The sequence below is a fragment of the Olsenella sp. KH1P3 genome (assembly GCF_900167315.1).
GTDB classification, from domain to species: domain Bacteria; phylum Actinomycetota; class Coriobacteriia; order Coriobacteriales; family Atopobiaceae; genus Olsenella_J; species Olsenella_J umbonata_A.
In genome coordinates, this window is the sequence record NZ_FUWQ01000001.1 from 285,457 (window position 1) to 343,127 (window position 57,671).

44 protein-coding genes (2 of these 44 only partly in view) are annotated in these 57,671 nt (G+C 64.9%); 34 read left to right on the top strand and 10 right to left on the bottom strand.

What is annotated here, in order from left to right; genetic code table 11:
• The 3 genes in view from B5D13_RS01255 to B5D13_RS01265 are tightly spaced (at most 9 nt apart) and all read left to right on the top strand, a layout consistent with a single transcriptional unit that may run on beyond the window.
• Positions 1-1,022: the 3' portion of a sugar nucleotide-binding protein gene (locus B5D13_RS01255; protein ID WP_078686477.1), read on the top strand. 430 nt of this gene lie to the left of the window's left edge; only the last 1,022 of its 1,452 coding nucleotides appear in the window; its start codon lies off the left edge, out of view; the stop codon is at positions 1,020-1,022.
• A 9-nt stretch (positions 1,023-1,031) separates the two neighbouring features.
• Positions 1,032-2,045 (top strand): dTDP-glucose 4,6-dehydratase, encoded by a 1,014-nt coding sequence (gene rfbB, locus B5D13_RS01260; RefSeq protein WP_078686478.1) that lies wholly within the window; start codon positions 1,032-1,034, stop codon positions 2,043-2,045.
• 6 nt (positions 2,046-2,051) lie between these two features.
• Positions 2,052-4,454 (top strand): glycosyltransferase family 2 protein, encoded by a 2,403-nt coding sequence (locus B5D13_RS01265; RefSeq protein ID WP_078686479.1) that lies wholly within the window; start codon positions 2,052-2,054, stop codon positions 4,452-4,454.
• A gap of 150 nt (positions 4,455-4,604) precedes the next feature.
• On the opposite strand, the gene B5D13_RS01270 is transcribed toward B5D13_RS01265, so the two are convergent.
• A complete protein-coding gene (locus tag B5D13_RS01270) occupies positions 4,605-6,536 on the bottom strand; it encodes a DUF4422 domain-containing protein (RefSeq protein WP_078686480.1) in 1,932 nt (643 codons plus the stop codon).
• A 213-nt stretch (positions 6,537-6,749) separates the two neighbouring features.
• Between B5D13_RS01270 and tyrS the strand changes: the two genes are divergently transcribed.
• Positions 6,750-7,967: a tyrosine--tRNA ligase gene (gene tyrS / locus B5D13_RS01275; RefSeq protein WP_078686481.1), complete on the top strand. Its 1,218-nt coding sequence runs from the start codon at positions 6,750-6,752 to the stop codon at positions 7,965-7,967.
• A 157-nt stretch (positions 7,968-8,124) separates the two neighbouring features.
• Here tyrS and B5D13_RS01280 read toward each other — a convergent pair whose 3' ends face one another.
• Both B5D13_RS01280 and B5D13_RS01285 read right to left on the bottom strand, forming a co-directional pair.
• Positions 8,125-8,466, bottom strand: a complete 342-nt coding sequence (locus tag B5D13_RS01280) for a DUF2304 domain-containing protein (protein ID WP_078686482.1) — start codon at positions 8,464-8,466, stop codon at positions 8,125-8,127.
• Between the two features lie 10 nt (positions 8,467-8,476).
• The gene (locus B5D13_RS01285) at positions 8,477-9,157 is read right to left on the bottom strand and encodes a glycosyltransferase family 2 protein (RefSeq protein ID WP_078686483.1); all 681 of its coding nucleotides are present in this window, start codon (positions 9,155-9,157) and stop codon (positions 8,477-8,479) included.
• Positions 9,158-9,275: 118 nt separating this feature from the next.
• On the opposite strand from B5D13_RS01285, the gene B5D13_RS01290 reads away from it, so the two are divergent.
• From B5D13_RS01290 to B5D13_RS01410, 24 genes are all read left to right on the top strand, one after another.
• Positions 9,276-11,813 carry a U32 family peptidase gene (locus B5D13_RS01290; RefSeq protein WP_078686484.1) on the top strand — a complete coding sequence of 846 codons (2,538 nt, stop codon included), beginning with the start codon at positions 9,276-9,278 and terminating at the stop codon, positions 11,811-11,813.
• A 146-nt stretch (positions 11,814-11,959) separates the two neighbouring features.
• The gene (locus B5D13_RS01295; RefSeq protein ID WP_078686485.1) at positions 11,960-12,235 is read left to right on the top strand and encodes a NifU family protein; all 276 of its coding nucleotides are present in this window, start codon (positions 11,960-11,962) and stop codon (positions 12,233-12,235) included.
• Between the two features lie 180 nt (positions 12,236-12,415).
• On the top strand, positions 12,416-13,690 hold the full coding sequence (locus tag B5D13_RS01300; RefSeq protein WP_078686486.1) for a lipopolysaccharide biosynthesis protein: 1,275 nt from the start codon (positions 12,416-12,418) through the stop codon (positions 13,688-13,690).
• A 27-nt stretch (positions 13,691-13,717) separates the two neighbouring features.
• Positions 13,718-14,713, top strand: a complete 996-nt coding sequence (locus B5D13_RS01305) for a glycosyltransferase family 8 protein (RefSeq protein WP_159443959.1) — start codon at positions 13,718-13,720, stop codon at positions 14,711-14,713.
• Between the two features lie 30 nt (positions 14,714-14,743).
• A complete protein-coding gene (locus B5D13_RS01310; protein ID WP_078686488.1) occupies positions 14,744-15,538 on the top strand; it encodes a glycosyltransferase family 2 protein in 795 nt (264 codons plus the stop codon).
• A gap of 153 nt (positions 15,539-15,691) precedes the next feature.
• Positions 15,692-16,555 carry a prolipoprotein diacylglyceryl transferase gene (gene lgt / locus B5D13_RS01315; RefSeq protein ID WP_078686489.1) on the top strand — a complete coding sequence of 288 codons (864 nt, stop codon included), beginning with the start codon at positions 15,692-15,694 and terminating at the stop codon, positions 16,553-16,555.
• A gap of 22 nt (positions 16,556-16,577) precedes the next feature.
• Positions 16,578-17,483 (top strand): SGNH/GDSL hydrolase family protein, encoded by a 906-nt coding sequence (locus B5D13_RS01320; protein ID WP_234970618.1) that lies wholly within the window; start codon positions 16,578-16,580, stop codon positions 17,481-17,483.
• Between the two features lie 237 nt (positions 17,484-17,720).
• The gene (locus B5D13_RS01325; RefSeq protein WP_143786723.1) at positions 17,721-19,460 is read left to right on the top strand and encodes an NlpC/P60 family protein; all 1,740 of its coding nucleotides are present in this window, start codon (positions 17,721-17,723) and stop codon (positions 19,458-19,460) included.
• Between the two features lie 53 nt (positions 19,461-19,513).
• Positions 19,514-21,367, top strand: coding sequence for a cellulase family glycosylhydrolase (locus B5D13_RS01330; RefSeq protein WP_090991413.1), 1,854 nt, complete (start codon positions 19,514-19,516; stop codon positions 21,365-21,367).
• A gap of 140 nt (positions 21,368-21,507) precedes the next feature.
• A complete protein-coding gene (locus tag B5D13_RS01335) occupies positions 21,508-22,305 on the top strand; it encodes a YebC/PmpR family DNA-binding transcriptional regulator (protein ID WP_078686492.1) in 798 nt (265 codons plus the stop codon).
• An 85-nt stretch (positions 22,306-22,390) separates the two neighbouring features.
• On the top strand, positions 22,391-23,434 hold the full coding sequence (locus B5D13_RS01340) for a J domain-containing protein (RefSeq protein WP_234970619.1): 1,044 nt from the start codon (positions 22,391-22,393) through the stop codon (positions 23,432-23,434).
• Positions 23,435-23,480: 46 nt separating this feature from the next.
• On the top strand, positions 23,481-24,647 hold the full coding sequence (locus B5D13_RS01345; RefSeq protein WP_159443960.1) for an acyltransferase: 1,167 nt from the start codon (positions 23,481-23,483) through the stop codon (positions 24,645-24,647).
• Positions 24,648-24,701: 54 nt separating this feature from the next.
• On the top strand, positions 24,702-26,738 hold the full coding sequence (locus tag B5D13_RS01350) for a DUF2142 domain-containing protein (protein ID WP_143327722.1): 2,037 nt from the start codon (positions 24,702-24,704) through the stop codon (positions 26,736-26,738).
• Between the two features lie 153 nt (positions 26,739-26,891).
• Complete coding sequence (locus tag B5D13_RS01355; protein WP_078686495.1) at positions 26,892-28,799, top strand: N-acetylmuramoyl-L-alanine amidase; 1,908 nt, start codon at positions 26,892-26,894, stop codon at positions 28,797-28,799.
• Between the two features lie 163 nt (positions 28,800-28,962).
• Entirely contained in the window at positions 28,963-34,341 is a 5,379-nt protein-coding gene (locus B5D13_RS01360) for a S8 family serine peptidase (RefSeq protein ID WP_078686496.1), read from the top strand.
• 42 nt (positions 34,342-34,383) lie between these two features.
• Positions 34,384-35,400, top strand: a complete 1,017-nt coding sequence (locus B5D13_RS08725; RefSeq protein ID WP_200802590.1) for a glucosaminidase domain-containing protein — start codon at positions 34,384-34,386, stop codon at positions 35,398-35,400.
• Between the two features lie 367 nt (positions 35,401-35,767).
• On the top strand, positions 35,768-36,736 hold the full coding sequence (locus B5D13_RS01375) for a glucosaminidase domain-containing protein (protein ID WP_078686497.1): 969 nt from the start codon (positions 35,768-35,770) through the stop codon (positions 36,734-36,736).
• 160 nt (positions 36,737-36,896) lie between these two features.
• Positions 36,897-37,610 (top strand): alkaline shock response membrane anchor protein AmaP, encoded by a 714-nt coding sequence (gene amaP / locus B5D13_RS01380; RefSeq protein WP_078686498.1) that lies wholly within the window; start codon positions 36,897-36,899, stop codon positions 37,608-37,610.
• Positions 37,611-37,612: 2 nt separating this feature from the next.
• Positions 37,613-38,029 carry a DUF2273 domain-containing protein gene (locus tag B5D13_RS01385; RefSeq protein WP_078686499.1) on the top strand — a complete coding sequence of 139 codons (417 nt, stop codon included), beginning with the start codon at positions 37,613-37,615 and terminating at the stop codon, positions 38,027-38,029.
• A gap of 70 nt (positions 38,030-38,099) precedes the next feature.
• Positions 38,100-38,705 carry an Asp23/Gls24 family envelope stress response protein gene (locus B5D13_RS01390; RefSeq protein ID WP_078686500.1) on the top strand — a complete coding sequence of 202 codons (606 nt, stop codon included), beginning with the start codon at positions 38,100-38,102 and terminating at the stop codon, positions 38,703-38,705.
• Positions 38,706-38,707: 2 nt separating this feature from the next.
• Positions 38,708-40,054, top strand: coding sequence for a Mur ligase family protein (locus tag B5D13_RS01395; protein WP_078686501.1), 1,347 nt, complete (start codon positions 38,708-38,710; stop codon positions 40,052-40,054).
• A complete protein-coding gene (locus B5D13_RS01400) occupies positions 40,047-40,802 on the top strand; it encodes a type 1 glutamine amidotransferase (protein WP_078686502.1) in 756 nt (251 codons plus the stop codon). The genes B5D13_RS01395 and B5D13_RS01400 overlap by 8 nt, the downstream gene beginning before the upstream one ends.
• Before the next feature lie 2 nt (positions 40,803-40,804).
• On the top strand, positions 40,805-41,734 hold the full coding sequence (locus B5D13_RS01405) for a ribokinase (protein ID WP_078686503.1): 930 nt from the start codon (positions 40,805-40,807) through the stop codon (positions 41,732-41,734).
• A gap of 5 nt (positions 41,735-41,739) precedes the next feature.
• Positions 41,740-42,753, top strand: coding sequence for an acyltransferase (locus B5D13_RS01410; RefSeq protein ID WP_078686504.1), 1,014 nt, complete (start codon positions 41,740-41,742; stop codon positions 42,751-42,753).
• Between the two features lie 19 nt (positions 42,754-42,772).
• On the opposite strand, the gene B5D13_RS01415 is transcribed toward B5D13_RS01410, so the two are convergent.
• The 6 genes from B5D13_RS01415 to B5D13_RS01440 all read right to left on the bottom strand — a co-directional run bounded on the left by B5D13_RS01415 (position 42,773) and on the right by B5D13_RS01440 (position 49,357).
• Positions 42,773-44,449, bottom strand: a complete 1,677-nt coding sequence (locus B5D13_RS01415; protein ID WP_078686505.1) for a putative ABC transporter permease — start codon at positions 44,447-44,449, stop codon at positions 42,773-42,775.
• Positions 44,450-44,704: 255 nt separating this feature from the next.
• Complete coding sequence (locus tag B5D13_RS01420; RefSeq protein WP_078686506.1) at positions 44,705-44,896, bottom strand: hypothetical protein; 192 nt, start codon at positions 44,894-44,896, stop codon at positions 44,705-44,707.
• A gap of 51 nt (positions 44,897-44,947) precedes the next feature.
• On the bottom strand, positions 44,948-46,294 hold the full coding sequence (dltD, locus tag B5D13_RS01425) for a D-alanyl-lipoteichoic acid biosynthesis protein DltD (protein WP_078686507.1): 1,347 nt from the start codon (positions 46,292-46,294) through the stop codon (positions 44,948-44,950).
• Positions 46,295-46,334: 40 nt separating this feature from the next.
• A complete protein-coding gene (gene dltC / locus B5D13_RS01430; protein WP_078686508.1) occupies positions 46,335-46,595 on the bottom strand; it encodes a D-alanine--poly(phosphoribitol) ligase subunit DltC in 261 nt (86 codons plus the stop codon).
• A gap of 2 nt (positions 46,596-46,597) precedes the next feature.
• Positions 46,598-47,758 (bottom strand): D-alanyl-lipoteichoic acid biosynthesis protein DltB, encoded by a 1,161-nt coding sequence (dltB, locus tag B5D13_RS01435; protein WP_078686509.1) that lies wholly within the window; start codon positions 47,756-47,758, stop codon positions 46,598-46,600.
• Positions 47,759-47,761: 3 nt separating this feature from the next.
• Positions 47,762-49,357, bottom strand: a complete 1,596-nt coding sequence (locus B5D13_RS01440) for an AMP-binding protein (protein WP_078686510.1) — start codon at positions 49,355-49,357, stop codon at positions 47,762-47,764.
• Positions 49,358-49,568: 211 nt separating this feature from the next.
• Between B5D13_RS01440 and B5D13_RS08685 the strand changes: the two genes are divergently transcribed.
• From B5D13_RS08685 to B5D13_RS01455, 3 genes are all read left to right on the top strand, one after another.
• Complete coding sequence (locus B5D13_RS08685) at positions 49,569-50,270, top strand: response regulator transcription factor (protein WP_159443961.1); 702 nt, start codon at positions 49,569-49,571, stop codon at positions 50,268-50,270.
• Positions 50,260-51,546, top strand: a complete 1,287-nt coding sequence (locus B5D13_RS01450; RefSeq protein WP_078686512.1) for a sensor histidine kinase — start codon at positions 50,260-50,262, stop codon at positions 51,544-51,546. Before B5D13_RS08685 ends, B5D13_RS01450 begins: the two co-directional genes overlap by 11 nt.
• Before the next feature lie 113 nt (positions 51,547-51,659).
• Positions 51,660-52,307, top strand: a complete 648-nt coding sequence (locus tag B5D13_RS01455; protein WP_159443962.1) for a DUF4867 family protein — start codon at positions 51,660-51,662, stop codon at positions 52,305-52,307.
• A gap of 64 nt (positions 52,308-52,371) precedes the next feature.
• Here the strand turns inward: B5D13_RS01455 and B5D13_RS01460 are convergent, their stop codons facing one another.
• A complete protein-coding gene (locus tag B5D13_RS01460; RefSeq protein WP_078686514.1) occupies positions 52,372-53,268 on the bottom strand; it encodes a hypothetical protein in 897 nt (298 codons plus the stop codon).
• Between the two features lie 193 nt (positions 53,269-53,461).
• Here B5D13_RS01460 and B5D13_RS01465 point away from each other — a divergent pair, with 193 nt between their 5' ends.
• The 3 genes in view from B5D13_RS01465 to B5D13_RS01475 are tightly spaced (at most 1 nt apart) and all read left to right on the top strand, a layout consistent with a single transcriptional unit that may run on beyond the window.
• Complete coding sequence (locus B5D13_RS01465; protein WP_078686515.1) at positions 53,462-56,323, top strand: CotH kinase family protein; 2,862 nt, start codon at positions 53,462-53,464, stop codon at positions 56,321-56,323.
• Positions 56,295-57,074 (top strand): response regulator transcription factor, encoded by a 780-nt coding sequence (locus B5D13_RS01470; protein WP_369821279.1) that lies wholly within the window; start codon positions 56,295-56,297, stop codon positions 57,072-57,074. Before B5D13_RS01465 ends, B5D13_RS01470 begins: the two co-directional genes overlap by 29 nt.
• 1 nt (position 57,075) lies before the next feature.
• Positions 57,076-57,671: the 5' portion of a sensor histidine kinase gene (locus B5D13_RS01475; RefSeq protein WP_078686517.1), read on the top strand. Its footprint extends 469 nt past the window's final position; 596 of the gene's 1,065 nt are visible here — the first part of the coding sequence; it begins with the start codon at positions 57,076-57,078; its stop codon lies off the right edge, out of view.

Consider the following 57,671-nt stretch of genomic DNA (forward strand, 5'->3'; position numbering starts at 1 on the left):
AGAAGACCTACACCTTCGTGAACCTGGCCGACCCCCAACTCGCCATCGAGTGGCCCATCCCGCTGGACCAGGCGACGCTCTCCGAGGCCGACCTCGGGCACCCCATGCTCTCCGACGTCGTGCCCATGAGGCCCAAGCGCACCCTGGTCACCGGTTGCAACGGCCAGCTCGGCCGCGCCGTCAGGGCGCTGGCGGAGAAGCGCGGGGTTGTCTCGTACTTCGACTTCTGCGACATCGACACCTTCGACATGTCCCGCTCCGAGCAGTATTGCCAGTATGACTGGGATCTCTACGGCACCGTGATCAACTGCGGCGGCTACACCGCGGTCGACCGTGCCGAGACCCCCGAGGGCCGCTCCATCTGCTGGGCAGCCAACGCGACGGGCCCCGCACTTCTTGCCCGCACCTGCGCCGAGCACGGCATCACCCTTGTGCACATCTCGAGCGACTACGTCTTCGACGGCACGCGGGAGCTCCACGACGAGTCCGAGCCCCTGGCCCCGCTCTCCGTCTACGGCGCCGCCAAGGCTGCCGGCGACGTGGCCGTGGCGGGCTGCCCCGCGCACTACATCTGCAGGACCAGCTGGGTCGTGGGCGACGGCCACAACTTCGCCCGCACCATGGCCGGCCTCTCCGATCGCGTTGCGGACGAGGGCGACGGCCTCTCGCAGGTGACGGTCGTCGACGACCAGCTGGGCAGGCTCACCTTCACCTCCGAGCTTGCGCGCGGCATCTTCCACCTGCTGGACTCCCGCGCGGCCTTCGGCACCTACGATATGACCTGCTCCGGCGAGACCGTCAGCTGGGCACAGATTGCCCGCGAGGTGTTCGAGGCGCGCAACGGCAACGGCGACGCGGTCAAGCCCGTGAGCACCGAGGACTACTTTGCCTCGGCAGAGGGCCCCATTGCTCCCAGGCCGCACTTCTCGACGCTTGACCTCGCGAAGATCGAGACCACGGGCTTCGAGCCGCGCGACTGGCGCGACTGCCTTTCCGAGTACATGAGCACCAAGATCGACTAGGAGGCCGGCATGGCTGAGGAGTACAAGAACATCATCGTCACGGGTGGCTGCGGCTTCATCGGCAGCAACTTCGTGCACTACGTCGTCAAGAACCATCCCGAGACCCACGTCACGGTGCTCGACAAGCTGACCTATGCGGGCAACCCCGCCAACATCGAGGGCCTTCCCAAGGACCGCGTCGAGCTGGTCGTGGGCGACATCTGCGACTCCGAGCTGCTCGATCGCATCGTGCCCGGCCACGACGCGATCGTCCACTACGCCGCCGAGAGCCACAACGACAACTCCATCGCGAACCCCGACCCGTTCGTGCAGACCAACATCGTCGGCACCTACCGCCTGCTCGAGGCCGTGAGGAAGTACGACGTGCGCTACCACCACGTCTCGACCGACGAGGTCTACGGCGACCTCGCGCTGGACGAGCCGCGCCGCTTCCGCCCCGACGACCCGTACAAGCCCAGTAGCCCCTACAGCTCCTCCAAGGCGAGCTCCGACCTGCTGGTCCGCGCGTGGACGCGCACCTACGGCCTGCGCACCACGATCTCGAACTGTTCCAACAACTACGGCCCCTACCAGCACGTCGAGAAGTTCATCCCTCGACAGATCACCAACATCATCGACGGCGTCCGCCCCAAGCTCTACGGCGACGGCAAGAACGTGCGCGACTGGATCCACACCGAGGACCACTCCTCGGGCGTGTGGGACATCCTCACCAAGGGCCGCATGGGCGAGACCTACCTGATCGGTGCCGACGGCGAGCGCAGCAACATCGACGTGCTGCGCGCCATCCTCGAGCGCATGGGTAGGGACGCCGACGATTTCGACTGGGTGCGTGACCGCCCTGGCCACGACCGCCGCTACGCCATCGACAACACCAAGCTTGTCGAGGAGCTCGGTTGGAAGCCCCGGCACACGAACTTCAGCGAGGGCCTGGACCAGACCATCGCGTGGTACCGCGAGCACGAGGACTGGTGGCGTCCCGCCAAGGAGGCCACCGAGGCCAAGTACGCCAAGCAGGGACAGTAGCGCCGCATGGCGAGGCGGACGGACAACTTCAGGCTTGAGGGCGTGTGCCGTGGCGAGGGCTACGGCTACGCCCTTGTAAGGACCGCCGAGTCGCTTCCGAGGATCGTCGGCGTGGCTCGCACGCCCGAGGGCGTTGAGGTTCCGGTCAAGACGATGCCCCAGAGCTGCCCGCCGTCGCTTTCCCAGGGGAGCCTCAAGGCCTGGGTGCTCGCGTTCCCGCTGCTCGCCGTCGACCTCAGGGTGGAGGTGCGCCTGGGCTCGCTCGAGGGCGCTCCACTGGCGTCCTTCGTGTTCTCGCGCGTGACGAGCAAGTTCCAGTCACGCTTCCTGAGCACGTGCACGCCCGAGAGAACGCGCCTGATGCGCGGGAGCGAGGAGCGCTGCTCCAGCACGCCTTCGCCCATAACCATCCTGGGCGCGTGGCCGCTCCCGGACGGCAGCGTTGCCTGGCGCACGAGCGTGACCTTCGCCTTCCCCTGCGAGGGCGAGCAGCCCGAGCTGAGGGTCTTCGACTCCTCCATGAGGCCCGTCGACTTCAGGCTCTGCCTGCTCGAGGACCAGGTGGTCCCCTCGGGCGTCGACGACGGATCGCGCCGCATCGTGACGTTTTCGGCCGTCCTGCCCAAGGGGCTCGACACGTTCGTCATGGCGACGTCTTTGGGCGAGTTCGGCGAGAACCGCGACTTTACGTCCATCTGCCCCGCCCGCATCGGCAGGCACCTGCGCACCTTCGGCCAGGCGCCCGTGGGCGCCGCGAACGCCGACGAGTGGGAGCGCTGGCTCGTGCGCGAGCGCAAGGCGAACCTTTCGTGCCAGCCGCGCCCGAAGCATCCGGATGACCCGAGCTTCGCCCTCGTCGTGTCATATGCCAGGGGAGAAGAGCATGAGCTCTACGAGACCTTGGACTCCGTCCTCAGGCAGACCCACCAGGGCTGGCAGGCCGTCCTGGTCGGTCCCGTCGCGCCCGAGCCCGAAGTCGCCGCTCGCGTGGAAGAGGACGGCCGCATCAGGTCGCTTGTCGTTGCGGACGCGCCGCGCGGCGAGCTCGAGGTCGCCGCGCTCGAGCAGGTTGATGCGGACTACGTCGGCTTCGTGCGCTCCGGGGACCTCCTTGAGGCCGATGCGCTCGAGTGCTTCGACCAGGGCATCCGCCGGCACCGTCAGGCAGAGTTCCTCTACTGCGACGAGGACCGCCTGTCCGGGGGCAGGCTCTTCTCGCCCCGCCTCAAGACCTGCCCCAACCTCGAGAAGCTTCGCTCCCACAACTACATCGGGAGCCTCCAGATGGTCTCGGGAAAGCTCCTGCGTCGCATGGGCCCCGTGCCCGGCGAGTGCGCGGGCGCGAGCGGCTACTGGCGCGCCCTGCGTGCCTTCGAGCTCGAGGCCGCCGTCGTGCAGGTGCCGCGCGTGCTCTACCATGCGCGCGAGGACCGCTCCCTGGAGGACATGGTCGCGGCCCGCGTCGCGCTCGAGGGACATCTCGGGCGCTGCGGCGTGAGCGCCACGGTGCAAGACGGCCCCGTGCCCCAGAGCCTGCGTGTACGCTACGAGCTGCCGAGCCCGCTTCCCAAGGTGAGCGTCGTCATTCCCAGCAAGGATCACGTTGACCTTCTGAGGCCCTGCCTCGAGAGCATCCTCAAGAAGAGCAGCTATCCCGACTTCGAGGTCGTCGTGGTCGAGAACAACAGTACCTCGCGGGCAACCTTCGACTATTACGACGAGGTCAGCGCGGCCGATTCGCGCGTGCGGGTGGTGACGTGGAGGCCCGAGGTCGCCGGCACGTTCAACTACTCCGCCATCGTCAACGAGGGGGCCCGCAGCGCCACGGGCGACCTCCTGCTGTTTTTGAACAACGACACCCAGGTGATTGCGGACGACTGGATCGAGGAGCTCGTCGCGGCCCTCGCGCAGCGCCCCGAGGTTGCCGTCGTCGGTGCCAAGCTGGTCTTTCCCGACGGACTCATCCAGCACGCCGGCATGGCGTACAACCCCAACGGCATGTTCATGCACCTGGGCGAGACCACTCCGGCCAACCTCGTCGACCACGACCGCAACGTCTGCCTGCCGCATGACTCGACCATGGTCACGGGTGCCTGCCAGCTGGTGCGTCGCTCGGTCTTCGATGAGCTGGGCGGCTACGATGAGGCTCTGGCCGTCGCCTTCAACGACGGCGACTTCTGCCTGCGCGCACGCGACGCGGGATATGCCGTCACGTACACGCCCTACGCCGTGCTCTACCACAAGGAGTTCTCGTCGCGCGGACGCGAGTCCACCGACACGCGCCAGCAGGCCCGCTTCCTCAGGGAGTACGCCATCCTTGCTGCTCGCCATGCCGAGCGCTTCGTGGCGGGAGACCCCTCTATCAACCCGAACTTCAACCAGTGGGAGGCGCAGTTCCACCTGCGCTAGCGGGCACTTCTTGCCCGTGCGACGCCGCGCGCGTCGGAGAAGTGCGCAACCATAGTGCTTGATGCCACAAGGTCCCCGACAGCCAGGCTGCCGGGGACCTTGCTCGTTCGGTTTCGGGGAGGGGGCGTCGGCTCGTCTGCCGCGCCCTCCCTAGTAGTTCTCGCCGCGCGGGTGGATCTTGCGGTAGATGCTGCGCGCCTTCTTGAAGCGTTTGCTGTCCAGCGGCAGGAAGAACCTGACGATGGGGGTGGCCACCTTCTGGTACGCGAACTCCTTCGGGGTGAGCTTGCCCGAGCCGGGAACCTTGTCGTTCGCGGGCGCCTGGCACATGCGGTGCAGTGCGACCTCGTAGAACGGCGTCTGGCGGGCGTATCTCCAGAAGTGCTCGGAGTAGTCGCAGGCGGGGCTGTTCCAGGGCTTCTCGGGCCCCGCGAAGTGCACGACGTAGGGGTTCTTGCGTGATGCCATGTATGCCTGGTAGATGTCGCGCGGCGCGCGGATGATGATGTCCTTGATCCGGATGCCCACCCAGTCCATCATCACGTTCCAGGCCATGTCGACGTACCTGACGCGACCCTGGCACAGGTAGTTCAGGACGTCCTGGTCAAGCAGCTGCCAGTCGTACGACGAGGCGAAGCTGAAGATCTCCTCCGGCGTGTAGGCGCGGCGCCACTCGTCCAGGTTGAAGACGATGGTACCGGCCTGGAAGTAGTCATAGGGGTGCTTGATCTTGAGGATCTCGTCCATGTACTTGTTCTTGGCGACCGCGTCGGTGCCGCTGTGGGGAGCGCCGTTGTAGAGGCCCGCGGTGTCGGGGTCGCGCACGGCCGCAACCAGGCAGCCCTCGACGTCGGTGTCGAAGAGCTCGGCCACGTCGTGCAGGCAGATCATGTCGGCGTCAAGGTAGAGCACCTTGTGGTAGTCAGGCAGCATCTGCGGAAGCAGCAGACGGAAGTAGGTCTCGACCTTGAAGTGGCCGCGCAGGTACAGCTTGCTCTGGTAGGCGCGCATGGTCGCGGTCACCTTCAGGAAGCGCAGGCTGATGTTGGGAGCCTCCACCATCTGGCGCATGAGGTCGATGTTCTTCTGGGTGAAGTCCTCGTGCAGGACAATGATGTCGTACTTCCTGTGGTCAGAGCAGTTGTCTGCCACGGACTTCAGCAGCGCTCCCAGGTAGGGGGAGTAGAAGTCGTTGGCCGAGAAGACCAGCGCGACCGGCTCTGACTCCTCCTTGGAGGCATCCCAGGCGGGCTCGAGGGTCTGGGCCTCGTCGACGTCGGCGAACAGCGCGCGCTGCAGCGTGGTGTACTTGACGCCCTTCTGCTCTATGAGCCAGGTCAGGTAGATGCCGCACAGGCGTTCGGCTAGGTAGCCGCTCACGCGGTTGCTGGTGACGTCGTAGCTCTCGAGGGCCTCGGCGCGGCGCCTCTCGTGCTCCTCGAGGATGTCGAACAGCCAGGTGGAGTATGCCTGGAAGAGGTCTCTCTTCATGATGAAGACGTTGCAGAAGTAGCCCTCGCTGCGGTTGAGGTAGTCCTTCGCGATGCCGCTGAACTCCGGGTAGCGCTCCGCGATGATGTCCATCACGCAGTCGAGGTCCTCCTTCTTCTGCTCCCAGGAGTTGTAGTAGGCATAGCCGATGGTGGTGCTGCCCTGGAAGCCGCCCTTCTCGGGAACGATGAGGTCGTACTGCTCGATGAGCTTGCGCATGGCCTCGGGGTCGTCGTAGCCCAGCTTGGCCAGGGTGGCGTCGTCGTTGGCGTCCATCAGGACGTCGCCAAAGCGGTTGGTGGGGTAGTGCTGGCTCTGATCGAAGCTCAGGTAGCGGCGATAGTGCATGAAGCCGTAGTAGTCGGCATCGGCGTTCTTCCACGCCCAGTACTGGGCCGTCAGCTCGCAGTAGCGCGGGTTCTTCTGCGAGATGTTCTCGCCCTCGTCGTCGTGGAGCATGCCCTCGAGCTTCTGCGCATGGAGCGCGGCGCCCACCTCTATGGGGCAGATCAGCTCGTTGTCGGGAAAGTGGACCCCGCCCTTGTGGGTCGAGACGAATAGCTTGATGGAAGTGTTGGCATCCTGCGCCATGCTGCCTCCTGGTGACCTTCCTGCGGAAGATATCGTGAATGACCAGTTGTTTGGGAAAAGGATAGCATTCCCAAATGCCGCCCCGCGAAGTCTGCGGTATTCTCTATATTCGTGTCTCTGTAACAGCACCGATGGTCGGCCGCGCGGCTCTGGGGCGTCCCTTTTGCCGCCTGATTGTCGAGGGCGCTACCGACTTACCCAAAGGAGAAGAACGTGCTTTCCGTAGATGAGCAGCTGAAGGTCATCCTGTCTGGAACCATGCAGGTGGTTCCTCTGGAGGAGCTCAAGAAGAAGCTCGCGAAGGGCGAGCCCCTCAACATCAAGCTGGGCGTCGATCCCACGAGTCCCGACCTGCACCTGGGCCACGCGGTGCCCCTGCGCAAGATGCGCCAGTTCCAGGACCTCGGTCACCATGTCACGCTCATCATCGGCAACGGCACGGCGCTCATCGGCGACCCCTCCGGTCGCGACAGCACCCGACCGCCCCTCACCGAGGAGCAGGTTGAGGCAAACGCCAAGACCTACGTCGCGCAGGCCATGAAGGTGCTCGACCCCCAGAAGACCACCATCGTCCACAACGGCGACTGGCTGAAGCCCCTCGACCTGAGCAAGATGCTCGAGCTCATGAGCCAGTTCAACGTCGCGCGCATCCTCGAGCGCGAGGACTTCCACAACCGCTACACCAACGGCCTCTCCATCAGCCTGCACGAGTTTATCTATCCCGTGCTGCAGGCCTACGACTCCGTCGTGATCAAGGCCGACCTTGAGATGGGCGGCAACGACCAGATCTTCAACCTGCTTGCCGGCCGAGACCTCATGCGCTCCATGGACATGGAGCCGCAGGTCGCCCTTACGGTGCCCCTGCTTGTGGGTCTGGACGGCCACAAGAAGATGTCCAAGTCCTACAAGAACTACGTCGGCCTCACCGATGCCCCCAACGACATGTACGGCAAGCTCATGTCCATCGCCGACGAGATCGTCCCGATGTACTTCCGCCTGTGCTCCACGCTGCCCGTGGACGAGGTCGACGCCATCGACAAGGCGTTCGAGGATGGCACCGCCGACCCCTACAAGCTCAAGCGCCAGCTGGCCCGCAACATCGTCGACCTGTACCACGGCGAGGGCGAGGGCCAGAAGGCCGAGGACGCCTTCGACGCCCAGTTCAAGAAGAACGAGGTCCCCGAGGACATCAAGGAGTTCCCGATGAGCCTGGTCGTCACCAACGACGAGGGCAAGGTCTACCTGGCCAAGCTTCTGGCCGACCTCGAGATCTGCAAGTCCGCCGGCGAGGGCCGTCGCCTGATCGACGGCGGTGGCGTCAAGGTCAACGGCGAGCCCGTTGCGCCGAAGAGCTACAACGTGGATCCCACGCTCTTCTCTGCGGGCACCACGGTCCAGTCTGGCAAGAAGCGCTGGGCGAAGCTGGTGTAAAGTCACCTATAACTGAACAGTAGAGGAGGGCGTCCCCAAGGGCGCCCTCCTCGTCTTATGGGGTATTGTGTTTGAGACCAATGCATGTAAATAGCGGCTGACATCTTTTTTGATGCCAGCCGCTTTGATTTTGGCTTTGATGCAACACGCTTATTGACTAATCGCCGTCGGTCTTCTTGTTGTGAAGGGCGATCTCCTGGGAAAGCTCGTCGATTCGGTTCGTCTGGCGCGAGAGCTCGCAGCTCAGGCTGAAGAGCTTGATGAGCATAAGGGCGATGATGACGACGAAGACAAAGTTGCTGGGGGAGAGGAACCCCAGAAGTCCCGAGAAGAAGAACGCTATCCCGGGGAAGATCGCGACGACGACGAGGACGGCTGCGGACACGACCCAGAAGATCGAATCGGCGACACGGATCTTGCCCTTCTTGACGCGGTTGATTACCACACCCAGGGCGACGAACGCCCCGATTGCAAGGATGACTCTGAGCAGGGATGACATGGTTACCGTCCTATCTGAACCAGATGAAGAGAATGATGGACAGGCAGGTCCTGGCCATGTAGGAGATTGATTTGAAGAAGTTGAGATAGCTCGTTCCGCCCTGCCTGTCTCGCATTTCTGCCGGGACCTCGACGACCGTCGCGCCCTTGCGGATGAGGTATGCCATGGCATCGGGCTCGGGCTGGAGGTCGAAGCTCTTTGCGAACTTCTCGATCATCTTCCTGTTGTACATGCGCATTCCAGACGTCGGGTCAGAGATGACCTGGCCGGAGGCGAACCTGATGAGTCCGGTGATGAGCTTTGCGCCGATGCCTCGAGCTCCAACGGCCCCTCCACCTGCGAGATTCCTGGACGCGATGACGACGTCCGCCTTCTTCTGGGAGAGGGCCTCTGCCATCACGGGAATGTACGATGGGATGTGCTGCCCGTCCGAGTCGATCTGGACGGCTGCGTCGTAGCCGTTCCTGAGGGCGTACTTCATGCCGGTTCTGAAGCCGGATGCGAGGCCGCAGTTGATGGGAAGGTCGACGTGGTTGAGCCCGAGGCTGTCGCAGATGGGTCCTGTCGAGTCGCTTGACCCGTCGTTGATTACGAGATAGTCGACGTCGGGGCACGTCGAGGTGAGCTCCGCGATGGTTGACTCGAGGCACTCTTCTTCATTGTAGGCAGGAACAATTGCAAGGATTTTCACTGTAAGAACTCCAGAACGAAGTTGTCTGCGCTTCGGATGAATTATACCTAATGCCTAGTCAACCCCATAATTTCCAGCTGGATACCACACGAGTGTTCCCCGCTACGAAGGCAGAGGCATGAGAAAGAAGCAGTTCAGAGACAACCACTCCGTACCCGAGCTCTTGGCGCCGGCAGGTGGCCCCGAGCCCTTCAACGCTGCCCTGGCGGCAGGGGCGGATGCCATCTACTGCGGCCTGGGCAACGATTTCAACGCTCGCCGCGGAGCACGCAACTTCACGGACGAGACGTTCGCCGAGGCTTGCCGCGCCGCGCACCTTGTGGGCGCACGCGTCTACGTCACCGAGAACGTCGTCATCAGGACCGAGGAGATGCCGGCGGCGCTGGCGCTCGTCAGACGCGCGTGGCTGCTCGGTGCCGATGCGTTCATCATCCAAGACTGGGGGCTCCTCTCCGAGATCCAACGCCTGTGGCCGCAGATCGAGGTTCACGTGTCGACCCAGGCCAACGTCCACGATGCCAGGGGAACCGCCTGGTGCCGTGACCTGGGTGTCGACCGCGTCACGCTCTCGCGCGAGCTTTCCGTTGCCGAGATCGAGCGCATTGCCCGGGAGGGCGTGGAGCTTGAGGGGTTCGGACACGGGGCGCTCTGCTTCTGCTACTCGGGCGTCTGCATGATGAGTTCGCTCGCCGGTAGCCGCTCGGCGAACCGCGGCCTGTGCGCACAGCCTTGCCGCCTGAAGTACGAGCTGGTCAACCAGGATGGAAAGCGCATCGCGCCCGTCGGCTGGGACCGGCCGCTGTGCCCCAGGGACTACTGCACCTTCGACGACGTCGAGCGCCTTGCCAAGGCAGGCCTGGGCTCGCTCAAGGTCGAGGGCCGCATGAAGGCCCCCGACTACGTCCACTCCGTCATCTCGGCGTACCGCGCCCAGCTTGATGACCTTGATGCGGGCCGCATTCCTCCGAAGGGGAGCGAGGATGCCCGTCGCGAGCTTCTGAAGCGAGCCTTCAATCGTGACTTTACCAACAGCTACCTCGACCACCGCTCCGACAACGACATGATGAGCTACGAGCGCTCCAACAACCGTGGAGAGCTCGTCGGCAAGGTCATCGCGACCCGTGACCTGGGAAGCTCCAAGGTCAAGCGAGGTGGTCGTGCCGGCGGCCGCGACCGATTCCGCACCATTACGCGCGCCGAGGTCGACATCGTGCTCGACCGCCACGTGGGCAAGGGTGACCTGCTCGAGGTTCGCCCCATCGCAGACCCCACCCAGTTCCTCACCGTCCACGCCCAGGACGACGCCGACGCCGGTGCGACCATCACCTGCATTGCCTCCCGACCCATGGAGGTCGGCGCACCCGTGCGCGTCATCCGGTCCCAGGCCGCGATGGACGCCGGAGCGCGAGCCGCCAAGGGCGAAGACGCCCCCAAGCGCAAGGTTGCCGTCCGCGTTCTTGCCAGGCAGGGGGAGCCCTTCTGCGTGGAGCTCGAGACGCTTGATGGCATCATCGCTCGTGCCGAGGGCTTCGTCGTCGAGCCTGCAAGGACCAAGGCCGTCTGCGAGGGCGACCTTGTGGAGCACGTGGGCCGGATGGGACAGACGCCCTTTGACCCTGTCTCCTTTGACGTCGAGCTCGACGAGGGCTGCGGCATGGGCTTTTCGGCGGTGCACAAGGTGCGCGCGGCCGCCTGTGAGCTGCTCGTGCAGAAGATCCTTGGGCCATCGAGCGCCTCCGTGCGCGAGCGGGACCTGGCTTCCGTTCCGTCCGTGGACGAGCTTGCGGCCGCGTCCTCGGAGAAGAGGGGGACGTGCGGCATCGCCATTCCTGGCTCTCGCGACGCCTCGGCTGAGGTCTGCGCACTCGTCCCCTCCGCCGCGGTTGCCCGTGCGGCTGCCGAGGCCGGCGCCACGCGCATCTATGCGACGGCGGACACCCTTTTGGCCGACCGCGACGCGGATTGGCCCGAGGGCGTGCAAGTCGTGCCTTGGCTGGACGAGGTCTGCCGCGAGTGCGACCACGAGCGCCTCGACCCCTTCGTTCGCGAGGGGAGGGCCTGCGGCGTGGGCAACGTGAGCGAGCTCGCGCTTGCCGTCGAGCGTGGTGCCGCGGCTGAGGTTCGCCCCTGCATTCCCGTCCACAACGAGAGCTGCCTGGTCGAGCTCGAGCGGGCCGGGGCCCAGGGATTCTGGCTGTCTCCCGAGCTCACGCTCGAGGAGATCTGCGCCCTCGCGCCTCGCTCCTCGGTTCCCGTCGGGCTTGTGGTCTCGGGTCGCACGCGTGCCATGACCAGCGAGCACTGCGTGCTGCAGGCGGCCAATAGGTGCATCCACGAATGCGCGCGCTGCAAGCTGCGCCAGCAGAAGAACTCGCTGCGTGACCAGGACGGCTCGCTCCTTCCCGTGCGCACCGACCTGCAGGGGCGCAGCCGCATCTACTCGGCGCACCCGCTCGACGCGACTCCGCAGGCCACCGAGCTCCTTGCGGCCGGCGTCAGCCGCCTGATGGCCGACTGCACTCTGCTCGACGCCGACGAGGCGGCCTTTGCCGTCCAGCGAGTCGTGCGTGCGGTCGAGGCCGTTCGCCAGGGCAGACGTCCCGCCGCCCGCGCCCAGGGCTCGGTCTCGGGCCACCTCTTTGCGGGAATCGCCTAGACCTCCCAATGTCGTTTGGGTTTCTCGCCTGAGCAGCGCGGGCGAATGGGTAGACTTGAACCAATTGAAAGTAACGCGGTGGGATTTCGCCGAGAGCAGCGGGCGCGCTTGCTCGCTCCCACCGGGCAAGGAAGGACCGTTTAGACATGGCAGAGAACCAGACCAAGCAAGAGAACGCCAAGACCCCCGTCAACGTCGAGCTCCTCGAGGCTACCCTCGACGTGATTCGCCAGAGTCTCCAGGCCGACGGCGGCGACGTTGCACTCGTGAACGTCGACGACCAGGGCGTCGTTACCCTTGAGATGCAGGGTGCGTGCGCAGGATGCCCGCTCTCGAGCATCGACATGAGCGAGGGCATCGAGCGCATCCTTATGGAGCACGTACCGGGCGTGACGAAGGTCCAGCCTGCCATGGAGTGGTAAGCCCTTCTCGCTGGAAGAATATTGGAGGCGGTGTGCTATGGCTTGGCGCACCGCCTTCTCGTGTTCTTTCCGCTGTGGAATGAGTAAGGACGCTCAGCCTAGGGGGTTATCATTTATGGGTCTGATTTGCGCTGGCGAGTATGCCGATGCAACGCAAGCAATTGAACGCTGAGGATATATATGACGGAAGATAGGTCTGGTAAGGTTTCCACCAAAGGCGTCCCAGCCCCCGTGTCGCTGAGGAGGAACATCCTCTTTAACACCATTGGGAGCCTTATGTACCAGGGGTGCCAGTGGCTCACTACCGTCCTTGTGGTTATCCTTTCGGGGTATACCGATTCAGGCATTCTTGCGTTGGCCATGACTGTGGGCGTGATGTTTAACCCCATAGGAACCTATTCGATGAGAACCTTTCAGGTGTCCGACGTTGAGGGTCGCTATACGCATGCCAACTACTGTGCGTTTAGGATTCTCACCATTGCCATCGGCGTTGCTCTCGTCTCTCCGTACGCGCTGTTCGTCTCGGGTGGACCTTCCATATTCCTGACGGTATTCATCTATCTGCTCTTTAAGGTGGACGAGGCATTTTCTGACGTCCTTTACGGCGTTGACCAGCGTGCGGAGAGGATGGACTACATTGGAGTGTCGCAGTTCCTTCGCGGTGTCTTGATCGTCTTGTCCTTCTCGTGCGCGCTTTTCGTTGCGCACAGCATTGATCTTGCCGTCTTCGGGATGTTTGTTGCCTGCGCATTGGTGACGGTTATGTATGACATTCCACATGCCCTTCGCTTCGCATCCCTTCGCCCGACGATCTCATGGGCGGATGCGCGTAGTCTTCTGTTCGAGTGCTGGCCAATGGTTGTTGCCACGTTACTTATTAGTATGGTTGTCTCTGTTGCGAGGCAGTATTACAGCTATGCCTTCGGTGTCGACCAGCTTGGTCTGTACGCCGCGGTTGCAACTCCTGCCGTGCTGGTTCAGGCCATGGCTCGCTTCCTCTACTCGCCGTCTCTTGTTCCGCTTGCCGAGCGATGGGCGTCTGGGGACATGGGCTCTTTCATTTCGTATCTGAAGAAGGCTGCTCTCCTTATGCTGGCTGTGGTTGGCTTCGTTGCGGTTGGCCTTTCGCTTGCTGGACCGGTTTTGCTGCCTTTGGTATACGGACAGTCGATTACGGACTACGTGTATCTGTTCCCCATGGTGCTGGTCGGTACGGGCCTCATCGCGTTCCTTTGGCTCTTTTCGGATGTGCTGATTGTCTGTAGGGACATGAAGGGGCTGCTGGTTACCGATGCGGCGGCGTTTGCGGTTTCGCTTGCGCTCGTTATTCCTCTTGAGATGCTATTCGGCATGAATGGCATTAACTTTGTCGTGGTCATTTCGATGGCAGCCGGTCTGACCATTGCATGTGCGAGGATTGCAAAGCTTGCAAAGCGGCAGTCCGTTCGAAGCTAGTTGGAATTACTAGGGGAGAGGTTAGCCTTGAACATTCTGTATGAGCTTGACAGCAATTTTGCCCCTCAGGTCTGCGCGAGCATGGCCTCGCTGTGCGATAGCAACAGGGACGTCGAGGACATTCATTTCTATATCTTTGGTCTTGCCCTTAACTCGACGGCTGCCGAGAACCTGCGCAGAGTCGCAAGAGAATTCGGACGCTCAATCGACATCATCGCCATCGACGGCTTCATGGAAGCGTTTGGTAACTTTGATACATTTGGCTGGAGCGAGATCGTCCTCTCGCGCCTTCTAATGGCTAGATTCCTTCCCGAGGGCGTCAACAGGGTGCTGCATTTGGATGGCGACACCATTGTCCTTTCAAGCCTCAAAGACTATTGGAACACTGAGTTTGAGGGCGATCAGGTCATTGCCGGATGCATCGAAGCAACCGTTGACAGGGACAGACTCGAGGCCCTTGGGCTCGCACGCTCGCAGTACTTCAACGCTGGCGTGCTCCTCGTTGATCTCAAGCGCTGGAGGGAAGAGGGGATAGAGCGGAAGATCGTGGACTACTGTCTCGAGAACGGGGACAAACTGTTTGCGAACGACCAGGATGCCATCAACATCGTGCTCAAGGGGCGCATCAAGGCCGTCTCTCCTGCTTACAACTGGTGCAACTCCTACGTCTTCTACAATTACAGGACGCTCAATTCCCTCATGCGAGGAGTTCCCTATTACAGCAAGGATGAGTACAAGCGCGGCACCAGCAAGCCCGCTATCATCCACTATCTTGGTGAGGAACGTCCCTGGCGCGAGGGCAACAAGCATCGCTATCGCGATGAGTACCTGCGCTACCTTGGCGCGACGCCTTATAAGGGAGTCGGGATGGAGCAGGGGTGGCGTGGCTATTTCGTTGCGTGGAACGTCTTTAACGCACTTATGCATCCGTTCCCCATGGCGAGGTATCGAATCATTACGAGGCTGATTCCTGTCGTGATGGAGAAGAGGAAGCGGGCTCGCAAGAAGGATGCGGAGAACTAGTTGAGGCAAGGCAAAAGGGGAACCCTAAAAATGGCGAACGTAAGGCATACATTTGCGATTTGCGCGTACGGCAAGAGCGAGTATCTTACCGAGTGCATCGAGTCCGTTCTCAATCAGGAAGGGGTGCGAAGCGAGGTCTACATCGCCACGTCCACTCCGAGTGACTGGTTGAGCGACATCGCGAATCGCTATGGCCTTCCTGTCTACGTAAATGACGGGGAGCATGGGATCGGACAGGACTGGAACTTCGCCTATTCCAAGGCTACGGGCGACTACGTCACGATTGCTCATCAGGATGACGTCTATTGCCCAGGCTATGCCGCCGAGGCGCTAAGGGCGGTAGACGAGTCGCACGCCCCGGTGATCTTCTTCAGCAATTACGGTGAGCTCAGGAATGGGATTCGTGTCGACGATGACAGGCTGCTTTCCGTTAAGCGATTCTTGCTGAGGCCACTGGAGAACAGGTGCAACGCATCGAGTGCCAGGGCGAAGCGCCGTGCAATGGCCTATGGCTCCGCAATTTGCTGCCCTGCGGTTACTCTGTGCAGGAAGAACGTTCCCAATCCGCCCTTCAAGACCAGCATGCGATGTGACCTCGATTGGGATACCTGGGAGACCCTTTCTCGCATTCCGGGAGACTTCCTCTACTCGAAGAAGATTCTCATGTATCACCGAATCCACGAGGAGTCGACCACGACCAAGCTCATCGAAAACAACGTCCGTGGCTCCGAAGACCTTGAAATGCTATCGAGGTTCTGGCCTACTCCCGTCGCCAGGGCTATCAATCACTTCTACTCGATCGGAATGAACTCGAACGCCGTATAGGCATGTTGGCACGCTCCTTACTACAAAGGTGCGAACGGGAGGCGCGGAGCGGGCGGTGCGTTAAGAATTGGGCGCGTCGCCCTTTTTGCTACTATCGTCACTTAAGCGCAGACTTGCGTACTCTTAATCGTTGGCAGGGGAGAAGACCTTTCCATGTGGCTTGATGCTCTGTACCACTCTCTCAATCCCATCGCCTTCCAGCTGGGACCCGTCGTCGTGCGCTGGTATGGCCTCGCGTACTTCTTCGGCTTCATCTGCGCGGCATACGTGATCTACCGCACGGCGCGTCGCTGGGGGACCGATCTTTCCGTCGACGACGTGACCACGGTCATCGTCTCCATCGCTTTTGGCGTGATCATCGGTGCCCGTCTGTTCTATGTGATCTTCTACGGTGACGGCTACTACCTGGCCAACCCCATCAAGATCCTCGCCACCAACGAGGGAGGCATGAGCTTCCATGGCGGCCTGGTGGGTGCGGTCGTAGGGGGCGCCCTCGCCTGCAGGCGCCTGCACTTCTCCATTCCCACGATGTGCGACCTGGCTGCGTGCGGCGCTCCCCTGGGCCTCTTCTTCGGAAGGTGCGCAAACTTCGTCAACGGCGAGCTGTGGGGCAAGCCCACGGACCTCCCCTGGGGAGTCATGTTCTCGGATGCCGGTGGTGGGAGCGTGTATCGCCACCCCTCCCAGCTCTACGAGGCCATTCTGGAGGGCCTGGTGATCTTCGCGGTGCTCTTCGTGCTCTCTCGCAAGAGGCCGGCGCGCCCCCAGGGCACCTTCATCGGCACGTTCCTCATGCTGTATGGCGTGTTCCGCTTCGCCATCGAGTTCGTGCGCCTTCCCGACGAGCAGCTCGGCTACCTTCTGGGAACCAACTGGCTCACCATGGGACAGTGCCTCTCGGTGCCTGTCTTCCTTGCGGGGGTCGCCGTGCTGGTCGTGGCACATCGGCTCAATCGACCGCAGGAGGGCTTCCTAGACGTCGCGGAGGGTGACGGGCAGTTCGTTCGTAACGAGTAATTCTGATTCGAGGTTGTAGGTTTTGACCAAGCATCTATCGCATAGCCAGGAGAAGGACAAGAAGGACGATGCGGGACAGCCCGACCTCCCTGGCATTGGTCTGCGCATGGCTTTTGCCCTGCTGTTCATCCTGGTCATTGCGGTGACGGGAGTCTTTCTTGTGATTGCCGGCATAGTTCCCAATCCCCCTTCTAGCCCGACGGGGGGCCATCAGCTCCGGACCTCGAGCGACGCGCAAGGCGCCCTTGTCGTGACCGACGAGCAGGACGAGTCGGACATGAGCCTCAACGAGCTGTTCGGCCTGGGAAGGGTCGACTCGGTCAGGCTCATCGGCGACTCCATCACGGCGGGCTACCTGTGCGACGGCTTCGACACGCTTCCTACCGGGCCGACCATGGTCTATTCGGGTCCTGAGGGCACCGCGTTCGAGGTCTCGGATAAGATTCCCTGCTGGGCAAACGACTTCAGGACCTGGGCTACCGACCATGGCGTGACGTCCTTCGTCAACGCCGGCGTCAGCGGCTGGCGCATGCAGTACCTGGCCGAGCACCCCGAGGCCTGGCTGGGCGACGGCGCCGACGTCATCGTCGTCATGCTGGGTACCAACGACGCGAGCAAGTGCTCAATCGACGACTTCAGGTCCTACGCCGAGACCGCGCTCGATGCCGCCGCTGCCAAGTGCAAGAGGCTCATCGTCGTGACGCCTCCCGACAACAGGCGAACCGATGCCAGGGTCCTCTACAGCATTGACCAGGTCGACGAGGTGCTGACGCAGGTCTGCGAGCAGAGGGGCTACGAGCACTACTCGCTCTACGACGCACTCGAGCTCTACAGCGACGACTTCAACCGCGACCAGGTCCATCCCACCTCTGCGGGATCGCACAAGCTCTGGCTCTCGCTCAAGGAGCAGATGGGCCTCGCGGACTAGTACGGCCCGCCCGTGCCATAGGGGAGCCACCGACCCACCTGCCGCCTCTAGAATGGTGAGCAACGACGACGTTGGGGGGCGATGCGCGTGAGACGGTCAAGATCGCTGGCTCTGGGGGCCATTGCCGCCGGACTCTCTCTTCTCGTCCTGCTTCCGTCCCCGGCGCATGCCGCCCCGGGCGTTTCCGGCGGGTCTCCGGTCGCCGTCTCCCGCGATGTGGCCTGTGAGCAGCGGATCGTGCCTTCCACCGACAGCGGGTCCGCGTGCGATGCCTCTGACGAGGAGCCGACTTCAGGCGATGCGACTCCTCTGAGCGTCGAGGCCGGGGTCGCTGTATCGGCATCCGGCGAAGCCGCGCCCGCCTCGCCTGCAAGCGCATGCGCGCCTGCCCCTCGCGAGGACCCGACGACCTTGGAGACCAGCCCGCCGGACGCGTCGGACGTCAAGAAGGACCCGCCCGACGACCCCACGGCCTCGGCCGCGAGTGACGATGCCGGGCTCGTCGAATCGACTCCCGTCACGACCGCCGCTGCCGCAAGGCTTGCCACCGCCTCCGACGACGCGTCGGGCTACGCGAACATGTATCGCCTCTACAACCCGTACACGGGGGAGCACTTCTACACCGCGTCGCTCTACGAAGCCCGTGCCGACTGCATCGCGGGCTGGCGCTGGGAGGGGATCGGCTGGGTCGCGCCGACCACGTCGGGGGACGCGGTCTATCGCCTCTACAACCCTTACGCGGGAGACCACCACTTCACGCTCTCCGCCGTTGAGCGGGACCACCTTGTTTCGCTCGGATGGCGCTACGAGGGCGTTGGCTGGAAGTCGGACGGCTCTGGCGGTCCCGCCGTGTATCGCGAGTACAACCCCTACGCGCGCTCGGGCAGCCACAACTACACCGCGTCGGCGCTCGAGGACACCCAACTCGGGCGCGTCGGATGGAGGCGCGAGGGAGTCGCGTGGAGGGCTGCCGAGCACGAGCGGCTCGCGATAGACGGCTTCTGGCTCATCACGTCTGCCTGGGGGTCGCTCGAGCGCTACTGGGTTGATTCCGGCGGAATGATCGCGACCTCGCGCCTGGTCCTGCCTTCCGAGGGCACTGGCTACTATGCCTATGCCACCTCCTCGGGGGCGGTCGTTCGTGGCGTGCGGGACCGTGGCAACGGCTGGGCTTGGATCGCGGAGCAGAACGGCAGGCTTGCGGGGCCTGCGGGCGGCTGGGTCGTGACGAGGACGTGGGACTCCGGCAATCTGCGACGCTATTGGATTTCGGACGAGGGAGGCTACGGCCTGGCGCGCGTTGGCTGGTTCGAGCGTGACGGCAGCACCTACTACGCCGACGGGTCATGCGGCTACGTTGCCTGCTACGTCTGCCTCAGACGCTCCGACGGCTGGTACTTTGCCGATTCCGATGGCAGGGCCACGAGGCTGGCGACCGGAAAGATCGGCTACCAGAACCCTCCCGGCTTCTATCAGGTGAGTGCCTACAGCGTGCTCCTCCCGTCGTACGCACACGGCTACTTCACCTACGTCACGCCCTCGCGCATCGCCCCCGACGCCACGAGGGAGCAGTGCGCGGAGGCCTTCGTGCAGCGAGCCGTCGAGTACCTTGGCACGCCCTATCGCTGGGACTACTCCATGCAGCCTGGCGTCGGGGTGGACTGCGTGGGCCTCGTCATGCAGTGCGCCTACGCGACCGGCATGGACCTGGGCGAGTTCAACCCGTATGACCACATGGCCACCGGCGACAGCGGCTGGCACAGCCACGACGCCAACAACCTCTGGAACTACGGCAGCGCCATGCACGTACCGGTCTCAGACCGCAGGCGCGGCGACGTCATCTCGTGGAACGGCCACGTTGCCGTCTACGTGGGCAACGACACCATCATCGAGGCGGGCGCCCCGGGCACGAGGGTCCGCTACAACAGCCTGTGGTACCTCGGGACGCCCCGGGGCGTCATCAGGCTCTTCCAGTAGGTATCGCCATGTCTTCCATCACTAAACACGTTGCGAGGGCTCAACCCAGGCCAATGCCGCGTCGGCTGTCCGCCGTCCTGGTAGCGCTCCTGGTCGCTGCCGCGGCCCTTCTCGCCGGCTCATCCTTCGCCCTTGCCGAAGAGCAGGCGCAAGACATGTACCGCCTCTACAACCCCTATTCGGGCGAGCACTTCTACACGGCCTCGCCTGCAGAGAAGGACGCGCTCTCCCGGATCGGCTGGCGCTGGGAGGGCGTGGGGTGGACCGCGCCCGCAAGGTCCAACACCCCGGTGTATAGGCTCTACAACCCGTATGCCCCCGGGGGCGACCACCACTACACCACGAGCCCCGCGGAGCGAGACGCGCTCAGCCGTGCCGGCTGGCGCGCGGAGGGAATCGGCTGGTACTCGGATGATGCCCACTCGGTTCCGCTCTACCGCGAGTACAACCCCTACGCGCGCACGGGAACGCACAACTACACGGCCAGCAAGTTCGAGCACGACAACCTCCTGGCCGTCGGCTGGAGGGGCGAGGGCATAGGCTGGTACGGCGTGGGCGCGGGGAAGCCTGTCTCCACGACGCTGGCAAGCCCCTCAAGAAACGGGGCGCTGCGCGTGAGCGGCGCCCAGCTGGTTGACGGCAGCGGCACTCCGGTTCAGCTTCGCGGCATCAGCACGCACGGCATCGGCTGGTTCCCGCAGTACGTCAACGCTGACTGCTTCGGCCAGCTGAGGCGCGAGTGGAACGCGAACGTGGTGCGCATCGCCCTGTACACCGAGGAGTACAACGGCTACTGCTCCGGCGGGGACAGGACCTACCTCAGGAACCTCGTGAAGGGCGGCATCAAGTACGCCACCGACAACGACATGTACGTCATCGTCGACTGGCATATCCTCCACGACGGCAACCCGCTGGCCCACGTGGACGAGGCAAAGGCCTTCTTCCAGGAGATCGCCCGCCAGTACGGAGGCCAGGGCAATGTCATCTACGAGATCTGCAACGAGCCAAACGGTGGGTGCAGCTGGGCCGACATCAAGCGCTACGCGAGCCAGGTCATACCGGTCATACGCCAGCAGGACCCGGACGGCATCGTGATCGTGGGCACACCCACGTGGTCCCAGGAGGTTGACAAGGCCGCGGTCGACCCGCTTCCGTACGGCAACGTGGCGTACGCCCTGCACTTCTATGCCACGACCCACAGGGACGACCTGCGCAACCGCATGGTGCGGGTGGTGCAGGGCGGCCTTCCTGTCTTCGTCTCCGAGTTCGGCATCTGCGACGCCAGCGGCAACGGAGCGATAGACCAGGCTTCGGCGGACCAGTGGGTGGCCACCATGAACTCGCTGGGCGTCAGCTACTGCATGTGGAGCCTCTCGAACAAGGCGGAGTCCGCCTCTGCCATCAAGAGCTCGTGCACCAAGGCCGCGGGCTTCACGGCCTCCGACCTCAGCCAGTCTGGCTCGTGGCTCTACCGGACCCTCACCGGAGACCAGAAGTTCGCCAATCTCACCGACACCACCGGCTCGGAGCCGGGGAGCGCGGCGGGCGGGGGAGGCTCGGGCGGGTGGTCCCCGTCGGTCCCCACGGGCACCACCTACGCGTTTGACTCGGGCGGGCTACGCGTTCGGGCGACGCTGGTCAACTCCTGGCCCAGCGGGCCGCAGACGTTCTACCAGTACAGCATCACGCTGTCGAACCCCTCGGGCGCCGCGCTCTCGCAGTGGCAGGTGAGCCTGCCCTTCAGCCAGGTCGTCGAGGTCAACCAGGGCTGGAACTGCACGCAGGAGGCCACGGGCGGCACCGTCACCCTGCGCAACGCCTCCTACAACGGGAGCATCGGGGCGGGGCAGAGCCAGTCCGACATTGGCGTCATCGTCGCCGCGGGGGCCGGCCTCTCCCTGGGATAGTGCCGCCAGCCCGCCGCAGGGCCGCCGCCTAACGTGGAGCCTTCGCGAAAGCGCGGGCCACGTTTACCTCATGCCCTTGCCCCGCGCGTGAGCTTTTCGTATCATCGATATGTTTTTGTCAATATCAGAAGGAGCAATACATGTCCGGACACTCTAAGTGGGCTACCACTAAGCACAAGAAGGCCGCTATCGACGCCAAGCGTTCCGCGCTCTTCTCCAAGCACTCCCGTAACATCACCGTTGCTGCCCGCACCGGTGGAGACCCCAACCCGGACAACAACGCCTCCCTCGCAGCGGCTGTCGCGCGTGCCCGCATGGTCTCCATGCCCAACGCCAAGATCAAGGCCGCAATCGACAAGGCCTTCGGCACCGGCGCCGAGGCAGTCGTCTACAAGGAGGTCACCTACGAGGGCTACGGCCCCGCAGGCGTCGCCTTCTACGTCGAGTGCCTGACCGACAACCTCAACCGCACCGCCGCCGACGTCCGCTCCGCCTTCACGCACGCGGGCGGCTCGCTGGGCACCACCGGCTCCGTCGCGTTCCAGTTCACCCGCAAGGGCTCCATCGCAATCGACAAGATCATCAAGTCCGACGACAAGAAGGTCGCCGATCGCGAGAACGCCGTGGACGAGGAGGCCTTCGAGATGGCCGTTCTCGAGGCTGACGGCGAGGACTACGAGGATGCCGGCGACGAGTGGATCGTCTACACCGCCTACGACCAGATGCAGGCAGTCCAGAAGGCCCTCGAGGAGCAGGGCATCGAGGTCAAGGGTTCCGAGCTCACCATGGTTCCCAACACCCCCAACTCCCTCGAGCTCTCTGACGCCAAGAAGGTCCAGCGCCTCATCGACAAGCTCGAGGAGCTCGACGACGTCCAGAACGTCTACACCTCCATGGAGGTTTCCGACGAGGTCGCAGCCCAGCTCGACGAGGAGTAGTCCTCGCGGCTCGGCCGCATTCGCAACGAACAGTGGGGACCGGCGGTACTTCCGTCGGTCCCTTTGGTTATGAGGGGTAGTCCGCGTGGCACGCAAGCAAGACATGACGCAATCCGAGGCCGAGAAGATCCTCGACCTGCCCGAGCGCTACGACAAGCGCGCCCTGCGCAAGAGCTTCATGGCGCTCGCGCAGAAGTACCACCCCGACAACGCCGCTACCAACGGCATCTCGCCCGACGAGGCGCAGTGCAAGATGACCCAGGTCAACAAGGCCTACGCGCTGCTCAAGACCTACTTCGAGGACAATGCCGAGGCGACGCTGCACCGCGACATGATGGGTGGGGAAGAGGGCCGCTACGGCGTGGGCGTGCACTTCTCGCCCACGGGGCAGAAGGTCGGGAAGACCCAGGTGGACGACTCCCTCTTCTGGGACAAGGACGGCAATCCCCGCAGTGCGGTCGCCGAGAAGAACGCGAACGACGCGGTCGACGCGGCGCCGGGGACGCACAGGCTCCGCCGCTTCCTGCTGGGCCCCGTCTTCCTGCGCGTCGCCTTTGTCGCGCTGCTCGCCCTGCTGTGGTGGGCCGTCTCTCCGGTCCTTCCCGCCAACGCGGCTCGCTTCAACGTGGGCGTCGACGCGAGCCTCCTCGACTACGTCGGCTGGCTGGCGGCGTTCCTCTATCCCACGTACTTCCTGGTGTACGAGCTCCTGGCTGGCCACATCTCCGGCTCCGTGCGCGAGGCCATCAACGGCCTCATCAGCCTGCAGACGCGCGTCCACGTGAACATCCGCCCCTCCGGCTCCTACACCTCCGAGCTCACGAGTCTCATCCAGAAGCAGTGGTACGGCCCGCTCGAGCTGCCCCTTGCCGGCTTCCTCGTCGCGCTGGCGCTGTCGTACCCGCTGGGAGGCGATGCGCTCGTCGCCGGCTGGCCGTGGCAGAAGGTCCTGCTGATGGCTGGTGGCGCCTTCTTCGGAATCGACGGCCTCCTGGGCTGCTTCGGCAGCGGCTTCGTCACGGGCGTCGCCCGCTCCCTGGGCAACGCCGTCGAGAAGCGCTACGTCACCATGCGCATGAACATGCTCAAGCGCTGCGGCCAGTGGGCAAGCGCGAAGCACGCCCGCTAGACCTGCCGTGCGATGTCTTGCAAACGGAAGAGAAGGGCAGACTGACTTGCAGAAGAGTTTGACGAACGAGGCCAAGGCGACGTCCCACGCAAGGAGGCTGTCGCTCGACCTGATTCGCTGGGTCGCAATCTTCCTGGTCCTGGTCACCCACCTCTCGCCGTTCTTCCTCGGTCCCAGCCATCCCGCGGCCGCCTCGCTCTTCTGCGCCGCGGGACGCATCGGCGTCCCCCTGTTCGTGATGCTCACGGGCTACCTGATGCTCGGGCGCGACTATTCCGGCGACTACCTGGGCCGCTACCTCAAGAGGAACCTGCTGGGCATCTTCGTCGCCTACGAGGTCTGGAACGTCGTCTGGTGCCTGCTCAGCAAGCTGCCCGGCCTGCCTGACCTCCAGAACGGCTTTCCCATCGGCTTCGGCCGCATGGCCAAGGCAGCCCTCCTGGTGGGCGACACCGGAAGCGCCCTGTGGTACCTGGTCCTGACGCTTGGCATCTACCTGGGACTCCCGCTGCTCTCCCGTGCGGTTGCCTGGCTGGAGGGCGAGGGCGAGGGCCGAAGCGCGCTACGCCGTCTGCTTCTGGCCGCCGCACTCTACTTCGGCCTTCTCGTGCCCAGCGCTCAGACGCTGTGCGGCTTCTTCGGCGTGGGAGAAGAGCTCCACTCCGTCCTGAACCTCAACCTGTTCGGCGCGACCGTCTGGGGCGAGAGCGTCTGGGTCCTGTACCTGCTTGCGGGCTACGCTGCAAGGCGCGGCGCCCTCAGGCGCGTGCCGGCTGCGGCCCTCGGTGCCTGCCTGCTTGCCTCGTTCGGCATCTTTTCCGGCATGCAGTGCCTCAGCATGACCGCCGGCTTCGGCAGCCCCCTGAGCTACTCGTTCGCGCCCGTGGCCCTCTGCTCGGTCTGCCTGTTCGAGGCCATCGACCGCGCGGAGCCCCTGCTAGTCCGGGCGCCCCAGGCCTTCAGGTCGCTGTGCTCGTGCGTCTCGCGCTGGTCGTTTGCGACGTACATGCTCCACTTCTGGGTGCTCGCCGCGCTGCTCGCGGCGCTTCGCCTCGCTGGTCTCGACCTCTCGGCACTCCAAGGTGCGTCTTGGGCTCTTGGTGTTCTGGCAGCCCTGGGGTCGATCGCCCTCGTCCATTGCGGGACAATCCTTGCGGCGAGGCTGCTCTCCCTCGCGAAGCCCGTCGCCCGGTGGGCGTTTCTCGCTAAGTAGGCGCAAGCCGATTCGTGCCGTCTTTTCGTCAGTCATAAAGGGGATGTGAACAACGTGAGCGAAGCCAAGCTAGCCATGAACAAGAAGGATCCGGGCCGCGCGCTGTGCGTCGCTTTCGGCACCATCGTGGTCCTCTCCTGCCTTGCGGGCCTCTTCGTCGCCTATCGCTTCTTCAGAGGGACGGGTGCCGCCGCCGCGATCTTCGTCCTCGCCATGCTCGTCCTCTTTGTGGGCGCCGAGTTCGCCGAGAGGGACAGGGTCCTTCGCAAGGCCGGACGCGACGTCCGATTCGTCGCGCGCCTCCTGTGCAAGGACCTTGCCGTCCTTCTGGCACTCGCCTTCGTCCTGGAGTTCCTGACGCTCGTTGGGTCTCCCGCCTCGAGCGCCCTTTCCCCGCACGCGTGGAAGCTCAAGCGCGTCGTCATCTTCTGGGGGATCTCCTTCATCGCCTTTGGCGGCATCTCCTACTTCTTCGGCGACGACCGCAAGCGCTGGGGCAGGAGACTGTCGCTCTTCGTCTGGCAGCTGAGGGCGCTGGCGCTTCCCGCCCTCGTCGCCCTCGCCTTCGCCGTGGTCTTCGGCCTTGCTGCCGCCGCGTTCGCCCGAATCTCCCTTCCCGTCGCGTTCCTGTTCTTCTTCGCGCTCGCGTTCTCGGTCGGGGCGATCGTCGCCTACGTCCGGGGCAGCGAGCTCTCCCTCGAGGCGGCTTTTCTGGCCGTTCTTCTCTCCTCGGGCCTGTTCATGGCTGCGGCCATTCCAGGCTTTCACGCGGGCCTTGACGAACAGATCCACTACCGTCACTCCGTCGAGCTCTCCTACATCGTCGACTCCGAGCACACTCTGGCCGATCGGGTCTACGAGATGTCCTCCAAGGGAGAAGGGCGCATAATCAACCTCGCACCCAACGGCAGCATGCAGTGGTCTGCCGACGACATCGCCACGTACTCCGGCGGGCTCGACGCAAACGACTCCTTCGACACCGTGACGGTCGAGCCGGGCTATGGCCCCGAGCTTCTGGTGATCAACGCCTTCGGCTACGTGCCCTCCGCATGCGGCCTGTGGCTCGGAAGGCTCCTCCACCTGCCCTTCTCGGCGGTCATCGTCCTTGGGCGCTTCTTCAACCTGCTCTTCTACGGAATCGTCTGCGCCATCGCCATCTGGGTGACCCCCATCAAGAAGAGGACCCTTGCCCTGGTGTCCCTGCTCCCGTTGAGCATCTTCACGGCGTCGTTCTATTCCTACGACCCCTGGCTCACGTCGCTCATGTTCCTCGCCACGGCGATGGTGCTGCGTGCCCGCTCGGAGCGCGCCGTCCTCTCCACGAGGTTCAAGGTCGCGCTGCTGCTCGTCTTCTTCCTGGGCCTTGCTCCCAAGGCGGTCTACTTCCCCCTGATGGGCCTCGTGTTCCTGATTCCGCGGGAGTGCTTCAGGTCCACCAGGGACAGGGTTCGCTTCATCCTCTGCGCGTCCGCGGTCGTGGCCTTCATGGCAGCGTCGTTCGCCCTGCCCATGCTCGTCACCAACGGCGGCTCCGTTACGGACACCCGCGGCGGGTCTGACGTGAACGCCTCCGGCCAGGTCGCCTTCATCCTTCAGGACGTCCCGCGCTACCTTGGCATCTTTGGCAACTACGTCGTGACGGACTACGTCGAGCCGGTGAACCTCGGCAGCGGCCTGCTCTGGTACGGCTACTACCAGGGCATGTCCAGGCTGTCCATTGGCCTGTTCGCCGCCTGCGCGATCCTGGTCTCGATGCTTTTCGTCGTGCTTACCGACTATGCGGGCGAGGAGGACCGTGGCGTGTCGATCGGCGCGAGGCTCTGGACGCTCTTCTGCGTCGTCATCACGGTGTTCCTCATCGTGACCGCGCTTTACGTCTCGTTCAACCCAGTTGGCGCGACGGGTCGCATCGAGGGCGTTCAGAGGCGCTACCTGCTTCCCGTCATGGGGTGCCTGCTCGCGCTCGTTCTCTCGACCAGGATCAGGCTTCCCTTCTCCCAGAGGGGCATGGACGCCTTCGCCCTGTCGGTATGCACGGCGTTCGCGTTCCTGTGCTCCTGGCTCCTCATCGCAGTGAACGTTTTGGCGTAGACAACTGCATCTATTCGTCAGCTTGCTGAAAACACTTACGTAGTTATTACGGCCTTAGGGAAGAAATACAGGCTTCTCTAGGGTCGTTTTTCTAGGTCGATGATAGAATCGCCCCATCCAATCGACCCTAAACGTAGCCATTAGGAGCTTGCCATGAAAAACGTCGTTGCGAATAAGCTCAGACAGATATTCGTTCTGTTCCTCTCGGCAACGCTATGCATGTCTTCCGTTCCCGTTCAGCTTGCTTATGCCGGCGAGGACGGAAGCGTAGCCACGGTTACCGAGCAGGGTGCCGATGCAGCGCAGTCCGAGGGCCAGCAGAGCGCGACGCCCTCCGAGGGACGGGGTGACCAGAAGGCCGACCAGAGTGCCGTCGAGGCCCAGAAGGGCAACGACTCCACCCAGGGCGACAACGCCACCACGACGGGTGCCGACGCCGTCGCGGCGAATCCCGATGCCTCAAGCACGAACGGGATGGGGGCTGCGGTGGCAACCGTTCCCTCCGCAGGATTTATCAAGTTCGTCTACACCGACTATGCCGAGCTCGCTCCCGGTGATACCCAGAGCATCGTCGTTGGCTTCGAGAGCGTCGACAATGCGTCTTCGGGAACGCTTACGATCAAGAACGACCTGGACGGCTCGACCTTCGAGGTCCAGTCCTCGGACACCACCGGAAGCTCCCTGCTCTTCTCCGTTACGCTGAACGGGGAGGGCGAGTACGAGATCAGCTCGATGACGTTCACGAAGGACGACGGGAACTCCGGCAGCATTTCTTTTGACGATACCGAGAGCGCGAGCCGCACCTTCACCGTGACGCAGCTTGCCGCAAGCACGGGCACCCAGTCTAGCGATGCGGACGGGGTCGAGCTTAACGTCTACTCCATGGATGACTCTGGCAACCTGGTCGAGCAGGAGTCCGGACTCGACTCGGTGAGTGATATCGCAAAGGCCGAGGAGGAGTCTAGCTCCTCGCGGTCTTCGGGGCTCCTCACGACCCAATCGATCAGCAAGGGCAGTGACGGCATGCTCGTCATCGCCATCGACCCCGGTCATGGCGGCGTCCCCGGTCATGACGACTACGATTCCGGCGCGGTCGCCAATGGCGCCCGCGAGGCGGACATGACGTGGAAGATCGCAAACTACTGCAAGTCGGAGCTTGTGAAGTACGATCGCGTCAGGGTGGTCCTGACGCGCGGCCAGAATGAGAGCGTGTCCGTTCGCGACCGCGTCATTCGCGCGAAGAACAATAACGCTGACGTCCTCGTGAGCATCCACATCAACGCTGGCGGCGGCGTGGGCTGCGAGGTGCTCATTCCCGGTACCCAGAGCTACAACGGTGGCGTCTCAAGCAAGAGCATCGAGCTGGGCAACGACATCCTCGAGCAGCTCACGCGTCTGGGGATGCATAACCGCGGTCTGGTCAGGCGCTACATCGACTATGACGCGAGATATAACTATCCCACGGGCGAGCACGGCGACTACTATGGCATCTGCCGCTACGCGCGCTGGTACAACATGCCGGGCATCATTGTCGAGCACGGCTTCATCGACAGTTCCGACTACAACAACTACCTCAACAGCGACTCCAAGCTCAGGGCGCTCGGCGTCGCCGACGCGAAGGGCATCATCAAGGCCTATGGCCTGACGCTGCCCAACTATCCCGAGGGAACCATGTTCCGTCTGTATAACATGTACACGGGCGAGCACCTGTACACGCAGAGCATTGCGGAGCGAAACAACCTCATCGACGTCGGCTGGGACTTCGAGGGCGTGGGCTGGACCGCCCCGAAGACGGGAGAGCCGGTCTACCGACTGTACAACCCCTACACGTCCGACCACCACTACACCAGGAGCCTTGCCGAGTACAACTCCCTCCAGAGGGTTGGATGGTCTGGCGAGGGCATCAAGTGGTATTCGGGCGGATCCATTCCGATCTACCGGCAGTATAACCCCTATGCTCGTACGGGCTCCCACAACTACACGGCAAGCGCCTACGAGCGCGACTCCCTTGTGAGGGCCGGATGGCACGATGAGGGCGTCGGCTGGTACGCGGCGAGCTAGGCATTGACTATCACACAAGGCTTGATCGGACGGGGCCCGTGCGAGATGCGCGGGCTCCGTCCATTTGACGGAAAAATGCGTTAGCGCACGTAAAAGGCAACATATATTGACTGTTTTCATACTAAAATGTTGCTAGTTAGGTGTCTTTTTGCGGGAGACCACAATGAGGAAGCGCCTTGTTGGCATAGCACTGGTGCTGGTGGCACTGGCCGTCGTGGTAGTCGCTGCCGCCGTGATGCCCCGGGCGCCTCGTGAGGACGTCAATCGGACCGCCACCGTGGTGGTCGAGCCAGACGCATCCGGGGAGGGCGAGACCCCCTCTGACGGTGATGGCGACGACGCTCGCTACTCGAAGGACGAGGCGACGCACGAGGCGGCCACCAGGCTCATGAGCGTCGACGCCGAGTACCGTGACCAGGAGGTCCTGGTCACGCTTCCCGAGGGCCTGAGCGCCGAGGCTGCCCGCGAGCGCCTGTCGGGCCTCTCCTCGATTGGGTCGGACGCATCCGTCGAAGTGCTGGACGAGAGCATGATGATTGTCTCGGTCGCGCAGGGGAGCACGGTCGAGGACGCGGTCGTCGAAATCGCGTCCTCAGGAGCCGTCGAGGCCGTGCAGCCGAACTACGTCTACCATGCGGCCGCGGGGTCGGGGTCGCTCGGCGTGGATCTTGGACTTGCGGACGCCCTGGGCACCCGTGCCGAGCAGACCGACGGCTCCGGCGGACTTCAGGAAGGCGGCTTGCCTGCGCTCCTGGGTGCCACGGCCGAGACACCCGTTGCTATCGACGACCCGTATGCCCAGGTCACCCACCGCACCTCCTCGACCTTCAACCAGTGGATGTTGGCAAGCATGAACGTCTTCTCCGCCTGGTCCTACCTGGTCCAGGCGGACGGACAGGTTCGCAACGACGTGGGGGTCGCCGTGTTGGACGATGGCTTCCGGTCCGACAACCCGGACCTGGCGGCCAACGTTAAGGACACGTATGACATAACGGCGGCCTCCACGACGGTCGCCGAGGCCACCGGTGGCCATGGCACGCACGTGGCCGGCATCGTCTCGGCCGAGACCAACAACGGCATGGGAGTGTCCGGCGTGTCCTACAACGCCGGTCTCGTCCTGGTGAACGTGTTCTTTACCGAGAACGGCGCCTACGGGACGGATGACGAAGGCATCATCAAGGGGTACAACTACGTGCTCGGAAAGAGGACGCAGCACAACATCAGGGTCATCAACGTGAGCATCGGCGGCAACATGCCCGTGAGCGCGGACGACGCCCTGAACAGGAAGGCGCGTGACGCCTTCAACGACTACAACATCGTCAGCGTCGCCGCCGCCGGCAACAAGATCAGCAACGTCCCGCTTCCGTACGAGGACTATCCGGGCGACGGAGACGCGTTCGTGAGCGTCATCAACCTGGACGCAGCCGTCGGAACCACCAACGTGTTCAGGCAGTCGGGCTCCAACTACAACCTTCCGGGCCAGAAGAACAAGAACGTCTCGGCTCCCGGAACGAGCATCTGGAGCACGACGGGCTCGAGCTATGGCGTCAAGACGGGCACCTCGATGGCATCGCCTGCCGTCGCGGGCGTGTTCTCGCTCCTCTTTGCCAGCGAGCCCACCCTCACCGCGTCGCAGGCGCGCTGCGTCGTGTACTCGACTGCGGCCGACATCAACCTCTCGTCCGACTCTACGACGGGCCTCGGCTGGGATGAGGGCACCGGCTACGGCGAGGTTGACGCCCTGGCGGCGATGCGCAATCTGCACCCTTCAATCCAGGGGCAGAAGGCCCTGGGTGTCGGGGACACCGAGACCCTCTCGCTCGAGTGCGGCAATGCCGATGCGGCGGTCAGCTGGTCGTCCTCGGACGAGTCTGTGGCGACGGTCGACGCAAGCACGGGCGCGGTCACGGCCGTTGGCGTGGGCAGCGCCACGATCACGGGGACCTTCACCGAGACCGACATGGAGGGCGACAGCTACTCCAACAGCGCCGCCGCCCAGCTCGTGGTGTCGCCCAAGTCCATCGACGCGGCGACCATCGCGGTGGACGACCAGACCTTCAGCTACGCGCATCCCACCTGCGAGCCCGAGGTGAAGGTGGCCGTCGGCGGAAAGGTCCTGACCAAAGACGTCGACTACACGCTCTCCTTCAGCGACAACGAGCATGCGGGAACGGCGTCGGTCATCGTGACCGGAGCGGGGGGCTATACGGGACAGAAGTCCAAGTCCTTCTCGATAGCGCCGTACTTCGCCCCGGCGGACGTGACGCTTGAGGTGACGCTCTCGAACACCGAGGGAGCCACGAGCGGAAGCGACCCCACGGCGAACGTGCGCATCGGCGGGTCGGTCGTGCTGGCCGAGGGCACCGACTTTGATGCGAGCTACTCCTACGGCATGGGCAAGACCGGCGTGGCGACCCTGACGTTCAAGGGCGACTACATGGGCAGCACGACGGTCAACTTCAGCACGAAGAAGGACATCTCGCTGGCGCAGGTGACGGTGCCCGACCAGACCTACACCGGCGAGGCGCTCGAGCCGGCCGCCACCGTCACGCGCGGGGACGCGACGCTCGTGGAGGGGACTGACTACACGGTCACGTACGACCACAACGTCGACAGCGGGACCGGCAGCGCCACCGTGACGGGCAAGGGAGAATACCAGGGACACGTGACCGTAGGCTTTGCCATCGCCAGGAGGAGCATTGCGGGTGCGAGCATACTGGCTACGACCACCCCCACCTACACGGGCTCCGCCTGCATGCCCGCACTCTCGGTCAAGGTCGCCGGAAGGAAGCTGTCCTCCGGCACCGATTACGCGGCGGTCTACAGCGACAACGTGGACGCGGGACAGGGGACGGTCACCCTCACCGGCGTGGGCAACTACACGGGGACGGCGACGGGGAGCTTCGACATCGACCCAGCTGACATATCGGGGGCGAGCGTGGCGGCGAGCAACCAGACGTACTCGGGCGTCGCGCTGGCTCCCCCCGCCACGGTGACGCTGGCGGGAAAGACGCTTGCCGGGGGCTCCGACTACACGGCCTCGTACTCCGAAAACACCAACGCCGGGACAGCCAAGATCACCGTGACGGGCAAGGGCAACTATGCCGGCGAGGCACAGGGCACGTTCCAGATTGCGCGGGCGAGCATTGCCGCTGCACAGGTGAGCGTCGCCGACCAGACGTACACGGGCTCGGCGCTGACGCCCGCCCCGACGGTCGTGCTGGACGGAAGGACGCTGGTCCCCGGGGTGGAGTACGCGGCCTCGTACACCAACAACGTCTCGTCCGGCACGGCGGGCGTGACCGTCTACGGACAGGGCAACTTTACGGGCCAGGCGGCGGGCTCCTTCTTGGTTGGGAAGCTAGACCTTTCGTCTGCGCAGGTGAGCGTTGCGGAGCAGACGTATACGGGATCGGCGCTGGAACCCGAGCCGACGGTGGCGACGGGAGGCAAGGCCCTCGCGAGGGGTCGCGACTACGACGTGGTGTACTCCAGCAACACGAACGTCGGGACCGCCGGCATCACCATCGTCGGAAAGGGAAGCTGCACGGGGTCGAAGGCAACGACCTTCCAGATAGTCGGGGCCGACATCTCGGGGGCGCAGGTGAGCGCCGCCGCGCAGACGTACACCGGCGAGGCGCTCGAGCCGGAGCCCACGGTGGTCCTGGGTGGGAAGACGCTCGTGCGCGACGTCGACTACACGGCCAGCTATTCGGGGAACGTCAACGCCGGAGCGGGCACTATCTTGGTGGAGGGCACGGGCAACTACGCAGGGACTGGAGGCGGCACCTTTGCAATCGCGCCCTACGACGCCTCCGCCGACGAGACGCTGGCGATCTCGCTTGCGAAGACGGACGGCGCCAGGGAGGGGAGGCCTCCCGAGGTGACCGTCAGCCTGGGGGAGGACCGCGTCCTGACCCCGGGCACCGACTATGGCCTTGGCTATTCCTATTCTGGCGACATGGGCACGGTGACCGTCGCCTTCAGGGGCAACTACCGCGGGACGAAGGCGGTCGACTTCAACACGAGGAAGATCGACGTCTCTGCCGGCTCGATCGAGGTTGCCAACCAGAGCTACACGGGAAGCGCCCTGGAGCCTGAACCGACGGTGGTGGTGGAGGGGGTCACCCTTCGCAAGGGCGTCGACTACACCGTCTCGTACAGCGGGAACACGAACCCCGGGACGGGCGTCTGCACGGTCACGGGCACGGGCAACTACCAGGGCACCCTGACCAAGGGCTTCACGATTGCGCGAGGAGACATCTCGCTTGCGCAGGTGAGCGTCGCGGACGCGACCTACACGGGCTCGGAGCTCGTTCCCGCAGTGACGGTGACGATGAACGGCGTCGCCCTGCGGGAGGGGACGGACTACGCGCTTTCGTACTCGAACAACGTCAGAGCGGGGAGGGGTCTGGTCAGGGTCGACGGAAAGGGCGGCTACGCGAGCTTCGTGATGGGGGCGTTCACCATCGCGCCCAAGAGCATTGCCGGCGCCAAGGTCAGCGTGCCCGACCAAGCCTACACCGGCTCGAAGCTGTATCCCGAGCCGACCGTGACCCTGGACGGCGTGACGCTGCAAAGGAACGTCGACTACACCGTCGAGTATTCCGACAACGTCAACGTCGGTACGGGCACCATCACCATTTCCGGGTTCGCCAACTACAAGGGCTCGGCAGCCGGGCACTTCTCCATCGTCCAGCGAAACGTCGCCTCAGCCGAGGTGAGCGTGGCGAACCAGACCTACACGGGCTCGGCTCTCACGCCCGCCCCCACCGTAAGGCTCGACGGCACGACCCTGAGGCAGGGGAGGGACTACAACGTCTCGTACGCCAACAACGTGGGGCCTGGCACGGCCACGCTCACCATAACCGGCACCGGCGGCATGACGGGCTCGAAGAGCGTGAACTTCTCCATCGCGCGCGCCAACATCTCGTCGGCCAACGTCGCCGTCGTCGCGCAGAGCTACACGGGCTCCGCACTCACGCCTGCGCCGGTCGTGGTGCTCAACGGTGTGACGCTCACGCAGAACCGCGACTACAGCGTCTCGTACGCCAACAACGTGAACCCCGGGACGGCGACCGCGACGATAACCGGCATGGGCGGCTATGAGGGATCGGTCAGAGCGAACTTCGCGATCAGCGATTCGGGCATCATCATGCACCGCCTGTACAACCCCTATTCCAGCGAGCACTTCTATACCGCCAGCGCCGTGGAGTCCGCCCACCTGTCCTCGATCGGTTGGAGGTACGAGGGCATGGGCTGGAAGGCACCGTCTACGGGAGACCCGGTGTATCGCCTGTACAACCCCTACACGGGCGACCATCACTATACGCTCTCGGCGGGCGAGAGGGACGCACTGCGCAGGGTTGGCTGGAACTACGAGGGCGTGGGCTGGTACTCGGGTGGTTCGACGCCGCTGTACCGCCAGTACAACCCCTACGTGTCTGTCGGGTCGCACAACTACACCGCGAGCGCATACGAAAATAATGCGCTCATCCGAGCGGGATGGCGTTCCGAGGGCATCGGCTGGTATGGTCTTTAGAAAAACGTCGCCCTGGCGATTTGAACAGAGAGGAAGCGCCGCGTGAAGAAGAGACTAATCGCAGCAGTTGCGCTCGCACTTTCGCTTGCGGGAACTATGGGTTTGGCCACCGTCGCCCAGGCGGAGGAGGCCGGTGTCGACATGTATCGCCTGTACAACAAGTACACGAGCGAGCATCTCTACACCGCCAGCTCCGAGGAGATGGGGCACTTGTGCTCCGTCGGTTGGACGTACGAGGGAATCGGTTGGGTCGCCCCCACCTCGGGCGAGCCCGTCTATCGCCTGTACAACCCCTACACCTCGGACCACCACTACACCAGGAGCCTCGTCGAGTACGAGGCGCTCCAGAGGGCGGGCTGGTCCGGCGAGGGCGTCAAGTGGCACTCGGGCGGATCGATTGCCGTCTACCGCCAGTACAACCCGTACGCCCGCACCGGCTCGCACAACTACACCTGCAGCTCCTACGAGGGCAGCTCGCTGGTCGCGGCCGGATGGCAGGACGAGGGCGTGGGCTGGTTCGCCGTCGGCGAGGGGCGTCCCGTCACCGACAACATCATGGGTACGACCACGGTCTCGGTCGAGCGCATGGCCGAGCACTACAACAAGACCGTCCGGGCAATGGGCAAGTCATATCCCTCTGCCGTGTACGCGCAGTACGGCGCACCCGACATCACGACCTTCTGCCAGATCCTGGTCCAGGAGGCCAACGCCGAGGGCGTGCGCGCCGAGGTACTCTACGCACAGGTCGTGCACGAGACCGGCTACCTGCAGTTCGGCGGGCAGGTCCAGAGCTACCAGTGCAACTTCGGCGGCCTGGGCGCCACCGACGACGGGGCCCACGGCGCCACCTTCCCCGACGTGAGGACGGGGCTCCGTGCGCAGACCCAGCACCTCAAGGCCTACGCCTCGACCGACCCCCTCAACAACGCCTGCGTCGACGGTCGCTTCAAGTACGTGAAGCGTGGCAGTGCCCCCCGCGTTTCGAATCTGGGCAACGGCAAGTGGGCGACCGACCCCAACTACGCCTCGAAGCTCCTCCGCATCATGAACGCGCTGTAGGCCTCTGCCACTTGGCCACATAACGCCTTCTTTGGGCGGCCCTGCGGGGCCGCCCTTTTTGCAAGCCAAAGTTACGAGAACGGCACCAACCACCACGAACGGCATGGGTTGGGGCTTGGACGGTAGATGCCGTGAGCATCATTTGACAAGGTCACAGTCAGTTTTTCCCTGCGGCGGCAGCTGTTGATATGTTCGCATCAGCAGCTTGGAAACAAAGGAGGCGAACGGGACGCTGCGAAGGATTCGGTTGGAATGGTTTGTTGGTAACTGATCGCTTGGTTTGAACAATCAGAGAGGAAGCGCCACGTTGAAGAAGACAAATGCTATTGCGGCCGCGCTTGCACTTTCCCTTGTGGGAGCGATGGGTATGGCCACGCCTGCCCTGGCGGAAACCAATGGCGTGGAGATGTATCGCCTGTACAACAAGTACACGAGCGAGCACTTCTACACCTCGAGCCCGGTAGAGAAGAGCCACCTGTGCGGCGTCGGATGGACGTACGAGGGAGTGGGCTGGATCGCTCCCAGCTCAGGCGACCCCGTCTATCGCCTGTACAACCCCTACACCTCGGACCACCACTACACCCAGAGCAAGGCCGAGTACGACGAGCTCCAGAAGGACGGATGGTCCGGCGAGGGCATCAAGTGGTACTCGGGCGGAGACGTCCCCGTCTACCGCCAGTACAACCCGTACGCCCGCACCGGCTCGCACAACTACACCTGCAGCTCGTTCGAGAGGGATTCCCTCGTCAAGGCGGGTTGGAGCAGCGAGGGCGTCGGCTGGGATGCCGTGGCCGTCGGCCACCCCGTCACCGATAGCATCATGGGCTCGACCACGGTCTCGGTCGACCGCATGGTCGCCCACTACAACAAGACCGTAGCGGCCAAGGGCGCGGCCTACCCGGCGGACGTCTACGCGCAGTACGGCGCACCTGACATCACGACCTTCTGCACGATTCTCACCCAGCAGGCCAACTCCGAGGGCATCCGCGCCGAGGTCCTGTACGCCCAGGTCATGCTCGAGACCGGCTACCTGCAGTTCGGCGGCCAGGTCGAGCCTCACCAGTGCAACTTCGGCGGTCTGGGCGCCACCGACGACGGGGCCCACGGCGCCACCTTCCCCGACGTCGCCACGGGCCTTCTTGCCCAGGCCCAGCACCTCAAGGTCTACGCCTCGGCAGACCCGCTCAACAACCCCTGCGTCGACCCGCGCTTCAACAACGCGGTGGAGGCCTTCGGCCGCGGCTCGGCCCCGTGTGTGTCCGACCTGGGCGACGGCAAGTGGGCGACCGACCCCAAGTACGCATCGAAGCTGCTCAACATCATGAACGCGCTGTAGCCTCGCTGCTTCAAATCGAATAGCGCCACGTTTCGGGCGGCCCCGCGGGGCCGCCCATCTTGTGCGGAGTGAATATGCTTCCCTGCGGTGCGGTATCCTAATGGGTGATGTGCACCGAGGGGGTCGGTCTTCCTCGGTTGGGGACTTGGAGGTATCGAAGATGGGCTTCTTCAAGCGGCTGAGCCTGTTCGTTTTCGGCCTGGCCGGACTGCTGGCGCTTGCCGCCCTCGTGCTGCCGTGGTACGGACCCTGGCAAGACGAGGCAACGGCGCTCCTGAGCGTCGACGAGTACTACGTCGCGGCGCAGGTGCTCGTCGCGATCACGGCATTCGGGCTTCTTGTCTGCCTGCTGCGCTCCATCTTCACGCGCAACCGCAAGACGGTCATCGTCTCCAAGGCCGACGGCGACCAGGTCACGGTCACCCGCGACGCCATCGCCTCCCAGGCCACGCACGTGATCGAGGAGGGCGGCACCTTCGTCGCCCGTCGCGTGAGCGTCCGCTTCCGCAAGCACGGCCACGTGTGCGTTGCCGCCCGCGTCCAGCCCAGCGCCACCGTCGACGTCGTCGAGGCAGGGTCGGAGCTTCACGAGCGCCTGGTCGAGGGCCTGACCACCATCGTCGGCGAGAACGTCGATGCCGTCGACCTCGAGTTCGGTGACGCCGTCGAGTACGTGCCGACCTCCGAGATCGAGGCCGAGGCAGATGCCGACGCCAGCGGCGTGGACGCGCCCGCCGCGGACGTTCCCGCAGTCGCGCAGGATGGGGACGGGCCGGCCGTGGCCGCCTCTCCCTCCGACACCTCTGAGATCACCGTGCCCATGGCACGCTACAACAGCTCAAACGCAGACGACACACCCATGGGGGAGGAGTAGCCATGGCAGAGAAGAAGCCAAAGCTCTCTATCGAGAGCGGCGACGAGGGCCACAAGGAGTCCAAGTCCACCGCGGCAGGCGGCAAGGCCGCTGACGCCACCGTGGCGGTCGAGGCCGAGTACGTCGACCAGGACGAGGATGGCGATCCCGGCGCGGGCCCGTCACGCAAGGGCAACCCGTTCAAGGGCGTGCACACGGCAGTGGGCGACTGGCTGAGCCAGAACTTCCCCGGCCACGAGCACGCGGTCTTCGGCGCCTTCCTCGGCCTGCTCGTTGCCGTGCTCATCTTCGTGATCGGCTTCTGGCAGGCGCTGTTCGTGACCATCTGCATCGTCGTGGGCTTCGCCATAGGCCAGTACGTCGACGGCGACCCTACCGTCGCCAATGCCGTCCGCAAGTTCTTCGGTGACAACAACTAGCCGCGCGTGACCGACGGCGCCCAAGCCGATCGGCCGAGCGGAAACACCATCACCTCCGAGAGGGGATTGCATGAGTAACAAAGCAAAGTCCGCCAAGTCCGAGGCCGTCGAGCTCAAGGGAACACCAGCAGCCGAGGCCCCCGCCGAGCCCGAGGTCGAGGTCGAGACCCTGACCCAGGCCTCCGCCGAGCCCGTCGACGAGGGCGTCGTCCCCGCGGCCGAGCCGGACGATGAGGACGTCGATGCCGACGAGGACAGCGAGGACTCGCTCACCTTCTCCAATGGCGTCATCGAGAAGATCGTGGCCATCGCGATGCGCGAGGTTCCCGGCGTCATCGGCATGAAGGGCGGCTGGCTCAACCGCGTGCAGGACGCCATTGGCGCCTCCGACCCGCGCAAGGGCGTCACCGTCGAGGTGACCCCCGACGCCGCCGTTCGTGTGAACATCTCGGTGCTGATCGAGTACGGCGCCTATGCGCCGCAGGTCTTCGAGGACGTGAAGAAGGCCGTCGTGCGCGAGGTCACCGGCATGACGGGGCTCTCCGTCGCCGGCGTCAACCTGCGAATCGAGGACGTCCTCACTGCCGACGAGGTCGCCGCCCGTCGCGGCGAGGCCCGCGACGAGCCCGCCGGCGAGCTCCCCGAGACCGCCGTCGAGCCCGAGGTCGAGGAGTAGCCGTGAGTCTAAGCACCGCCATAGCCGTCGGCGCCGGGCGCCTGACGCACTGGGGGCTGCACGGCGTGCTTCGCCGCAACGCCTCGCAGCTGCCGGGCCGCGTCGCCCTGGCGCTTGATCGCAACCTGATCGCCGACCTCTCCCACAAGCTGGGCAGGGGCGCGATCGTCGTCTGCGGCACCAACGGCAAGACGACCACCAACAACGTCCTTGCTGCGGCCATCGAGTCCTGCCACCAGCGCGTGCTGTGCAACCGCGCTGGGGCCAACATGGCCGCCGGCGTCGCTTCGGCGCTCCTTCCCGGATCTTCCGCCGACTGGGCCGTCATCGAGGCCGACGAGCTTTCCACCGTGCACATCCTTCCGGGTCTCAGGCCCAGGTACATGGTCCTTCTCAACCTCTTTCGCGACCAGCTTGACCGTGCGGGCGAGATCGACCACGTGCAGGACACCATCGCTGCGGCGCTCGCATCGTCTCCCAACACCGTGCTGGTCGCCAACGGCGACGACCCGCTGTGCATGGGCGTCGCGCTGCGTGCGCGCAAGAGCGGCACGCGCGTCCTGACCTTCGGCATCGGAGAAGACCTTGACCTTCCGGCCGACCGCGTCCCCGAGGCGCGCTTCTGCCAGGCCTGCGGCGCCGAGCTCGAGTACGAGTACCGCGCCTACGCCCAGATGGGCAAGTTCTCGTGCCCCAAGTGCGACTTCTGCCGACCGCAGCTGGACTTCTGCGCCACGGGCGTGCGCGTCACCCGCGAGGGCGTCGAGTTCGATGTCGTGCACGACGGCAAACGCTCGCACATCAGTGCGGGCTTCGGTGGCGTGTACATGGTTTACAACCTGCTCGCGGCCTTCGCCGCGGCAAGTCTCGCGGGCGTCGGTGCAGGCTCCTTCCAAGGCGCCATCGACGACTACAACCCGCGCAACGGCCGACTGCAGCACTTCGTGGTCGATGGCCGCGAGGTCATCCTGAACCTGGCGAAGAACCCCACGGGCTTCAACCAGAACCTCTCGCTCCTTCTGGCAGACGAGCGCCCCAAGGCGCTCTACTTCGCCATCAACGACAACTTCAACGACGGCAAGGACATCTCCTGGATCTGGGACGTCGACTTCGAGCGCCTCGCCGGGCAGGCGGAGCTCACTGCCATCTGCGGCGGCACGCGCGCGGGCGACGTCCAGGTGCGCATGAAGTACGCCGGCATCGAGGCCGACGTCGCGCCCCTGGTCGAGGGTGCCCTTGCCCAGGCGGCGAGCCTGCCCAAGGACCGTCCGCTCTACGTGTTGACCAACTACTCGGCGCTCTGGCCCGCCAAGGCGACGCTCGAGAGGGTGGGGGTGAGCAATGACTAGGCACGGCAAGCGCTCGCTGCGCATCGCCCACCTGTACCCGGAGCTCCTGAACCTCTACGGCGACTCCGGCAACATCCTCGTGCTCAGGAAGCGCCTGGAGTGGCGCGGCATCATACCCGAGGTCGTCGAGGTCCACGTGGATGACAGGCCCTCGTTCGCCGACGTCGACCTGGTCTTCATCGGCGGTGGCTCCGACCGCGAGCAGAAGATCGTCTGCGACAAGCTCCTGGCAGAGCGCGCGGAGCTCAAGGCGTTCGTGGAGGACGGCGGTGCCCTCGCGGCCGTCTGCGGTGGCTACCAGCTTCTGGGCGAGAGCTACCTCATGGGCGACGAGAAGGTCCCCGGCCTCTCGCTCGTGGACCTCTACACCGATCGCGGCGATCCGCGCCTGATAAGCAATATCGTGGTGGAGAGCCGCATCTGCGAGCAGCCCATCGTGGGCTACGAGAACCACGGCGGCCGCACGCACCTGGGACCCGACGTCGAGCCCTTGGGCAAGGTGGTCTACGGCCACGGCAACGACGGCGTCTCGGGCTTCGAGGGCTGCCTGTACCACAACGTCGTGGGAACCTACGTGCACGGACCGCTCTTCCCCAAGAACCCGGGCGTCGTGGATTATCTCATCGCGCGGGCGATGGAGCGGAAGTATGGTATAGATGAGCTCGAGCCGCTCGACGACGCGGTGGAGCTCTCGGCAAACAAGGCAATGTACGACCGCCTGATGGCGGGCGAGGTAGAGGAGCAGTAGCTATGCATAAGGTAATCGTGTTCGGTAGCCTGAACATGGACATGTCCGTCCAGTGCCGCACCGTCCCTCGTCGCGGCGAGACCGAGATCGGCGACAAGTTCCTCACGACGCCCGGCGGCAAGGGCGGCAACCAGGCCGTCGCCGCGGCGCGCATGGGCGCCGACACTTTCATGGTCGGCAAGGTCGGCGACGACCCCGAGGGCCGCGCGCTCGTGGCCTCCCTCGCGCGCCACGGCGTGGCCTGCACCAACGTCAGCGTCTCCGAGACCGAGCAGACGGGCCGCGCGGTTGTCATCCGCGCCGAGGGCGACAACCGCATCGTCGTCGATCCCGCAGCTAACGCCTCGATTACCTACCAGGAGGTTCGCGCCGCCATCCACGGCCTCTCCGGCACCGGCAACATCTTCCTGACCCAGCTCGAGGGCGACTTCGAGACCACCATGCAGTCGATCCTGTGCGCCAAGCGCAACGGCTTCTACACGGTCCTCAACGCAAGCCCCGCCCGCAGCATCCCCGCCGAGGTCTACAAGGCCCTCGACCTCCTCTGCGTCAACGAGAGCGAGTGCGAGCTCCTGACGGGCATCGACCCCACCAACGACGAGGCCCGCGAGAACGCCCTGTGGTACTTCGACGCCCAGGGCGTCAAGAACGCCGTCATCACGCTCGGCCGCCGCGGCTCGGTAGCCCTCATCGACGACAAGTACGTAAAGATCCCGACCTACCGCGTGGACACCGTCGACACCACGGGCGCGGGCGACGCCTACCTGGGCGAGCTCGTCGCGCACCTGGCCTTTGGCGGCGACCTGCGCGAGAGCATGGTCTACGCCTCCGCCTGCGCCGCGCTCTGCGTCGGCAAGGTCGGCTCCCAGGCGGCAATGCCCACGTGGGACGAGGTCGACTCCTTCGTCGCCGAGCACGGCGGCCTGAAGTAGGCTCGATGTCCGAGCGCAAGACAATACAGAGCTACGAGTGGGCGAGGGTACTGGGTGCCCTCGCCGTCGTATGTCTCCATGCGGTCGTGGCCACCAGGCTCGTGCCCGAGCTTCATCAGGGGAATGCCGCGCTCTTCTTGGCGGAGGACGTCCTCTGCGTGCCCCTGACGCGCTGGGCCGTCCCGGTGTTCTTCATGGTGTCGGGTGCGCTCCTGCTCGACCCGGGCCGGCAGATGACGCTCGAGAAGGTCGGGCGCTACGTCTGGAGAATGGCCTTCATCCTTTTGACCATAGGCTTTGCCTTCTGCGTCATGGAACTGGTCGCGAGCTTCGGCTTCTACGGGCTGCTGACCTTCCAGGCGGCCTTCCTGAACCTGCTCCAGGGGCTCTCGTGGGGGCACCTCTGGTACGTCTACGCGCTCATCGGGCTCTACCTGATAACGCCGATCCTCTCTGCCTACGTCAGGGTCGCCACGCAGCGAGACCTTGCGATAGTCGCGCTCGTGGGCTATGCGCTGCTGTGCGTGGCGCCCACGATCGACCTCGTGGCGGGAACGAAGCTCTATGCGTTCCTGGGCACGGGCTCGCCCGTGGTCTACTACCTGGCGGGCTACTACGCCAGCACCTATCTTGAGCTCGACGCCAAGGTGATCGGCGCGGGCGCCCTCGCGCTCGCCGCGAACCTCGTGGCCTTCGCCTTCGACCCCGAGCTGGCAAGCCAGCTGGCGCTTCCGGAGTACGCGTTCGCGCTGCCCTTTTCGGTGCTGGCGTTCGTCGCGATCAGGTCCCTTCTTGAGCGGCCGATGCGCGAGCGCGGGCTCGCTCGCACCCTCGCTCGTGACAGCTTCGGCATCTACCTGCTGCACCCGCTCTTCGGTCACGTCATCCTGCGCGTGCCGGCGCTCGTGACGCTGCCGCTTCCCGTCCTGCAGCTTACCATCGTCGTCGTGGGGGTCGCGGGCTCCGTCGTCCTGACGCGCCTCCTCAGGCTCCTGCCACCGTTCGCGAGCAAGCTGTAGCGCGCGCCTGCGCGAGGCGCTAGGGCTGGTTGCCCGCGCCCTTCTCGGCCGCCTTCTGCGCCTCGATCTGCGCGTGCGCCTCCTCCTTCTGGCGCTCGAGCTCCCCGAGCTTGTCAAGGTCCCTCTGCGCCTCGGCGCGTTCCTCGTCCGTCGAGTCGGGGTCGTCCAGTATCTGCCGGAGCGACACCTCTGCGGGCACGGGCGGGTCTGTCAGGTAGAGCGTCTGCGGTATGGCATAGGCGGCCAGGATGGCGACGAAGGCCACGCTCATGACGTTGTGCGGTATGCGGGCGATGTACCACTCCATGATCGGGTAGACGATCCAGGCGATGAGGCTCGCGACGAGGCCGAAGCCCACGGCGTTCTGGAGGCAGATCATGCCCTGGAAGTTGAAGGGCATGTCGGAGTAGTTCCAGAGCTGCAGGTCTGCGTTGACGAACTGTCCCATCACGTACTCGATGGCGGTGCAGAAGGCCATGTTCGCCAGGAAGCTCAGCAGGTACACGGGCACGTTGTTGCGGATGTGCTGACGCAGCCACTGCCACAGCGGGTGGAGCACCAGCGCGATGCCCACTGCGGCCAGGCCCTCCATGGGGAAGGGGTAGAACCAGTCACGCCACAGCATGGTGTTGGACGGGTCGAAGTCGCCGTGCACCAGGCCCAGGCGGATGAGCGTGCAGAACGCGCACTCCATCCAGTGGCCCATGAGCGAGAACACGCAGTAGTAGATTGCCAGGTTTCGCACGAAGGGCCAGCCGCGCCGGCTGATCTTGTAGTGCCATGGGTCGCTGGAGTCCTCGCTCAGCTCGCGGTCGAGCTCGAGGGTGAAGTCCTCGGTGTAGAATCCACGCAGCTTCCTCGAGAAGAGCGCGTAGGCAAGGAGAAGTGCGTCGGGAACCATGCTGACGGCCTGCGTGATGGGCTCGAGCTCTCCCGTGACGAAGAGGCCGAGCGTCCCGACGCCCATGTTGAACAGCGTGAAGAAGACGATCCATGCGCGTCCCACGCGCAGGCGCCTGACCGTCATCCACAGGAAGAGCGCCGTAAAGACGAGGTCGGCAAAGCGCAGAAGGAGCGTGGGACTGTAGGAGACTATGTCGCGCGAGGTGGCAACGAGGGTCATGAGCAGGAAAAACGACCCCAGGGTGAGGTAGGCGCAGAACGCCTTCAATATGCCGGGGGTATAGGGACGGCCGGTCTTGGGCGATATCCTGAGGCCGCGCCCGTCGACCCTATAGGTCGACGGAATGATGCCCAGGTACATCTTGAACTTGGTCGACGTGGCGAAGTAGAGCAGGAGCAGCAGGTCGGGAATGTTGGTGCCCACGATCTCCAGGAGGTTGGGGGAGGCGGTCCCCGCGTAGGACGCCACCGAGAACGTGATGCTCATGGCAAGCAGCGTCACGCCCATGGTCCTCGCGTTGGGCTGGCGCCTGATCACGCCGACGAGGAGGCCGAGGTCGAGCGCGCATCCCACGATGGCGTCGGGGAGGGTCGCGGCGGCCTCCCCCTGGAGGACGCAGAGTGCGATCGACGTCGTACAGGCAATGAGGTTAAGGGCGATCAGCGCGACGATCAACTTGAGCAGGCCTGGCATGGGCATCTTGGGCTCTACTGCTGCGGGGTGCTTCGCGTGGGGGTTGAGGCGAGCGGTCTCTTTGGGTCGCGTGCCCTGCGCCATGTGTCGAGCCGACATGATGCCCTCCCTCTTGCGGTGGGGGTTGCGTGTCTGGACGGCCTTCGCCAGATGATTGACGAAAACGCTGCTATGTAACTTTCTTACAAATGTACCATGCCAAAAGCGCTGTTGGGCGCCGCGTCTAATGCCAGACGGCCGGTGGGTGCGCCATGGCAAGCGATGCGGGGATGCGCCATGAAGAGGAGCCGCGCAGAGGCGGCCCCGAGTGGCGTGCCTGTCGATGGGTGCGCGGCCCCGTGGCCGTCGCGCGCCCTAGAACCCCGCGTAGACGAACTGCGCGGGCTCGTTGAAGCCGGAGAGTGACGTGAACCACACCAGCAGCGCTCCCATGAGGACCACGAGCAGCGCCGCCCCGAGGCACCTCAGGCGCCAGTGGCTGTTCCCATAGGCCAGGACGCGCTCCTTGGCGTCCGCAAGGGGAGTGAACTCCTTCGAGGATGACATGTCCTTCTCGCTTTCTTCCTACTGCCGGTCCGAGCCGTCGGCTGCGGTCTGCTACTCTTGCTGTTTGGCCTGGTCGCCCATGGTGACGAGACCCTGGCCCGTCACCTGCCCGTGGCCCTTGCCGCCCAGGAACTCGTCGTCTTGTCCCAGGAAGTGGTGGTAGAGGGCCTTTTCGATGCGAACCCAGCCCCTCCAGCCGGGGTGGACCGTGTCGCAGAAAAAGTAGCGCTCGTACTCGCAGCTCTGGAAGTCGGCATAGGGCAGGCCGTTCTGGTCGCAGATGTCGATCATACGGTCGTACCAACCCTGGCGCTCGTCCACGTCGATGTAGGCGCGGTCGTCGTACCAGGCGCCGTGCATTGGAATCAGCACGACGATGGGACTCAGGCCCGCCTCGCGGCAGACGTCCAGCAGCGCCTGGAAGTCCGCGAACTCGAGCTCGGCGTCGTCGAAGCTCTGCTTGTACTCGCCGACCTGCTTAGAGTGCGCTTTCCAGTAGTCGTTGTAGATGCCCATGTCGTTGCTGGCACTCATCTGCCAGCCCGTCTCGTCGGCCTGTGCCAGGAGCGCGTCCCAGTCGGGCTCTCCGGACCAGGTGCCGCTCCTGCGCTCCTCGGACAACAGGGGCGCCTGGCTGACGAGGTCGTTGATGCCCAGACGCAGCTTGGCGTCCTTCTGCGCGTGGATGACGAGGTCGTTCAGCTCGTCGATGGGGGTTGCCTGCTCGCAGTCGGCCAGGGTGGCCTTGTCGATGCCCAGGGCAAGCAGGCGGTCATGCACGTAGGAGCGCGTCTGCTCGGAGACCTGCGTGTTGTCGCAGAACGCGCGGTAGAGCTCGTAGGAGAACTTCGACTTGAACTTCTTCTGGGCGCCGTTGCCCCTGAAGAACCACTGCGGAGAGACGAACAGCGCCACGTCGCGATTGGGGATGTCGGCCTGGGCGTAGGCGCCGGCGGCGATGGCGTTCCACAGCGACTGGTCGTAGGCCTCGCCCACGTAGGTCAGGTCGACGCCGGTGTTGTGCTCGCCGAACACGGCCTGCGGGCACTGGGGGATGAGCGGCGCGGAGTAGTGGAACTCAGACGAGCCGAAGCAGAGCCTGCCCGTGCGCGACATGTTGGTGGCCGTGAACTCCCAGGACTCGGACTTGGTGTTGCCGTAGACGTAGTCGAACAGGCGCCACTGGTTCGCGTCGACCCCGTCGTTGTAGTTCTCGACGGCCTGGGGGAGCACGAGGGCGTTTGTGGCGGCGAGGCCTGCCCCCAGCGTTGCCAGGCCCCCTGCCGTGGCGGCGAGGAAGGTCCTGCGGACCATGGAGGGCTCAGGCGAGAGGGGCGTGCCCTCCGGGGCCGCGGCCGCGTCCTGCCTCTTGTCTGTGTTCGTGGCGGTGGTGCTCATGGAAACTCCGATGCGAATTGGATCGTTGCGTGCGCGCTGCCTAGCCGAGCCTCTGCTCGACCTGGTATGCGATGAGATTCGCGGTGTTCATCTGTTCGCGCGGGACCTCGGTGGGGGCGATGGAGACACCCATCTCATCCTCGATGGCGAGCAGGAGCTCGACGGCCCCCATGGAGTCGAGGTAGCCGAGGTCGAAGAGGTCCTCGTCCAGGTGGTCGCGGACGTCGTCCTCCCCGCTGACCTCCTCGAGCAGGTCGATGATCTTGTCTAGCGTCTCGGCGGATGCGGTTGCTTCCGACATGGTTATGCTCCTTTCACGAGCTTGGACAGCTGCCCGGAGAACAGGGCGAAGCCAAAGAATACAAGTTGCATGGTGACGAACCAAGAGCAGACGCGGTACCACGTCTGGTGACGGTGGCGCTTGTGGAAGGCGCCCTTCTCCCACGCGGTGTTCGCCGCCAGGAGCAGCCCGTGGTAGAGGCCGTAGAGCAGGTAGTCTGGCGTGAGACCGTGCCAGGCGCCCATGAGTGTCATGTTGCAAATCAGGGCGACCTGCGAGGTGGTCAGGCGGCTCTTGAACGTCTTGCGGCGCATGAGGCCGCGCAGCAGGCGCATGAAGACGAAGTCGCGCAGCCATTCGGAGAGCGTGATGTGCCAGCGCTTCCAGAAGTCGCTGATGCTCGTCGCCAGGAAGGGCGCGCGGAAGTTGCGCGGCGTGCGGATGCCCAGGCACAGGCTGGTGCCGATGGCCATCATCGAGTATCCGGCGAAGTCGAAGAACAGGTACAGGCCGTAGGCGTAGCAGTTCTTGACCTGGATGAGCAGCGAGAACCAGAAGTTCGTCGCATCCCACGCCTCGGCCACGTTGTAGCGGTTGCACACCGCGGCGAACACGATTTTGTAGACCATGCCGCCCATGATGAGCAGGATGCCCTTGGCGAGCATCTCGGCGTACTCCGAGCGCTCGATGGGGCGGTCGAGGTCCTCCTGGAAGCGGCGGCTGCGGTCGATCGGCCCCGAGGTGAAGGTGGGGAAGAACACGAGGAAGTACAGGGTGTCCAGCTGGGACGCTTCCCTGATGATCCCGTCGTGGGCCTCGATGAGCATCTGGGCGGCGCGGAAGGTCAGGTACGAGATGCCCAAAAAGCCCAGGAGGTTCTGGCCGAAGACGGCGCCGACCTTGTAGATGACCAGCGGGGCGAGCACGGCGGCCAGACAGAGGCGGAAGCGCGCCTTGCCCTTTGGGTCGCGCAAAAGGACGCGCAGTGCCACGAGTGCTATTGCCACGTGCAGCGCGGCCGCGAGCCCCTGCACGGGCGTCGGGAAGAAGGCCAGGCCCAGCATGAGCAGGGAGGTCACCAGGCCGTAGCGCTTGAGCGAGTGCCCCGTGAGTCCCAGGGCGGCGGCGCCGGCGATGATGCCGGACAGAAGTATGAAGAACGAGGGGTCCGAGAAGAGCGTCATGTTCTAGCCTGCAATCAGGGTCTTGCGGTCGATCTTTGCGTTGTTGGTCAGGGGCATGTCGTCGAGCACCTTGATGGAGCGCGGGACCATGTAGGCTGGGACGCGCTCGGCGAGGCGGCGGCGGAGCTCGCGGGGAGACTCGTCGGCCGCGGGCACCTTGTGGTCGAGCACGACGAACGCCTTGAGCGAGGTGATGCTGCCCCCGCGCTCGACGGGGACGACGGCGCAGGACTTGATGCCGCCCAGACCGGCGATGGAGTTCTCGACGTCGCCCAACTCGATGCGGAAGCCGTTGACCTTCACGAGCGAGCCCATGCGGCCCTCGTAGTGGAGGTTGCCGTCGGGGCCCAGATGACCCAGGTCGCCGGTGCGGAAGCTGCGGCAGGTCGTGCCGTCCGAGAGACGGTCCTCGTCGAAGGCGGCCATGGTCTTCTTGGGGTCGCCCAGGTAGCCCTTGGCGACGGTGTCGCCCACGATGACGATCTCGCCGGTCTCGCCGGCCTCGCACTCGTCCAGAAGGACGCCGTCCTCGGCGCGGCGCATGATGCGCAGCTCGGTGCCGGGGCGCGCGAAGCCTACGGGCAGGGCGTCCTTGGAGGCGAGCATGTCGTCGTCGATCTCGCAGTAGGTGACGGCGACGGTCGACTCGGTGGGGCCATAGGTGTTGGCGACGCGGGCCTTGGGGAAGCGCTCCCTCAGGCTCTGCGCGGTGCGGTGGCGCAGCGTGTCGCCGCAGAAGAGGAAGAGTCCCACGTTGGGCATGAGCTCGCTTCCGAAGGAGTGGTCGACCAGGCAGAGGTCCGCAAAGGGCGGGGTGGAGACCCAGACGTCGGGGTCGGCGTCGCGCAGCTCCTCGAAGAGGAGGGCGTAGTCATGCGAGGCCTCGGGCGAGATCGCGTACAGGCACCCGCCGGTCGCCAGTGCACCCGCCAGCTGGTACACGCTCAAATCGAAGCTGTAGGGGGCCTGGTCCATGAAGGTGCGCCCGCCCTCGCGGATGGTGGGGAAGCCCTCGAGCCATCCCACGAAGTTGTCGACGTCGGTGGCGCTGACCTCGATGCCCTTGGGCCTTCCGGTCGAACCCGACGTGAAGATGAGGTATTGGGTGTCCTCGCCGCCGACCCACTGGTCGCGCTCGCTCCCGGCCTGCGCGGGAGTGGGGGCCTCGATGCCGTCGAGGCAGCTGGCGAGGTCGGCGAATGCGAGCTCGGTCTCGCTGACGGCACGGGCGCAGGCCTGGTCGCAGGCGAGCACCAGGACGGGGCTCTGGCAGCAGGCCTCGAGCTGCGCGGCGATGTCGGCCAGGCGCGCGAGGGGCATGGAGCCGTCGACGGGCACGTAGGCGTGGCCGGAGCGAAGGCAGCCCAGGAAGGCCTCGACCATGAGAGGGCCCTTGCTGCCGAAGACCACGACGGGCATGCGGTTGGGGGCGAGCTGGGCGAGAAGTGCCGCGACCTTGCCCGACGTCTCCCACAGGGACGCGTAGCTGACGGGCTCGGAGCCCAGTCGGCGGTATGCCGGAGCCTGGGGTGTCGTCTGGGCGGTCTGGCAGACCCTGTCGAGCAGAACGTTGACGTTCTTCTCTGCTGCGTTGTTCATCTTTGCTCCTGACTCGTAGGCGGAGGGTCGCTTTGTCGGGGGCAGCGATGTCCCGCCGACGATTGGCCATGCTACGGAACGAACCTAAGCCGAATCTATGTGTGTGCGCACGTCCACAAATATGGTCACTCTCACGGTAGGATGGTGGAGAGGAGGCGCATGCCGGCGGGCTGCCCGACGCGCATGCGACGGTATAGTGATGGGAGGCGCCATGGAGCCGATGAGGCTGCTGCTGGCCGAGGACGAGGCCGAGCTCTCGCGTGCGCTGTGCGCGATCCTGGCTCACGCGGGCTACGAGGTCGATGCTGCCGCCGACGGCGAGGAGGCCCTGTACAAGCTTGACTGCCAGAGCTACGACCTGGCCATACTGGACATCATGATGCCCAAGGTGGACGGGCTCACCGTGCTGAGGACGCTGCGCCAGAAGGGGAGGGACCTTCCCGTCATGATGCTAACGGCCCGTGCCGAGATTGACGACCGCGTTACGGGCCTCGACGCCGGAGCCAACGACTACCTGGTAAAGCCCTTTGCGGCCAAGGAACTCCTGGCTCGCATCCGCGCGATAACCCACACGAGCCCCGGCGCCGTACGCAAGCGCCCGGCCTTTGGCGACCTTCGGCTCGACGAGGGCGACTCGCTGCTCCTGTGCGGGGTTGCGAACGAGTCCCTGACCGCCAACGAGCTCAAGGTGGCGGCCATCCTGTTCGCGCACGGCTCGGGGCTCACGACGCTGGAGCAGCTTCGTCGCGAGGTGTGGGGCGTTCTGAGCGACACCGAGTCGAGCGCCATCTACGTGACCGTCTCGAACCTGCGAAAGAAGGTGCGCTCCCTGGGCTCGACGGTCGACATCGTCACCGCGCGCGGCCTGGGCTATCGCCTGAGCGCCCCCGAGGGGGACGACCATGCGCAGTAGGCTCATCGAGTGGCTCAAGCGCGACTACGGCGGATCGATCGGGCGCATGCGCCGCAAGATGCACCTGACGGCCATCGTCGCGACGGCCCTGGTCCTGACAGTCGTCGTGGCGGCGCTCGACCTGGTGGTCTGGAATAACGTCCTTGTCCAGGTGGACACGGTTGTCGACCTGATCGAGGCGAAGGGCGGCGTCCTGAGCGCCGATGTCGGCATCACCGACGACGACCTTGACGCCAACCAGGGGTTCAATACGCGCCTGAACGACGTCGCGCTCGAGGAGATTCCCTACAACGCCCGGTACTTCACCGTTACGTTCAACGACGGCAGCGAGATCGTCGACGCGAACATGGGCAGCATCGCGTCGGTGGACACCGACGCCGCGGAGGCCATGGCCAACGAGGTGATCGCCAGCGGCCAGATGGAGGGCTTCGACGGCGTCTACCGCTATCGCGTCGTCCCCATGGGCGACGGCACGATGATCATCTTCTACTTTGCCTACGACGACCTCTTCTACTTCGACTCGTTCCGCTACGCTTCGATCATGATGGGCCTTCTGGGTCTGCTGATCTTCGCGCTTCTGGAGATTCCCCTGATCCTCTGGGTCACCCGGCCCCTCGAGGAGGCCCAGGAGCGCCAGCGGCGGTTCGTGACCGACGCCTCCCACGAGCTGCGCACACCCATCAGCGTCATCACCTCGGCCATGGACGTGATCGAGATCGAGAGCGGCGAGAGCGAATGGACCCGCAGCGTCCACCACCAGGCCAAGCGTCTCGAGGACCTTACCGACAAGCTGGTCGCCCTCGCGAAGGTGGAGGAGGGGGAGCGCTCCCTCAGCCTGGGCGACGTCGACGTCTCGGCCGTGGCCATGGGCTTTGCCGAGGACTTCGAGGCGGTCGCGCAGTCGAAGGGCAAGTCCTTCTCGTTTGCCATCCAGCCCAACGTGGTCGCCTACGCGGACACCGCCATGATGGAGCAGGCGCTGTCCATCCTGCTCGACAACGCGTTCAAGCACTCTCCCGACTCCGCACGCGTCGAGCTGTCCGTCAGCTCCGCCTCGGGCCTGGCGAGCATCGCCGTCACCAACGACGTCGCGGGCATGGCCGAGGGTCCCCATCCCGAGCTGTTCGACCGCTTCTACAAGTCGGACGGCGCGCGCTCATACGCGGGCGGGCACGGCATCGGCCTTTCGGTCGTGCGCGGGATCGCCCGAGCCCACGGCGGCCGCGTCTCGGCGACGTGCGTGGGTGGCAGACTCACCGTGGAGCTGGTCGTCTAGGCATCCGACGCCGTCCGCCTTGCGCGAGCGGACGCTGACAAATGTCGCGGGAGGCGACACGGACGCGTGCCCTACGCTCTGCCTTGGTTTCGCTACGGCCGAGAGGAGAGCACATGAGGGTCGCTTCGTGCTTTGACAAGAGCTTCGCGCGCTATGGCAGGGTCTGGAACGACGTGCCGGCCGACCTGGTGAGGGGCATCGTGGACGTGATGGAGGCCCATCCCGTGCCCGAGGGGATGGGCTACGTTCCCGACGCGCCCGAGCTTTGGGCCCTTCCGGGCGCGCATCAGCTGGCAAGCGCCCTGTTTGGCGAGAATCCCGTTCAGCTTGGCTTCATATCCGGCCACAACCTGCGGATGAACAGCCTGGAGTACCATCGCGCGAGCGAGTTCAACCTGCCGTCGCGCGACGTGATCATGTTCCTGGGCACGCGCGACCAGCTGGGTCCCGACTTTACGATGCGCACCGAGGACGCCGTGGCGTACCTGGTCCCCGCCAACACGATGGTCGAGCTCTTTGCGGGCACGCTCCACTACGCGCCCATGGGCGACAACCCCGAAGGCGCGCTCACCATGCTCGCGGCGCTGCCCAAGGGCACGGGGCTCAGCGACCCCGCCGACCAGCCGGGCTACGGCGACGGCAGGATCCTCTTCAAGAACGACAAGTGGGTCGTCACCTGCGAGGGCACCGACGACGCCACGGCCGGCGCCTACGTGGGCCTTATCGGTAAGAACCTCGGTCCCGAAGACCTCGAGCGCTAGGGAAGAGGCTCCCGTGCCGCCAGGGGAGAAGCGCCCAGTCCTGCCTGCCCGCGATCGGTTCTGCCTACGCCTGTCTGGCGTCCAGCCAGGCCTGTGCCTGTCGTGCGCAGGCAAGGGTGCCCCCGAAGCGCGCGACGCGGGCGTACTTCTCGCCTGCGATGGCCTCGAGCTCGCGGGCGCGCGCCTCGTCGCCTGTGGCCCTGGCCTCCCGGGCGTCCCTCTCGTACTGGATCGCGAGCTGGAACGTCGCGTGGACGCGCATGCGTTGCTGTGACGCTCCCATGCTCTCGCGCTCAAGGTGCGTGCGCCAGGCGTTGGCGTCTCCGGTGAGTTGGGCAAGGCGCGCATCCATTGCGCGGACGATGTTCTGGCGGCTCTCGAGCGCCTGGCCCCTCACCCTGCTGCGCGCCACGCATGCCGCGGCGTCGTCACGGACGCGACGCAGCTCCTCGGCTTTGCCGGCGGCCCCGTATACGGCCCCGATTACCGAGAGGGCCGAGAGCCTCTGCGAGAGGCTTGCCCCGGCGTCGCAGATGACCTCGTTGGCCCACTGGAACGCGACGTCGTTGTATCCGAGCTCGTGCGAGCAGACGGCGTAGAGGCACTTTGATCTGCGCCGCGAGGCCGGGAGGTGCGTGCGGTCAAGGCAGATGGCGGCGACCTCGAGCATCTTCTGGGCATCGCAGTCCCCGTCGAGGACCTTCCGGATGCCGTTCTTGAGCATGGCGAGGAACGCCATCGCCATGAAGCAGCCCAGCAGCGTCAGCGCTAGCGGAGCGCACCACACCCAGACGGTTACCACGCCTGAGCATCCATGCGTGGCGACCTCGACCCTGTCCCAGCCGATGAGGGTCACGAACAGGAACGCGGCAAGGCATCCCAGCGTCCAGCGGACTCCCCTCCTCCAGTCGTCGTAGGCCTGCTGGGCCGTCTTTTCGGCGTTGGTGGGCTGATCGGACATGGCGCTCCTGTCTCTTGCGGGCGTGTGTTCGCTCCCTACCATACCCCAAGGCCATGGGCGCCGCCCAAAAAGTATGCTCCCAGCATTGTCGAGTATCTGCGTTTGCGTAGTTTTACGTGTGCAAACGCCCCGCATGCGCTAGTCTCTATGGGGCTTTGCTACGCACGCGTTATCCGTCTGAGGAGCTCTTTCCATGGTCCGTCCCTCCGCCGCAGCGCCCCGCCGTCCCACGGCCAGCGTCGCCCGCGTTGTCATTCCCGTAACGTTCGCAGCGACCGTCGGCCTGACGGGCGCGCTTGCCGCGACTCCCGCACGCGCCGCCGAGGCGGGCTCCGTCGAGTCGCAGCAGGCCCTCGCCGCACCGGCCCAGGTAGCGGCCGCCCCTGACGCATCCGCTTCGACGCCCGCCGCGCAGGCCGCGGCCGATCGGGGCAATGCGGGCGAGTCCGAAGAGAAGGGCTTGCCCACGGCACGGGAGGACTCGGTCCCCACGGCCGGCGATCCCTCCCCGGACGACGGCTTCGAGCCCGCCGCCGCAGCGGATGCGAAGGCCGCGTCCCAAACACCCCAAGCGACCGCGCCGCTTGCTACCGCCTCCGACGGCTCCGCCTCTGCCACGACCTCGGACCCCGTCGCCGAGCCCGAGCGCGCCGTCGCTCCGTACGGCGTCGACATGTACCGACTCTTCAACCCCTATACGGGCGAGCACTTCTATACTGCCAGCACCCTCGAGCGCGACCACCTTCACGGCATCGGCTGGAGCTACGAGGGCGTCGGCTGGGTCGCGCCCGAGGAGGGCGATGCGGTCTATCGCCTGTACAACCCCTTTACCGGCGACCACCACTTCACGCTCTCGTCTGCCGAGCGCGACATGCTCCGCGACGCCGGCTGGAACTACGAGGGAGTCGGCTGGCGCTCCGCCGGTGCCGACGGACTCGCCGTCTACCGCGAGTACAACCCCTACGCAACCGTGGGCTCGCACAACTTCACGCAGAGCCTCTTCGAGCACCAGAGCCTGAAGGCCAGCGGCTGGCAGCTCGAGGGCGTCGCGTGGTATGCGCTCGACACGGCCGACGCCGAGCGCTCTGCCTATCTTGTGGCCGAGGTCAGCACCAAGACCGGTGAGGTGCGCAGCGTCGTCTCGACCGTCAAGGACAATGTCACCTACCTCTTCCTTCCCAGCTTCGCGGGCGACTCGGTCCGCCTGAGCGCCTTCCTGCCGGGCTGCGGGGCGGGCACGGTCCAGCTGAAGGGGAGGGGTGGCTGGCTCGAGGTCGCGCCGGGCGCGGAGGTCGGCCTGGATGCCCTGGGCTCCTTTGGCTCCGACGGCAGGCTCAGCCTGAGCATGCGCGTGGGCGAGAAGGGCTATGCGTTCCCGCTCGTGGTCATGCGCTCCGCCAACATCGACGCGCTCTTCGTAAGCAGTGCCGACCTCGACGGGGAGGGGCGTCCCTACGTCGACGGGTCCCCGTCGCACGCGACCAGCGCCTCCGTCTCGGTCCGGCTGGTCACGGCTAAGGGCAAGGTCGTCTACGACGAGGACGACCCCGCGAGCGACAAGGCCTCGACCATCAAGGGGCGCGGCAACTCAACCTGGGCCTTCAGCGACAAGAAACCCTACCAGGTCAAGCTGAGCAAGAAGGCCGACCTGCTGCAGACCGGCGACAAGTCAAACAAGGCGAAGAAGTGGGTCCTCCTTGCCAACGCCGACGATGCCACGCTGCTGCACAACACCATCTCGTACGACCTTGCCCTCGAGCTGGGAATGGTCGGGGTGCAAAGCAAGCCCGTCGACCTCTACTACGACGGCGAGTACCGCGGCACCTACGTCCTGTGCGAGAAGGTCGAGATTGGTGACGGCCGCGTCGAGATCGACGACCTCGAGAAGGCCATCGAGAAGGCCAACGGCTCGCTTGACCTCGAAACCGCCCCGATTGCCAGCGACAAGAACAAGTACGGATACGAGTACCACTACGCCCAGGGCGTGGCCGATCCCGATGACATCACGGGCGGCTACTTGCTCGAGATCGACTCCGCCTACGGCAAGAACGAGAAGTGCTGGTTCGACACGAGCGTCGGCACCTTCGTGGTAAAGAGTCCCGAGGTCGCCTCGCAGAACGTCGTGCGCTACATCAGCGAGGCCGTCCAGGAGGCCATCAACAATGCTTCCGCCGGCAGGTTCAACCTGGGAGAGGGCTTCTCGTTCGAACTTGACTCCCTTGCCAGGACCTATCTGGTGAGCGAGTTCACCAAGAACATCGACGCGTTCTACTCGTCGACCTACTTCTACAAGGCGTCCGACTCCACGGGCTCCGGCAACGTCCTCGTCGCCTCGCCTCTGTGGGACTTCGACGGCGCCTACGGCATCCGCACCGACCTGGGCGACTCGGCGTTCGGCTCCTACCAGAACCTCGTCCTGCTGAGTGGCGAGTGGGTGGTGAGCAACCCCACGATCATGGCGCGGGTGCGAACGCTCTACACCCAGGAGCTCAGGCCGCTCGTCGCAGACGTGCTCCTGGGCGCGGGTGACGCCAAGGGTCCGTCCGGGATCCTGCGCAGCATCTCGAGCTATCAGAGCGAGATTGCCGCGTCCCAACGCATGAACGAGGTCGTCTTTGGCCTGAGCCACTTTGGCAACACCATGAAGCCCCTGGCGACGTGGCAGGACAACGTGCTGTATCTGAAGGACTGGCTCTCGAACCGCATGGCCTGGTTCGACCAGAGCCTTTCCAAGCTCACCAGCCGCGTGGCCGCCAACACCGGCACGCGCTACGACGGCTTCGACTACGGTCTGGTCTTCGACGCACGCTATTACCTCCAGATGAACCCCGACGTCCGCACCTACGCACAGGGCGACGACGGCAAGGCCCTTCAGCACTTCGTACAGTACGGCATGGCGGAGGGCAGGACGGCGAGCCGTAACTTCGACGTCAACTACTACCGCGCCAACAACGCCGACCTGCGTGCCGTGTTCGGAGACGACCTCGCCTCGTACTACCGCCACTATTGCATGGACGGATTCCCGCATGACGGCAGGAAGGGCAAGGCGCTCTGACGGCAGCATCGGCTCGTCCCGTCCCGCGCCTTGCCGCGCCTGCGCGCTGTGCCATAATTGCTGCGAACAGGCGACTGACGGGAGGACCATGGCGCGCATCGCGATAGTAGAGGATGACGAGTCCATTCGCGCTGCCCTTGCGGAGCTGCTCCAGAAGAACGGACACGAGGCCGTCGCCGTCGACGTGACCGAGGATGTCGCGGCCTCGACGCTGTCCTTCTCGCCCGCCCTGGTCCTTCTTGACCTCAACCTTCCCTGCGTGGACGGGACCCTGGTCTGCCGGGAGCTCCGATCGCGCTCCGACGTCCCCATCATCGTCGTCACCAGCCGCACCGGCGAGGTCGACGAGGTCATGTGCATGACGCTGGGCGCCGACGACTTCGTGGCCAAGCCCTACAGCAGCCACGTGCTCCTGGCGCGCATCGACGCGCTGCTGCGCCGTGCCGGCGGCATGTCTGGCGCCGTCCTCACCAGCGGTTGCCTGAGCGTGGACGCCTTGCGCTCGCTTGCAAGCGCGAACGGCCAGAGCGTCGAGCTCACCAAGAACGAGCTGCGCATACTCTGCACCCTCATGCGCGCTGGCGGGACCATCGTCCCGCGCGAGACCCTGATGGAGGAGCTCTGGGACTCCGGGGCCTTCGTGGACGACAACACCCTCACGGTCAACGTGAACCGCCTGCGCCAGAAGATCGCCAGACTGGGCGTCACCGACTATCTGGTCACACACCGCGGCCAGGGCTACTCGGTGTAGCATGCGCTGGGGATTCTTCCGATACCTGGGCGACAGGACTCTCATGGTCATTCCCACGCTCTTATCGGCCTTCCTGGTCTGGGTGGTGCTCGTGGGCGTTGGGGTCGAGAGGGACGTGCGCGTCCTGGTCCTCGCCCTCATGCTGGCCGCGCTGGTCTTCGGGCTCGTGCTCGACTACGGCAGGCGTTCCGACTTCTGGCGCTCGGTTTCGCGCGCGGTAGGCGACGCGGCGGACGACGCCCTTGCGGTGAGCGACCTCGTGGAGGAGCCCGGCTTTGCCGAGGGCAAGGTCTGCTGGCAGGCGCTCGACGCCGTCTCGCGCGAGGGCTACGCCCGCGCAACGTCCGCGATGAGGGAGGCCTCGGAGTACCGCGAGTATATCGAGGCCTGGGTGCACGAGGCCAAGACCCCCATAGCTGCCGCCCGCCTCATCGTCGACAACAACCCCGGCAAGGTCTCCTCCGACATATCCCGCGAGCTCATCCGCATCGACGGCTACGTCGAGCAGGCGCTCTTCTACGCCCGTTCCGCCACCGTCGACCGCGACTACTCCATCCGCGAGGTCATGCTCCGGGACATCGTCTCGGATGCGCTGCG

Coding starts and splice junctions, on each gene's coding strand:
- lgt (WP_078686489.1), top strand. CDS start 15,692: ATGTGGCTTGATGCTCTGTACCACTCTCTCAATCCCATCGCCTTCCAG.
- B5D13_RS01330 (WP_090991413.1), top strand. CDS start 19,514: ATGCCGCGTCGGCTGTCCGCCGTCCTGGTAGCGCTCCTGGTCGCTGCC.
- B5D13_RS01440 (WP_078686510.1), bottom strand. CDS start 49,357: ATGAACAACGCAGCAGAGAAGAACGTCAACGTTCTGCTCGACAGGGTC.
- B5D13_RS01390 (WP_078686500.1), top strand. CDS start 38,100: ATGAGTAACAAAGCAAAGTCCGCCAAGTCCGAGGCCGTCGAGCTCAAG.
- B5D13_RS01405 (WP_078686503.1), top strand. CDS start 40,805: ATGCATAAGGTAATCGTGTTCGGTAGCCTGAACATGGACATGTCCGTC.
- B5D13_RS01355 (WP_078686495.1), top strand. CDS start 26,892: ATGAAAAACGTCGTTGCGAATAAGCTCAGACAGATATTCGTTCTGTTC.
- B5D13_RS08685 (WP_159443961.1), top strand. CDS start 49,569: ATGGAGCCGATGAGGCTGCTGCTGGCCGAGGACGAGGCCGAGCTCTCG.
- B5D13_RS01410 (WP_078686504.1), top strand. CDS start 41,740: ATGTCCGAGCGCAAGACAATACAGAGCTACGAGTGGGCGAGGGTACTG.
- dltC (WP_078686508.1), bottom strand. CDS start 46,595: ATGTCGGAAGCAACCGCATCCGCCGAGACGCTAGACAAGATCATCGAC.
- B5D13_RS01300 (WP_078686486.1), top strand. CDS start 12,416: ATGACGGAAGATAGGTCTGGTAAGGTTTCCACCAAAGGCGTCCCAGCC.
- B5D13_RS01460 (WP_078686514.1), bottom strand. CDS start 53,268: ATGTCCGATCAGCCCACCAACGCCGAAAAGACGGCCCAGCAGGCCTAC.
- amaP (WP_078686498.1), top strand. CDS start 36,897: ATGGGCTTCTTCAAGCGGCTGAGCCTGTTCGTTTTCGGCCTGGCCGGA.
- B5D13_RS01270 (WP_078686480.1), bottom strand. CDS start 6,536: ATGGCGCAGGATGCCAACACTTCCATCAAGCTATTCGTCTCGACCCAC.
- dltB (WP_078686509.1), bottom strand. CDS start 47,758: ATGACGCTCTTCTCGGACCCCTCGTTCTTCATACTTCTGTCCGGCATC.
- B5D13_RS01360 (WP_078686496.1), top strand. CDS start 28,963: ATGAGGAAGCGCCTTGTTGGCATAGCACTGGTGCTGGTGGCACTGGCC.
- B5D13_RS01280 (WP_078686482.1), bottom strand. CDS start 8,466: ATGTCATCCCTGCTCAGAGTCATCCTTGCAATCGGGGCGTTCGTCGCC.
- B5D13_RS01265 (WP_078686479.1), top strand. CDS start 2,052: ATGGCGAGGCGGACGGACAACTTCAGGCTTGAGGGCGTGTGCCGTGGC.
- B5D13_RS01385 (WP_078686499.1), top strand. CDS start 37,613: ATGGCAGAGAAGAAGCCAAAGCTCTCTATCGAGAGCGGCGACGAGGGC.
- B5D13_RS01375 (WP_078686497.1), top strand. CDS start 35,768: ATGGCCACGCCTGCCCTGGCGGAAACCAATGGCGTGGAGATGTATCGC.
- B5D13_RS01400 (WP_078686502.1), top strand. CDS start 40,047: ATGACTAGGCACGGCAAGCGCTCGCTGCGCATCGCCCACCTGTACCCG.
- B5D13_RS01335 (WP_078686492.1), top strand. CDS start 21,508: ATGTCCGGACACTCTAAGTGGGCTACCACTAAGCACAAGAAGGCCGCT.
- B5D13_RS01455 (WP_159443962.1), top strand. CDS start 51,660: ATGAGGGTCGCTTCGTGCTTTGACAAGAGCTTCGCGCGCTATGGCAGG.
- B5D13_RS01470 (WP_369821279.1), top strand. CDS start 56,295: ATGACGGCAGGAAGGGCAAGGCGCTCTGACGGCAGCATCGGCTCGTCC.
- rfbB (WP_078686478.1), top strand. CDS start 1,032: ATGGCTGAGGAGTACAAGAACATCATCGTCACGGGTGGCTGCGGCTTC.
- B5D13_RS01465 (WP_078686515.1), top strand. CDS start 53,462: ATGGTCCGTCCCTCCGCCGCAGCGCCCCGCCGTCCCACGGCCAGCGTC.
- B5D13_RS01290 (WP_078686484.1), top strand. CDS start 9,276: ATGAGAAAGAAGCAGTTCAGAGACAACCACTCCGTACCCGAGCTCTTG.
- B5D13_RS01420 (WP_078686506.1), bottom strand. CDS start 44,896: ATGTCATCCTCGAAGGAGTTCACTCCCCTTGCGGACGCCAAGGAGCGC.
- B5D13_RS01295 (WP_078686485.1), top strand. CDS start 11,960: ATGGCAGAGAACCAGACCAAGCAAGAGAACGCCAAGACCCCCGTCAAC.
- dltD (WP_078686507.1), bottom strand. CDS start 46,294: ATGAGCACCACCGCCACGAACACAGACAAGAGGCAGGACGCGGCCGCG.
- B5D13_RS01415 (WP_078686505.1), bottom strand. CDS start 44,449: ATGTCGGCTCGACACATGGCGCAGGGCACGCGACCCAAAGAGACCGCT.
- B5D13_RS01310 (WP_078686488.1), top strand. CDS start 14,744: ATGGCGAACGTAAGGCATACATTTGCGATTTGCGCGTACGGCAAGAGC.
- B5D13_RS01450 (WP_078686512.1), top strand. CDS start 50,260: ATGCGCAGTAGGCTCATCGAGTGGCTCAAGCGCGACTACGGCGGATCG.